The sequence below is a fragment of the Kitasatospora sp. NPDC057936 genome, assembly GCF_042887525.1.
Classification (GTDB): Bacteria; Actinomycetota; Actinomycetes; order Streptomycetales; family Streptomycetaceae; genus Kitasatospora.
Genome location: NZ_JBHVPD010000011.1, coordinates 70,027 through 126,900 on the forward strand (window position 1 = coordinate 70,027; position 56,874 = coordinate 126,900).

The window sequence follows — 56,874 nt, forward strand, 5'->3', positions numbered from 1 at the left end:
CGCCCTCGCGCGGGGGGGGGGGGGGTGTCAGTGTTTTGTACCGGTGCTTGCTAACAATCTGGGGCGGGGTTCTGGGGGGGGTGGGGTTGGGGGGGGGGGCCCCCCCCCCGCCCTCGACAGGTGGTCCCGTGACGGCGCCGGGCCTGGGGCCCCGGAGCGGCGCCCGCCGTCGCGGCGCCGCGAGGCGTGCCCGGCCGCGGGCTACTGCGGCCAGGCGGCGTCGATGTCGCCCGCGACCTTCTGGATCGTCTGGCCCTCGGCGAACCAGGAGGTCAGCGACTTCCACTCCTGTCCGGAGCCGATCGCGGCCGGCATCATGTCGGAGGCGTCGAAGCGGAAGGTCGCGCCCGGGTCGGTCAGCGCGTCCGCCGACAACCGGTCGACCGGGTCGGTGTACAGGCTCTTGTCGACGCCCTGGTTGGCCGAGACCCAGCCGGTGGCCGTCCTCACCCGGCTGCTCGCCCAGTCCGAGCTGGACAGGTAGTTCTGCACCGCCTGCGCCTCGGGCCGGTTCGAGAACGCGGTCAGGAACTCGCCGCCGCCCTCGACCGGGCTGGGGACGCCGGGGTTCACCGCGGGCAGGTGAAAGGCGAACACGTCGCCGTCCGGAGCGATCTTCGTGTCCTTGGGCCACTGCGCCTTGTAGAAGGACGCCTGCTGGAGCATGAAGCACTTGCCGCTCAGGATCGGCGTGCCCGCGTCCTGGAACGTCGTCGTGGCGATCGACTTCACGTCGCCGAAGCCGCCGTTGACCCAGGCCGGGTTCTGCATCCAGCCGGCGACCGTCTTCATGGCAGTGGTGATCTTCTCGTCGGAGAACTTCACCTGGTGGCCCACCCACTGGTCGTACACGTCACCGCCGTACGTGCCCAGCACCACCTCCTCCAGCCAGTCGGTGGCCGGCCAGCCGGTGGCCATGCCGGAGGCGATGCCGCCGCACCACGGCTTGCCGCCGCCCGCCTTGGCGATCCTGTCGCTGAGCGCCATCAGGTCGGCCCAGGTCTTCGGCACCTCGTAGCCGGCCGCCTTGAAGGCCTTCGGCGAGTACCAGACCAGCGACTTCATGTTGGCGCTCATCGGGGCCGCGTAGAACGTGCCGTTGACCGAGCCGTAGGTCCGCCAGACCGGGCTCCACCGGTCCTGGTTGGTGACCGTCTGGGCGGGCGGCTTCACCACCTTGCCGCTCTTCACCATCTGCGCCAGCAGGCCGGGCTGCGGGATGATCGCGAAGTCCGGGGCGTTCCCGCCGGCCACGCGGACCGGCAGCTGGGACTCGAAGTCGTTCGACCCCTCGTAACTGATCCTGATCCCGGTGCACTTGGAGAACTCCGCCCAGGACTTCTCCAGGTTGTCCGACTCCGGGCTGAGGATCGAGGCGAACATCGTCACCGTGGTGCCCGAATGCCCGGCGTACGGCTGGTACTTGGCGCAGTCGCCGGACAGCGACTGGGCCGCTCCCCCGCCGTCGCCCGAACCGCCGGAGCTGTTGGAGCAGGCGGCGGTCAGCGCCAGCGCCGCGAGCAGCGCGGGCGCGGCGACCAGACGGCGGCGGGAACTCGGGGACGGTGCGGTCGGGTTGAGGGTCAATGTGGTTCTCCTCGCCAGGGCGTGCTGCCGGCTGTGGACCGAACGACATTGCGCTGTACCGGAGATAGTCGGCTGATCGGATCGTCGGATTGGACGTGCGGCCGATCCGACGACGTTAACCCAGCCGCCGGTCGCCGCCAAGGTCCGCGATCGACCTTCATCGCGCGGTGTCCCGGTCGTGACCCGACCGCGTCCCGACAAGCCGCCGCCCGTCTCCCCACGGGCTCCCGCCCCGCCAGGACACGCCGGCGGCCCCGCCCCGAAAGAGGACGGGGCCGCCGGACGGCCGTCCGTCAGAAGAGCCGGACCGGCAGCTCCAGCAGGCTGTTGACCACCAGCGACGGGCTCGGCCGCAGCTCCCCGTCCGGCACCCCGAGCGACAGCCCCGGGAACCGCTCGAACAGCGCCGGCAGCGCGACCCCCGCCTCCAGCCTGGCCAGCGGCGACCCCGGGCAGACGTGCGGACCGTGGCCGAAGGACAGGTGCCGGGACGCGTCCCGGGTGACGTCGAACACCTCCGCCGTGATGCCGTGCTGCGCCGGGTCCCGGCCGATCGCGTTGTACGAGATCAGCACCGGCTCGCCCGCCGGGATCACCGTGTCGCCGACCGGGATGTCCTCGGCGGCGAAGCGGAACAGGAAGTTGCTGGTCGGCGGCGTCCAGCGGAGCGACTCCTCCACCACCGCGTCCCACGGCACCCGCCCCGACCGCACCAGCTCCAGCTGCTCCGGGTGGGCCAGCAGCGCCCGGACGGCGTTGCCGATCAGGTTCACCGTGGTCTCGTGACCGGCCGCGATGATCACCCGCAGGGTCGCCGCCGCCTCCGCGTCGGTCAGCGCGCCGCCCTCGGTGTCCGCCGCCAGCAACACGCTCGCCAGGTCGTCACCGGGGGCCGAACGGCGCTGCGCCACCAGGTCGTTGACGAAGGCGTTCAGCCCGGCGATGGTCGCCTGGATGCCCGCCGGGTCCGGCTTGATGCCGAAGAACCGCTCGTACAGGTCGCGCAGCACGCCGTGGTCCGACTCCGGCACGCCCAGCAGCGAGCAGATCACCGTCATCGGCAGCGGGAACGCGAACGCCGACTTCAGGTCCACCTCCGGCCCGCCCGCGGCCAGCGCGTCCAGCAGCCGGTGCGTGATCTCCTCGACGCGCGGGCGCATCAGCTCCACCCGGCGCGGGGTGAACGCCTGCGCCACCAGCGCCCGCAGCCGGCGGTGCTCGGCGCCGTCCGTGGTCACCATGCTCGGACCGGGCACCGCGAGGCCGATCAGCGGCCAGGTCTTCGGGACCTCCCCGCGCTGGAAGGCGGCCCAGTGCGCGGCGTCCTTCACCAGCCGGGAATCGGTCAGCAGGTCGCGCGCCGCGGCGTGCCGGGTCACCGCCCACGCGGCGACCCCGCCGGGCAGCTCGACCGGCACCGCCGGACCGGCGGCGCGCAGCAGGGCGCCCTCGGCGGCGCTGTCGCGGGCCAGCGGGTCGAGGACGAACGGGGCCGGGGCCACGGACATCGGCAACTCTCCTTCGGACTAAGGGGCTTCGGGGCTGACGAGAGGACGGAACTTCGAACGGTTCGAGCGGTTCGAGCGGTTCGAGCGGTTCGAGCGTGGAAAGCCCGAGGACAGACCGGTCAGGCCGCGTGCCCCGGGGTGAACGAGACCGGCAGCGCCACCAGCCCCCGCACCCACGCCGACGGCCGCCACACCAGCGCGTGCTCGGCCACCGCGAGCCGCAGGTCCGGCAGCCGGTCCAGCAGCACCTCGATCGCCGTCGTGGCGATGACCTCGGCCGCCTCCTGCGCGGGGAACGGGCAGCCGTGCTCGCCGTACGAGTAGCTCATGTGCGCCCGGTTGCCCTCGGCGGGCCGGCCGTCCGGCCGGCGCACCGACGGGTCGGAATTCGCCCCGGCGAAGCCCAGCAGGAGCATGTCCCCCTCGGCGATCCGCTGGCCGCCGAGGTGGGTGTCCCGCACGGCCCACCGGCCGGCGAAGATCTGCGTCGGGGTGTCCTCCCAGAGCGCCTCGTTGAGGGCCTGGCTGATGCTGCGCCGGCCGCCCGCGAGCGAGGCCGCGAACCGCTCGTCGGTGAGCATCAGGCGCAGCGCGTTGGAGATCCAGTAGGAGGACGGCTGGTGGCCGGCGATCAGCAGCACCCGCAGGTCGCGCATCACCTCGTCCTCCGTCAGTCCGGCCGGGTGCTCCAGCATGCGCGAGGCGACGTCGGCACCCGGGTGCTCGGACTTCTCCCGCACCAGGGCGAGCATCAGCTCCAGCAGCCGCTGCGCGCCGGCCGGGGCGTCCGGGCCGCCGTCCAGCATGGTCAGCAGCGCCGTGATCAGCTCCGGAGCCTGCTCCTCGTCCAGGCCGAGCACCCGGCACAGCACCAGCAGCGGCATCCGGTGCGCGTACTCGGCGACCAGGTCCGCCTCGCCGCGGCCCGCGAAGTCGTCGATCAGCCGGTCGGCGATCTCCTCGGCGTGCTTGCGCAGCTCGTACGGGTCGACCGCGGCCAGCGCGTCGGTGACCGCCCGGGAGCGGCGCACGTGCTCCTCGCCCTCGGCGTAGAGGATCGACGGCACCGGCGCCATCATCGGCTTCAGCGGCCAGTCGGCGGGCAGGGTGTCCCAGGCGTGCCAGCGGCTGGAGTCGCGGCCGAACAACTGGGGCTGCCCGGTCACCAGTTGGAGCTCGCGGTAGCCGATGACCAGCCAGGCGGGGACGCCGCCGGCCAGTTCGACCGGGGCCACCGGGCCGTGCTGGGCGCGCAGCTCGCGGTAGAGCTGGGCCGGGTCGGTTTGGAAGCGCGGCCCGTACAGCGGCGTGGCGCCGGCGTGCGCGGGGCAGCCCGGGGGCGGGGTGACGGCGGGCTCGGTCACGGGGTGCTCTCCTCGTACTGGTGCGCCTCGTACTGCTGCGCGGGGGATTCGGCGTGGCGGGAGGCGGCCGGCTGCACGGGGAGCCCGGCCTCGGCCTCCACGAGCGCGGCCAGGTGGCCGACCAGCTCGATCAGCACCCGCTTGCCGGACTCCCGGTCCCGGGCGTCGCAGTCCACCAGCGGTACTTCCGGGGGCAGGTCGAGCGCCTCGCGGACCTGCTCCAGGGTGTGGGCCGGCTCGCCGAAGTTGTTGCGGGCCACGATGAACGGGGTGCCGTGGTGCTCCAGCCGGTCGATGGCGTACCAGGACTCCTCCAGGCGCCGGGTGTCCACCAGGACGACCGCGCCGAGCGCGCCGCTGAACAGGCGGTCCCACAGGAACCAGAAACGTTCCTGCCCCGGCGCGCCGAACAGGTAGAGCACCTGGCTCTCGGAGAGCGTGATCCGGCCGAAGTCGAAGGCGACCGTCGTGGAGCGCTTGCCCCACGCGCCGGCCGGGTCGATGCCCTCGCCCGCCCGCGTCATGACCTCCTCGGTGTTCAGCGGACGGATCTCGCTGACCGAGCCGACCAGCGTCGTCTTGCCGACGCCGAAGCCGCCGACCACGACGATCTTCAGCGCGTTGTCGGCGGTCGCGCGCAGCGGGGTGCGGCCGGTGACCGGGGCCGTCGCCGGGGCCTCCGTCGAAGCCGTCGAAACCGCCGGAGCCGCCGTCGTGGAGGGGTCAGAGCCGTTGGAGGCCATGCAGCACCTGCTTCAGCGTGTCGAGATCGGGCAGCCGCGCCTTGTTCGGCGCGAACCGGGGGTGCCGGGCGGTGACGGCCCCGGACTCCAGCAGGTCACCGAGCAGGATCTTCACCACCGAGACCGGCAGCGCCAGCTCCGCCGCGACCTCCACGACGGCGGTCGGGGCCTCGCACATCCGCAGGATGCGCGCGTGCTCCGACTGCATGCCCGGCGCCGGCTCCCGCTCGGCGACGATCAGCGTGACCAGGTCGAAGGCGTTCTCCGGGGAGCGGCTGCGGCCCCGGGTGATCGTGTAGAGGCGGTCCGGGTCGTCGTCCCGACCCGGCAGGACCGGCCCGGCGTTCATGCCCGGGCGCTCTCGTGCGTCCCGGTCTCCTCCACCGACCTGGCCGGCGCGCTCAGGTGGACGCCGATCTGCTCGATCAGGCCGTGCATGTTGTGGCCGACCACGCCCACGTCCGCCTCGTCGTCCGTGACGACGGCCAGGTGCGCGCCCTCGCCGGCCGCCACGATGCACAGGATGCCGCCGTGGAACTCGGTCATCGACTGCCGGACGCCGCCGGTGCCGTCGCCGAACTCGATCGAGGCGCCGTGCGCCAGGCTCTGCAGGCCGGAGGCGATCGCGGCCAGCTGGTCGGCCCGGTCGGCGTCGAGGCCGGAGGTGTGGCAGAGCTTGAGGCCGTCGGCGGAGAGCACCAGGGCGTGCCGGGCGCCGGGGGTGACGCTCAGCAGGTTTTCCAACAGCCAGTCGAGGTCACGGTCGGTCGCGCTGCTCATCAGGAGTCCTTCTCGGTGACGGGGGAAGGGTCGGGCGTGGTGTCGGTGTCCGTGGTCGGGGTGTCCGTGGTCGCGGTGGCCAGGATCGGGGCGTCCATGGTCGCGGTGTCCTCCGCGGCGCGCTGGGCGGCCCGGCGGAAGGCGCCGAACCGGGCGGCGGCCGTCGAGGCGTCCGCGCGGACGGGTTTCGCGGACGGGGCCGCCGCCGCGGGGGCGGTGGCGGCGAGGGTCTGGCCGCGGCGGCGCTGCGGCAGGCCGCTGTCGGTGATCGGGGTGGGCGTGAGCGGCAGCGGGGCCGGTGCGGCCGGAGTGGGGACCACCGGGGCGGTGGGCACGGGCGGCAGCGGAGCGGGCGCCGGGCGCGCTGGGGTGAGCGCGGGGCGCACCGTCTCAGCGACCGGCGGCTGGACCGGGGCGGGCGCCGGAGCGCCGTGCGTGAGCAGCTGCTGCGGGACCAGCACCACCACGCCCGTACCGCCGCGCGCCGACGGCCGGAACGAGATCTGCAGGCCGTGCTTGCGGGCCAGCACGCCGACCACCGCGAGGCCCAGCCGGGTACCGGCGGAGAGCGTGGCGAGGTCCAACGGCTCGGCGGAGACGGCCCGTTCGGCCCGGCGCAGCCAGCTGTCGCTCAGGCCGAGACCGCTGTCCTCGACGGTGATCGCCAGCCCGGCCGACACCTCCTCGACGTAGACGTGCACCTCGGCCGGCGGGGCGGAGAAGTTGGTGGCGTTGTCGAGGAGTTCGGCCAGCGCGTGCATCACGCCCTCGGCCGCGTACCCGGCGACGGCCGCGGTGCTGGCGTTGTGCAGCCGCACCCGCTGGTAGGCGCCGATCCGGCCGAGCGCACCGCGCAGCACCGACTCCACCGCGATCGGCTTGGCCCAGCGGCGGCCCGAGCGCGCACCGGTGAGCACCGCGATGCTGTCGGCCATGCGGCCGGCCTGGGCGGTCGAGTGGTCCAGTCGCAGGAGGTCGCCGAGGACCTCCTCGTCGTGCCGGTGCTGCATCTCGCGCAGCTCCGCGTGCATGCTCGTGGCCAGCGCCTGGACGCGCCCGGCGGCCGTCGCGCACACCGCGAGCGCGGCGGCCCGCAGCCGTTCGCCCCGGCCGACCTCCTCCGCGACGACGCGCAGCAGCGCGTGCTGGGGGTGCGCACGGTGGGCGGTCAGCGCGCTGTCGACGGACGCGCCGTTCCGGAGCTTCTTCACGACCTCGGGCAGGACGCCGTCGGCGAGCCGGTCGAGGTCCGCGCGCTCGGCCTCGGCCGCGGCCCGGGCCTCCTCGGTCCGCGCCCGCGCCTCGTCGAGCTCGGCACCCAGCCGGGCCAGCTCGGCGTGCGCGGCGACGACGTCCGCCGCGATCCGGGCCTGCTCGGCCCGGGCGGCGTCCCGCTCGGCGCGGGCGGAGGCCGCGTCGTCGTGCGCGGCGGTCTCGGCCTGCCGGGCGGAGCCGGCGAGGACGAGGGCGGCGGTCGTCTCCTGGTGCTGGACGGCGAGGTCCTCGGCCAGCCGCCGGGAGCGCTCGGTCCCGCTCGCGGCCACGCCGACGGCGATCAGCCACAGGACGCTGACGGCCCCCACAGCGAGCGCGGTCAGCGGCTGGTGGGCGCTCAGCGCCCGGCCGATCCCGACCGGCGCAGCGACCAGGGCGAGCAGGACGGCCGCGGCGGTCAGCACGACGGTCCGTGGCGCGGGCGGTCGGCGCGGGCCGCCGTCGGAGCTGGTGGCTTCTCTCATCAGTGCGGTCCTCGACAACGGCGGCGGCTCGGGCGGCGGATCGGCGACACTGGTGGCACTAGTGGCACCGACGGTGGTTCGAGCGCATACGAGGCCGCCCGGCGGCGTCGCGAAACGTCTCCGGGCGGCTGATCGATTCACGCTTTCGGCCGATCATATCGATTCAGACATTGCCCTCAAGCAGCCAGTTGACGGTCAATCTCGTTCATTCACGTCGCCTACACCGATTCGCGACGTCCGACGGATGCCCACGGCACGCCCACCGCATGCCCGACCGAGCCGAAAGCAGGCGCCGAGCGGGCGCCCGACCGAACCGCACCCGCCCTCAGGCCAGCTTCGCCTCCACCGCCTGCCGGACGGCCCCCAGGTCCAGCCCGTGATCGACGATCACCCGCGCCCCGAGCCCGTCCCCCTCCCGGATCACCCCGAGCAGCAGGTGCCCCACCGCGATCTGACCGGACTTCAGCCGCAGCGACTCCCGCAGCGACAGCTCCAGTGCCTTCTTCGCCCCGGAGCCGAACCGACTGCGGGCCGGTTTCGCGTCCGCCTGCCTGAACCAGCCGCGCCGCTTCGGCCCCTCCTCGGCCGGCGCGTCCAGCGCCCCCTCGCCGAAAGCCGCCTCCACGGCCGACCGGACGGCGTCCAGGTCCACCCCGATCGAGGCCAGCGCCTCGGCGTCGTCGCGCGGCCCGATCAGCCGGGCCACCGCCTGCCGCGCCGTCTCCCGGTCCAGGCCGGCGGCGATCAGGACCGCGGCCCCGGGGTCCGCCTCCTGCGCCAGGATCCCCAGCAGCAGGTGCTCCGTGCCGACACCGGCCTGCCGCAGCAGCCGGGCCTCGTCCTGGGCCACGAACACCACGCTCCGCGCCCCGTCGGTGAATCGCTCGAACATCGCTCAGTCTCCGTCCTGCTCCGGGCCGGCCCCCCGCCGGGCGTACTTCTTGTGCACGGCCTGCCGGGTCACCCCGAGGCAGACCGCGATGTCCTGCCAGGACCAGCCCTGCGCACGGGCGTTGCCCACCTGGAGCTTCTCCAGGCGGTCCGCCAGGTCGCGCAGGGCCCGGACCGACCGGAGCCCCACGGCGGGGTCCCGGCTGCTCGCGGCTGCCGCGAGCTCTCCGCTCTCGCTCATGGTGTCAACTTTGGTTGACGCGGGCGCATGTGTCAACCCTGGTTGACATCAGCGATGGCCGAAGCGCTCCGCCAGGGTCTCCTCGAAGGTGCCCCGGCCCACCGCGCGCTCCGGGGCGAGGAGGCCGCCCGCCCGCAGCTCGCGGACGGCCGAGCCCGGGAGGCTCAGGGGGAGCAGCAGCTGGCGGCGGCCGGTGGCGCGGAGGTAGGCCTCGGCCAGGTCCCGGTACGTCCGCGCCTGCGGGCCGCCGACCTCGGGCGCGTAGCCGGACGGCCCCTCCCCCACCAGCTCCACGACGTGCGCGGCGGCCTCCCGGACGTCCACCGGCTGGCACCGCACCCCGGTGAGCACCGGGAACACCGGCAGCTTCGCCGAGGCGCCGAAGAACCTCAGCAGCAGGTCGTGGAACTGCGTCGCCCGCAGCACCGTCCAGCCCAGCCGGGACTCCCGCACGACCCGCTCGCACGCGTACTTCGTCCGGTAGTACGGGATCGGCACCCGGTCGACGCCGACGATCGACACGTACACGAGGTGCCGCACCCCGGCTCGTTCGGCCGCCGCGACCAGGTGCCGCACGGCGTCCAGGTCCTTCTTGCCCTGGGAGGTCGCGCAGTCGATCACCGTCTCCACCCCGGCCACCGCCGCAGCGACCCCGTCCCCCGTCACCAGGTCGCCGGCCACCCACTCGACCCCGTCCGCCCCGCCGCCCCGGACCCGCCGGCTCAACCCGCGCACCGCCACCCCACGCGCGACCAGCAGCCGCACCACCTCCCGCCCCAACGTCCCCGTCGCCCCGGTCACCAGCACCGTCATGACTCACCCGCTCCTCTCCGAAAGCCTTCACCCCCTACCGACAGTCCACCGGCCCCATCCGTGACATCGGCGTCCCGAGGCGGAGGGACACACCGATACGGGCGGACATTCATGCGGACGGGCATGAAAAAGCGGGGCGAGGACCGTGAAGTCCTCGCCCCGCTTCAGTGGCTCACCTCAGGCGAGGTGACACCGGGGTCGGGCGTGATCAGCTGCAGCCGCTGGTGGAGCCGCAGCCCTCGCAGAGGTAGCAGCTGCCGGCGCGGCGCATCTTGGTGCCGCAGGAGAAGCACAGCGGGGCGTCGGCGTTGAGGCCGAGCTGGATCTCCATCAGCTCCGTGGAGTTGTGGGCCTGCTTCGCCGGGGCCTTGGGCGCCGGCGCGACCGGGGCCGGGGCGGGCTTGGCGGCCACCGGGGCCACCGGGGCGGACTGGGCGAGGGACTCGGTGTCGAGCTCCTCGGCCTCCAGCGGCTCGTACGAACCCGTCTCCAGGTGGCGCTGGCGCTCCTCGACGGAGTGGATGCCGAGCGCCGAGCGGGTCTCGAAGGGCAGGAAGTCCAGCGCCAGGCGGCGGAAGATGTAGTCGACGATCGACTGCGCCATCCGCACGTCCGGGTCGTCGGTCAGGCCGGCCGGCTCGAAGCGCATGTTGGTGAACTTCGAGACGTAGGTCTCCAGCGGCACGCCGTACTGGAGGCCGACCGAGACGGCGATGGAGAAGGCGTCCATCATGCCCGCGAGGGTCGAGCCCTGCTTGGACATCTTCAGGAAGACCTCGCCGAGGCCGTCGTCCGGGTAGGAGTTGGCCGTCATGTAGCCCTCGGCGCCACCGACCGTGAAGGAGGTGGTGATGCCCGGGCGGCCCTTGGGCAGGCGCTTGCGGACCGGGCGGTACTCGACGACCTTCTCGACCGCGGCGGGGGCCTGGGCCTCCTCGGCCTTGGTCTCGGAGTCCTTCTTCTTGGCCGAGAGCGGCTGGCCGACCTTGCAGTTGTCGCGGTAGATGGCGAGCGCCTTGACGCCCATCTTCCACGCCTCGAAGTAGATCTCCTCGATCTCCTCGACGGTGGCGCTCTCGGGCATGTTCACGGTCTTGGAGATGGCGCCGGAGATCCACGGCTGGATCGCGGCCATCATCCGCACGTGGCCCATGGCCGAGATGACGCGCTCGCCCATCGCGCAGTCGAACACCTCGTAGTGCTCGGCCTTGAGGCCCGGCGCGTCGACGACGTTGCCGTGCTCGCCGATGTGGGCGACGACCGCCTCGATCTGCTCGTCCTGGTAGCCGAGGCGCTTGAGGGCGCGCGGGACGGTGCCGTTGACGATCTGCATCGAGCCGCCGCCGACGAGCTTCTTGAACTTGACCAGGGCGAGGTCGGGCTCGACGCCGGTGGTGTCGCAGTCCATCATCAGGCCGATGGTGCCGGTCGGGGCGAGGACCGAGGCCTGGGCGTTGCGGAAGCCGTTCTGCGCGCCGAGGCGCAGCACGTCCTGCCAGGTCTTGTTGGCCGCGAGCCAGACCGGGGCGTCCAGGTCGTCGAGGGAGACGGCGTCCAGCGAGGCGTCCGCGTGCTGCTTCATGACCCGCTGGTGCGGGGCGGCGTTGCGGGCGTAGCCGTCGTACGGGCCGACGACGCCGGCGAGCTCGGCGCCGCGACGGTAGGCGGTGCCGGTCATCAGCGAGGTGATGGCGCCGGCCAGGGCGCGGCCGCCCTCGCTGTCGTAGGCGTGGCCGGTGGCCATCAGCAGGGCGCCGAGGTTGGCGTAGCCGATGCCGAGCTGGCGGTAGGCGCGGGTGGTCTCGCCGATCTTCTCGGTCGGGAAGTCGGCGAAGCAGATGGAGATGTCCATCGCGGTGATGACCAGCTCGACGACCTTGGCGAAGGTGACGGCGTCGAACCCCTGCCCACCGTTGGACGCAGTGTCGTCGCGCAGGAACTTCATCAGGTTGAGCGAGGCGAGGTTGCAGCTGGAGTTGTCCAGGTGCATGTACTCGGAGCAGGGGTTGGACGCGTTGATGCGGCCGGACTCCGGGCAGGTGTGCCAGTGGTTGATGACGGAGTCGTACTGGATGCCGGGGTCGGCGCAGGCCCAGGCGGCCTCGGCCATCTTGCGGAACAGCTTCTTCGCGTCGACGGTCTCGATGACCTCGCCGGTGAGGCGCGCGCGCAGGCCGAATTCGGTGCCGTTCTCGACGGCGGTCATGAATTCGTCGGAGACGCGGACCGAGTTGTTGGCGTTCTGGTACTGGACGGAGGCGATGTCGTCGCCGCCGAGGTCCATGTCGAAGCCCGCGTCGCGCAGGGCGCGGATCTTCTCCTCCTCCTTCACCTTGGTCTCGATGAAGGCCTCGACGTCCGGGTGGTCGACGTCGAGCACGACCATCTTGGCGGCCCGGCGGGTGGCGCCGCCGGACTTGATGGTGCCGGCGGAGGCGTCGGCACCGCGCATGAAGGAGACCGGGCCGGAGGCGTTGCCGCCGGAGGTGAGGAGCTCCTTGGAGGAGCGGATGCGGGAGAGGTTGAGGCCGGCGCCGGAGCCGCCCTTGAAGATCATGCCCTCTTCCTTGTACCAGTCGAGGATCGACTCCATGGAGTCGTCGACGGCCAGGATGAAGCAGGCGCTGACCTGCTGGGGCTGCTTGGTGCCGACGTTGAACCAGACCGGCGAGTTGAAGCTGAACACCTGGTGGAGGAGGGCGTGGGTCAGCTCGTGCTCGAAGATCTCGGCGTCGTCCTTGGCGGCGAAGTAGCCGTGCTTCTCGCCGGCGGCGCGGTAGGTGAGCACCACGCGGTCGATGATCTGCTTGAGGCTCCACTCGCGCTGCGGGGTGCCGACGGCGCCGCGGAAGTACTTGGACGTGACGATGTTGACCGCGTTGACCGACCAGAAGTCGGGGAACTCGACGCCGCGCTGCTCGAAGTTGACCGACCCGTCGCGCCAGTTGGTCATGACGACGTCGCGCCGCTCCCAGCGGACCTCGTCGTACGGGTGGACGCCAGGGGTGGTGTAGATGCGCTCCATCCGGAGACCGCCCTTGGGCGCCTTGCCGGCACCCTTCGCCGCGGCCTTGTCGGACTTCGACCCGCGTGCGGAACCGCTCGTGGTGTCTGTCACTTCTCGCTCCTCCTCCTGGGCAAACGCCCGACTCCTGGGCAAACGCCCGTGGTGCCCCGAAAAGTCCGGGCACCGCTGGTTCGTTCTTCCGGTGTGCGGGCAGGCGAGAGCCTCGCCCGCTTGCGCACGGTTTGTGATGTTCTGTGCCCGGATTCCGGGCACGCGTGGGCCCCGGAGGGCCGTCGTGGCACGGCCCGGCCCCGTGGGGCCGGGTGGGGGCGCCTCCTAGGGCGCGGCGGCGGCAACGGGCACGCAGGCGCCCTCCGCCTCGGCGGGCCGTCCGGCGCGGATCTCCGCGATGGCGGCCTCGAAGTCTTCCAGTCCGTCGTACGCCTGGTACACGCTGGCGAAGCGCAGGTAGGCGACCACGTCGAGTTCCTTGAGCGGGCCGAGTATGGCCAGCCCGACGTCGTGGGTGGTCAGCTCGGCGTTGCCGGTGGCGCGCACGCACTCCTCGACCCGCTGGCCGAGCAGGGCGAGGGCGTCCTCGGTGACCGGGCGGCCCTGGCAGGCCTTGCGGACACCGGAGATGACCTTCTCCCGGGAGAACGGCTCGGTGACCCCACTGCGCTTGATGACCATCAGCGCGGCCGTCTCCACGGTGGTGAAGCGGCGGCCGCAGTCCGGGCACTGCCGGCGACGGCGGATCGAGCTGCCGTCCTCGGTGGTCCGGCTGTCGACGACGCGGCTGTCGGAGTGCCGGCAGAAGGGGCAGTGCACCTGAAGGATCCCTCCCTGGCAGGACGTGCGGACTGGGTCGAGTCTATGCGATGTGCCCCGGGCCTCGGCAAGCTGATCATGCGCCGTGACCACTACCACTGGGCACGGAGAGGACTGTAGCCACTAGATGTAGGCCTCGGGGGGAAGTGACACCCCTGGCGTGTCGACGCCGATTAGACTGCGGAAGTCGAGTTCTTGTCGAACATTCGATCGATGTACAACAAAGCCTTGATCGAGTCAGCCAACTCTCGAATAATTCACTCGAACGTGTGTTTGGCGCAACCTTTCGATACGGGGTGCGTTGGGCTGGAAAAGGGAGAGGACAGCCGTCGAGAGGGGCCGCCGTGAACACCATCGAAAGCAACACCATCCCGGTGCAGGAACACTCCCAGTTCAAGGTGGGGCAGCGCACCACGAATCAGCAGAGTGTGGACGTCAGCATGGACCGTAGCGAAGACCACCGCCTCTCCGGCCCGGCCGTTTCCAGCGCGAGCCGCGTCCCCGATCAGCCGATCGAACACTCCCCCGTCCTGGACGAGGCCCACCCCGCGCCCGCGCGGGCGATGCCCGGCCGCCCCCCCGGGATCCGCACCGACGAGGCCGGGCTCACCGAGCGCCAGCGCCGCGTCATCGAGGTCATCCGGGATTCCGTCCAGCGCCGGGGCTACCCGCCGTCCATGCGCGAGATCGGCCAGGCCGTCGGCCTGTCCAGCACCTCCTCGGTCGCCCACCAGCTGATGGCCCTGGAGCGCAAGGGCTTCCTGCGCCGGGACCCGCACCGCCCGCGCGCCTACGAGGTCCGCGGCGTCGAGGTGGCCCGCCCGAACACCGCCGAGACGGCCGGCCGGCCGTCCACCTCGTACGTCCCGCTGGTCGGCCGGATCGCCGCCGGCGGTCCGATCCTGGCCGAGCAGACGGTCGAGGACGTCTTCCCGCTGCCGCGCCAACTGGTCGGCGAGGGCGAGCTGTTCGCGCTCACCGTGCGCGGCGACTCGATGATCGAGGCGGCCATCTGCGACGGCGACTGGGTCACCGTGCGCCGCCAGCCGGTCGCCGAGAACGGCGACATCGTGGCCGCGATGATCGACGGCGAGGCCACCGTCAAGCGGCTCAAGCGCGAGGACGGCCGGATCTGGCTGATGCCGCACAACCCCGCCTACGAGCCGATCAACGGCGACAACGCGACCATCCTGGGCAAGGTGGTGGCGGTCCTGCGCCGCCTCTGAGCGGGTCCGCCCGCACGCACCGGGAAGGGGCTCCACCGCGTTCGCGCGGGGAGCCCCTCCGGCGTTCCCCGAATCCTGCAAGGGGCCCGCGAGCGGTCTACGAGCCGCGCTTCACCACCGGCCTGACCGGCGCCGCCGAGGCGTCGATCGCCGCCAGCGAGCGGCGCACCTGGTTGCGGTCCGTCGTGTACCAGAACTCCGGCATCGAGGAGCGGAAGAAGCCCCCGTAGCGCTTGGTCGCCACCCGCGGGTCGAGCACCGCCACGATGCCGCGGTCGTCGGCCGCGCGGACCAGCCGGCCCGCGCCCTGCGCCATCAGCAGCGCCGCGTGCGTCGCCGCGACCGCCATGAAGCCGTTCCCGCCGCGCTGTTCGACGTCCTTCTGGCGGGCGCTCATCAACGGGTCGTCCGGCCGGGGGAACGGGATGCGGTCCATCACCACCAGCTGGCAGGCCGAGCCGGGCACGTCGACGCCCTGCCAGAGCGAGAGCGTGCCGAACAGGCAGGTGGTCGCGTCCGAGGCGAACTCGCGGATCAACTCGCCCAGGGTGTCCTCGCCCTGGAGCAGGATCCGGTTGTCCAGCCGCTCGCGCATCGCCTCGGCGGCGGCCTGCGCGCCGCGCATCGAGGAGAAGAGGCCCAGCGTCCGGCCGCCGGCCGCGCCGATCAGCTCCGCCAACTCGTCGAGCATGTCCGGCCGTTCGGGGTCGCGGCCGGGCTCGGAGAGGTGCTTGGCGACGTACAGGATGCCCTGCTTGGGGTACTTGAACGGCGAACCGACGTCGATGCCGCGCCAGTGCGGCACCGCGTCCTCGCCGAAGCCGGCGCCGGCGTCCGGGTTGTCCCCGGGCGTGCGCTCGTCCGGCAGCCGGGCCTCCGAGGGCAGGCCGACCGAGCCGGCCACGCCGTTGAAGTCCCCGCCGAGCTTGAGCGTGGCCGAGGTCAGGACGACCGAGCGCTCCTTGTAGAGGCCCTCGCGCAGCAGCCCGGAGACGCTCAGCGGCGCGACCCGCAGCGAGGCCGTGCCCATCCCGAAGCGGTCGTTGCGCTCGATCCAGACCACGTCGTACTCGGAGTCCTCCAGCAGCCGCTCGGCGGTCTCGTGGACCGTCTCCACCGAGGCCATGGCCTGCTTGCGGACCGCGTCCTCGTCGGTGAGCCCCTTGTCCCTGGTCTCGCCGAGCGAGGTGATCACCTGCCGGGCGGAGTCCCGGATGGCCGTGACGGCGTACGCCAGGTACTCGGGCAGTTCCTCGACCCGGCCGGGCTGGGCGGTCTCCATCAGGCCGTGGTAGTTCTCGGCCGCGGCCTGGAGCGCGTCGACGGCCTTCTCGTTGGCGAGCCGCGCGGCCCGCTTGACCGCCCGGTTGACGGCGCCGACGGTCAGCTCGGCGGTGGCCGCGCCGGTGACCCGGTTGACCAGTTCGTGCGCCTCGTCGACGATCAGCAGCCCGTGCTCGGGCAGCACCGGCGCGCCCTCGATCGCGTCGATCGCGAGCATCGCGTGGTTGGTGACGACGACGTCCGCGAGCTTGGCCCGCTCCCTGGCCTTCTCCGCGAAGCACTCCTGCCCGTACGCGCAACGCGTCGCGCCCAGGCACTCCTTGGACGTGACCGACAGCTGGGACCAGGCCCGGTCGGACACGCCGGGGCTCATGTCGTCGCGGTCGCCGGTCTCGGTCTCGTCCGCCCACTCGCGCAGCCGCAGCACCTCCTGCCCGAGCTTGCTGGCCGGCCCGCCGAGCGCCTCGGCGGCGTCGAACAGGCCCTCGCCCTCGTCGCTCGGGGTGCCCTCGTTGGCCCGGTGCAGGCACAGGTAGTTGGAGCGGCCCTTGAGCATCGCGAACAGCGGCCGGCGGCGCAGCACCGGGTGCAGCGCGTCGACCGTGCGCGGCAAGTCGCGTTCGACCAGCTGGCGTTGGAGCGCCAGGGTGGCGGTGGCGACCACGACGCGGTCCCCGTGCGCGAGGGCCGGCACCAGGTACGCGAGGGACTTGCCGGTGCCGGTGCCGGCCTGGACGAGCAGGTGCTCGGCGTTGTCGACCGCGTCGGCGACGGCCTCGGCCATCTTCACCTGACCGGGGCGTTCCACGCCGCCGACGGACTCGACGGCGGCGTGGAGCAGCTCGGGGATGCGCGAGCGGGGGACCGCGACGGCTTCCCCGGTCTCGGCCGGGGCGGGTGCGTCCTCGCCGGGGAGCTGGGTTTGGGAGTCGTTCGTCATGACCCTCCCACCCTACGGCGCGGGGGTGACAATCCGGTCGCGTCGCCCCGGAAGATCCGCGCCGGGGGTGACGAGGGCGTTGGGCACCGTGCCGTGCCGGGCGGCGTGCGGGCGGTGCGGGCGGTCCTGGTAGCCGTCGAGGAGGAGCCGGTTGCGGTTGAGGCAGAGCCGGTCGATCCGCGGGGTGAGGAGGTCGAACAGCTCGAAGCGCTCGCGCAGCTCGGGGAAGCGGTCCTGGTGGCGGGCGATCTCGTCGCGCAGGAGGGCCCAGAAGTCGGCCTCGGGCAGGCCGGTCTGCGCCTCCAGGAGTGGGGCGAGGTAGCGGAAGACGCCGATGAAGAGCCCGGAGTGGAGGAACTGGCACAGGCCCTGCGGGGGCTCGCGGAGCAGGACGTCGTCGACCTCGGCGGGCAGGTCGCGCAGTTCGGGCAGGTCCTCGTCGCTCAGGTTGACGTCGTCGACGAAGTCCTTGACCGCGAGCCGGGCCGGGGCGTCGTGCGCGTCGAAGACGACGATGGCGTTCTCGCCGTGCGGGGAGAAGACCAGCCCGTAGCGGTAGAGGAAGTGCAGCAGCGGCGGCAGCATGGCGGCGAACAGCCGGCGGGTCCACTCGGCGGGGGCGAGCCCGGAGCGGGCGATCAGCTCGGCGGCGAGGGCGCGGCCGTCGGAGCCGGTCTGCAGGAGGGACGCGAGGGTGCGGGCGCGTTCGCCGCCGTCCAGGAAGGGGCCGAGCGGTTCGCGCCAGATCGCGCCGAGGAGTTCCTTGTACTGGTAGGGCGCCTCGGGCAGGTCGCGGTAGAGCGGGTGGTCGACGGTGACGGAGGCGATCTCGCCGAGCAGGATCACCCGGCACTCGTCGCGCAGGAACGGGTCCGCGTCGCGCAGGCCGTGGATCCAGGCGGTGACAGCGGGCGCGGCGAGGGTGCGCTCCACCGGCAGCCCGCGCCAGACCAGGGTGTTGAGGATGGAGAGCGGCAGTTTGACGGTGCAGCGTTCGGGGTGGGCGGTGTTGAAGAAGGAGCGGATGGACTGCTGGGGCAGCCGTGGGTCGCCGTCGGAGGGCAGCGGGACGATCTCGCCGGAGGCGATCCAGGGCGCGAACAGCGGGACGACCGTCTCGTCCCACTGCCAGGGGTGGACGGGCAGCAGCAGGTAGTCGTCGGCGTCGGGGCCGAGCGCGGCGCGCAGCGCGCCGGGGTCGTCGAGCTCGCGGGCGTAGAGCTGCTCGGGCCGTTCGAGCCCGGGCACGCCGCGGTAGCGGGCGAGCCGGCGGTGGACGGCGATCCAGGGCAGCGGGCGCGGGGTGCGCGCCTCGGGGGCCCAGTGGGCGGCGTCGGCGGCGGAGAAGCCGATCCGGCCCTTGTTGGGGACGATCCAGGGGTGGCCCTCCTGGCGGCCCTCCAGCGCGGCGTGGTCGAGGTCGGCGAGTTCGGCGGCGGTGAGCGCGGTGGCCAGCTGGTGCGCGTCGGCGGTGAGGGTGGCGGTGAGCTCACGGATCAGGTGGCCGGTGGTCTCGCCGCGCAGGCCGAGGGTGTGCCGGGCGTACGGGAGGAAGCGCAGCGGGTCGAGGCCGTCCTCGCGGTCGCAGCGGACGGAGTCCGGGTCGACCCGCCAGCTGCCGTAGGCGCCGCGGCGGGCGGTGAAGCGGTACTCGGCCTCGGGCAGCCCGAGCAGGTACTCGTCGTCCGCGTCCGGGACGGGGACCGGGGTGAGCAGTTCCTCGTAGGCGAACTCGCCGAGCATCTTGGCCAGCAGCGCGCGCCCGGCCCGCTGCCAGGGCCCGGGGGTGAGCTGCGGCGGCAGGTAGAGCGGCGGTTCAGCGGCCGGCGGTTGCGGCACGGGTCAGCTCCTGGGGGTGGGGGAAGGCGGGGACGGGCGGCGCGAAGCCGGTCCACGCGGTGCGGGTGGGCAGCCGGTGGACGGTGCGGCCGGTGACGGCGTTGAGGATGACGGCGGCGCGGTGGGCGCCGAGTCCGAGGTCGGGGGTGCCGACGCCGTGGGTGTGCAGTTCGGCGTTCTGGACGTAGAGGCCGCCGGTGAGTTCGGGCCGGGTGGCGACGCGGTGGTCCGGGTCGACCCGGTAGCGCCCGGCCGCGTCCCAGTCGATGAGGTGGGCGAGCGGTTCGAGCGCGGCCGGGCGGGCGGCCCGGTAGCCGGTGGCGAGCACCACGGCGTCGGTGCGCACGAGGTGCTCGGCGCCGGAGTCGGTGTGCCGGCAGCGCAGTTCGAGGCCGCCGCAGGGCCCGGTCCCGGCCTCGGTGACGGCGGTGCCGGGGGTGATCTCGACCGGGGCGGTGTCGATCGGGCGGCCGATGGTCCGCTCGTAGAGGTGGTCGTGGATCTCGGCGAGGGTCTCGGCGCTGGCGGCCTTGTGGAGCTGCCACTGGGCGGCGACCAGGGTGTCCCGGACGGGCTCGGGCAGGCCGTGGAAGTACCGGGTGTAGTCGGGGGTGAAGTGCTCCAGCCCGAGCTTGGAGTACTCCATGGGTGCGAGGGCCCGGGTGCGGGTGAGCCAGCGCAGCCGGACGCCGTCGCCGTCGTGGCGGCGCAGCAGGTCGAGGAAGACCTCGGCGCCGGACTGGCCGCTGCCGACGACGGTGATGTCCCGGGCGCCGCCGAGGGCGGCCCGCCGGTCGAGGTAGTCGGCGGAGTGGAACGCCCCGGGGTGGCCGTCGAGGGCGGCGAAGGCCTCGGGCAGGACGGGCCGGGTGCCGACGCCGAGCGCGAGGTTGCGGGCGCGCACGCGGCTGCGCCGGCCGGTCGCGGTGTCGGTCAGCTCGGCCCGGAACAGGCCGTCCTCCCAGTGCAGTTCGCTGACCTCGGTGCCGAACCGGCAGGTGCCGAGCCGTTCGGCGGCCCAGCGGCAGTAGTGGTCGTACTCGCGGCGCGGCAGCTGGAAGCGCTCGGCGAAGTAGAACGGGAACAGCCGTTCCTGGTCGCGCAGGTAGTTGAGGAAGGACCACCGGTTGGTCGGGTCGACCAGGGAGACCAGGTCGGCGAGGAACGGCACCTGCATCCGGGCCCCGTCGACCAGCATCCCCGGGTGCCAGCGGAACTCCGGGCGCTGGTCGCAGAAGAGCGTCCGCAGGCCGGGGACGGGCTCGGCGAGCGCGGCGAGCGAGAGGTTGAACGGGCCGATGCCCACGCCGAGCAGGTCGTACGGCGGCTGGGGGGTCGAGGAGTGCACGGGGGTGTCCTAGGCGGGGAGTGGGGCGCGGTCGCGGATCATCAGGGCGGCGCGCTTGGCGGGCAGGTCGAGCTCGCCGGCCGGGCGGAACCCGGCGCGTTCGAAGGCCCGGACCGAGCGCCGGTTGCGGACGTCGGGTTCGGCCACCACCCGTTCGCAGCGCGGCCGTTGCCGCAGGATCCGGTCGGCGAGGGCGGCCAGCAGGACGGCGCCCAGGCCCCGGCCGCGGCTCGCGGCGGGGCCGAGCAGCAGGTGGACGCCGGTGTCGTGGGGCCGGGCCGGGTAGTGCGCGGCGAGCGGGTCGAGGTCGGCGCGGTAGACCTCCCAGTAGCTCATCGGGGTGCCGTCGAGCAGGCCCAGGCAGGGCACGCTGCGCCCGTCGCCGTCGAGCTGGGCCCGGACGTGCTCCGCGGTGACGGCGGGCGGGCCGGCGAGCTCCCAGAAGGCGGCGACCTCGGGGTCGTTCATCCAGCAGGCGAGCAGGTCGAGGTCGGCGGGCAGCCGGACCGGGCGGAGCCGGAACCCGCCGGCCGGGGTGGGGGTCTCGCCCCACCCGGGCACGTCGTCGAGCATCATGCCTCCGCCTCTCCCCCAGCCTTGGCGGCTGGGAGGTACCCCCATCGCTCGGCGGGGGCATTCGCCCACGCGCACCTCTTCCTGGTTCACTCTCCCCCAGCCTCCGGCCGGGGGGACCCCCACCGCTCGCTCACGCACGCGTCCGCCAGGGGGTTGGGGATGTCCACGTAGACGGACTGCGTGGCGACCGGGCCGACCAGCTCGTCCAGGCCGTTGATCCGGGTGAGCAGGTTGGCCTTGCAGGGCAGCGTCGGCGCGTCGAGCAGCAGGGCGGGCAGCGTCGAGCCGGTGGCGGTCGCCTCCGGTCCGGCGAGGAAGCGGCGCAGCGCGGCGAGCAGCACCGTTTCGTCGGCGAGCCCCTGGGAGCCGAGCGCGCCGACCAGGCCGAGCACGTGGTTGATGCCGAGGTAGTAGGCGAAGTGGTGGTCGATCACGTCGTCCGGGAGGAAGGTGTCGCTGTGCTCGCCGAGGCCGGGCAGCCGGGCGGTGAGCCGCTCGCGGGCGCTCTCCCGGTAGTAGTAGCCCTGGTTGTCGCGGTAGCGCCCGCCGCGGGGCCAGCCTTCGGCGTCGAGCAGGACGAGGCTGTTCTGCTGGTGCGCCTCCAGGGCGATGCCGCCGCGGCCGTCCAGCCACAGGACGGGGAGCACGACGGCGTCCAGGTAGCGCAGGAACCATTCAGCGGCCACGGTGCGCAGCGGGCGGCCGCAGCGCACGGCGAGCGCACGGAGGGTGTCGCCGAGCCGGGACGGCACGGTGGTGCCGGTGCCGAGCGGCTGTTCGGCGACGAGCCCGGCGACGCACAGCGCGCGGTCGGCGGGGGCGAAGGGCTGGGCGCGCAGGACGGTGTCCAGGCCGCCGGGGTCGCCGAGGGCGGGGTGGTCGACGCCGATCCAGGCGGGGTCGCGGACGACGTCGAAGCCCGGGTGGGCGGCCCGCCACTCGGCGGCGAGTCCGCTCTCCAGCAGCCGGTGCACCTCCAGGCCGCGGTGGAGCTCCTTGCGCAGGTTCTCCCGGCGGGAGTTGGTGATCCGCAGGCCGAGCGAGAGCTTGAGCATCCACGGGGTGCCGGGCCGGTAGACGGTGCGCACCGACGAGGTGGGGTACCAGGGGTCGCCGGCCGGGCCGAGGTCGTGCAGGAGTCCTTCGGCGAGCAGGGCGGCGACGGCCGGGCGGTGGGCCAGCTCGCGGGCCTGCCAGGGGTGCAGGGGCAGGGCGGCGGTGCCGGGCGGCAGCGGGGCGCGGTCGCCGAGCAGGCGGGCGGTGATCCGCTCGGCGGTCTCGGGGAGGGCGGATCCGGCGGCGAGCAGGGCCCGGTCGACGGCGTACCAGTGGAGTTGGAAGGAGCCGTGCAGTTCGGGCGAGTAGGCGGCGCTCTGGGCCGGGCCGAGGCCGTCGCGGCTCTTGGGGGTGGGGTGCAGGGGGTGGCCGAGCAGCAGGGACTGTTCGGCGGCGAGGAAGTGGGAGCCTTCCGGTCCGCCGGGCGCGGCGCCGGTGCGGCGGTGGGCGAGGATCTCGGCGGTGCGCACGACGGAGTCGGCGACCCTGGCGGCGAGGTCGGCGACCTGTCCGGGGTCGGGCCGGTCGGCGGCCGCGGCGGCGAGCAGCGCGGCGGCGGTGACGGCGTCCACCGGGGCGTCGGGGGCGCCGTCGCCGGCGCCGAGGCGGGCCGGGCCGAAGCGGTGCCAGCCGCCGGGTGACCAGTGGCGGACGGGCGCGGAGAGCCGTGCGGCGCCGCCGAGCACGGCGATCCGCAGTCGGCCGTCCGGTCCCGGGCGGGCGCCGGTCTCGCGCGTCCAGCAGCGCAACAGGGCCTCCAGCGCGGCCTGTTCGGCGGCGACGGCGGGGTCGGGGTGCAGCAGCGGGTCTGGCCCGGCCGGCCGGTCCGCGGGCGGCAGCGTTTCGGGCGGGGCTCCGGTCAGGGCGGCGGTGCTCAAGGGTGCTCCTCGGGACGCGTGGGGTGCGGACGCGCGCGGATGGCGGAGGGGGGTTCGGCGGGCGCTCGCACCGTCGCGTCAGGTAAGGGTTACCTATCCCTGACGGGTGATCACAAGGACGGCTCACTCGTCCGGGTGAAGATCGGTGATTGTTCACCGCCGGGGAGGACGCCCGGTTGTACCGGTGGCTCCTGTGGAGGCTTCGTCACGGATCGGTGACCACCGCTCAGGAGCCGCAACCCGGGGGCGCCCGGCGCCGTCCTCCCGACCAGTGGAAGACTCCTACCCCGGACCGTCCCGTCCACGAACCACCGTCCCGTCCACGCACCGATCCACAGGGGGAAGCGCACAGATGCCATCGATCCACCGGTCCGCCGTCGCAGCCGTCCTCGCCGCCGGCACCCTGTTCGCGGTGAGCGCCTGCGGCCCGGACGGCCCGTCCTCGGCCACCGGCACGGACACCGCCGCACCGCCGCCCGCCTCGGCGAGCGGCCCCGGCAGCCCCGCCCCCGGCGGCGGCGTCATCGGCGGGATCACGCTGCCCTCGGGCATCCCCACCAGCCTGCTGGAGGGCCTGCCCAAGAGCTGGGACGACCTGAAGAAGTGGAAGTTCGAGGACTGGGACAACTGGGCGTCCAAGCACGTCTTCAACAACCCGGTCGTGAAGGACTTCTGGAACCCGGACAAGATGGGCGACTCCAAGCCGGCCGACCCGGCCCCGCCCACCGCCAAGCCGGCCGCCGACGACGGCGTGACCGACCCCGAGCCGCCGGTGGTCAAGGCCGTGCCGGTGCCGCGCCCGTACACCAAGCAGCCCTCCGGCAAGGTGTTCTTCAGCGCCCAGGGCGGCCGGGGCAACTGCTCGGCGACGGTCATCACCGACCCGCAGCACCCGGGCAAGAGCAACCTGGTCTGGACGGCCGGCCACTGCGTGCACGAGGGCAAGGGCGGCAACTACTACAAGGACCTCGTGTTCGTGCCCGCCTACAACAACTCGGGCGCCTCCAGCGGCGGCAAGAAGGCCCCGCTGTCCGAGCTGGCCCCGCTCGGCACCTGGTGGGCCGACCAGGTCACCACCTCGCCGCAGTGGGTGGTCGAGGGCGGCGGCACCGGGGACTCCGCCAGCCAGTACGACTTCGCGATCATGCACGTGAGCAACCAGAGCGGCACCGGCAAGTCGCTGGAGGAGACGGTCGGTTCGGCCGTCCCGGTCTGGTTCGACGCCCCGCGCGACCGGCTCTCCGTCTCGGCCGTCGGCTACCCGCTCTACAAGCCGTTCGACGGCCAGGAGCTGTACAAGTGCGACGGCGGGAAGCCGACCCGCCTGTCCTTCGACCCGAAGCGGCCGTCGATGCTCACCATCGGCTGCAACATGACCCAGGGCGCCAGCGGCGGCGGCTGGTTCGCCACCATGCCCGACGGGCGGACGGCGCTGGTCAGCAACACCTCGATCGGCACCCAGGAGCACACCTCGCTGAGCGGCCCGTACCTGGAGACGGTCGCCAAGAACGCCCTGGACTGGATCTCCAGGAAGCAGTGACCGCGTTCACCCACCGCCGGGGACGATGCACCGTGCCGTACACCACCCGCGGACGCGTGCCGCGGCACCGGGCCGCACTGGCCGGCGCCGCGGCGCTCGCCGCGCTCGCCCTCACCGCGACCGCGTGCGGGCCGGACCGGACCGCCGGGAGCGCCGCGAGCGCGCCAGCCACCCTCGCCCGGCCGGCGCCGCCGACCAGCCCCGGCGACCTGGCCGGCTGGAAGGTCGACGACTGGGCCCGCTTCGTCGCCGACAGCGCCTTCGCCAACGAGGTGCCCCCGGGCTTCTGGTCCCGCGCCAGGATGGAGGCCGCCAAGGGCCGGCCCGTCCCGGAGGCCCCGCGCACCGCCGCCCAGGGCGACGCGCCGCAGGACGCTCCCCCGGCCCAGGCCCCGGCCCAGGCGCAGCCGCACCCGTACGGCCCGGCCGCCGCCGTGGTCGGCAGGCTCTTCGTGACCGCGCCCGGGGGCGACGCCGCGTGCTCCGGCACGGTGGTCTCCGACCCGGCCGCCCCGGGCCGCAGCGACCTCGTCTACACCGCCGCCCACTGCCTGCACGACGGCAAGGGCGGCGCCTGGCTGCGGAACATCACCTTCGTGCCCGGCTACAACCGCGACGGCCAGGCCGGCCGCGGGAAGCCGGCCACCGACCAGCAGGTGTCCCCGTACGGCCACTGGACGGCGGTGCGCGCGCTGGTCTCGCCGACCTGGCTCAAGGAGAGCGGCACCGGCGCCCACGACCAGTACGACTACGGGATCGTCCGGGTGCGCGACGAGAGCGGCTCCGGCCGGTCGTTGGAGGAGACGGTCGGCGGCTCGGTCCCGGTCTGGTTCAACGCCCCGCGCGAGCAGATCACCTCGGCGTCCGCCTACGGCTACCCCGCCGAGAAGCCGTTCGACGGTACGGAGCTCGACCACTGCGACGCGCCGGCCGCGCCGGCCCGGCTGTCCTTCGACCGGGCCCGCCCGCCGATGTACGCGATCGGCTGCACCATGACCGGCGGCGCCGACGGCGGCGGCTGGTTCATCGTCAAGGACGGCAAGCCCAACCTGATCAGCGTCACCTCGGTCGGCGACCGCAACCCGACCGGGTACCTGGCCGGCCCCTCGCTCCAGGACCAGGCGAAGCAGGCCTTCGAGTACTTCGCCAAGAACGTCCGATGACGTGCGAAGGCCCCCGGACGGAACCCCGTCCGGGGGCCTTCGCACGTCACGAGGGGCCGGTCAGCCCCGCAGGGCCACCGCGAAGCGCTCCAGCTCCGCGGCCAGCTCGACCGGCACCTTGGCGTGCAGCAGCGTGCCCTCGCCGGTGTGCTCGGTGGAGAGCAGCTCGCCCTCCGCGTGCACCCGGGAGACCAGACCGCCCTGGGTGTAGGGCACCAGGGCCCGCACCTCGACGGCCGGGCGCGGCAGCTCGTCGTCGATGAGCTTCAGCAGTTCCTCGATGCCCGCGCCGCTGCGGGCCGACACCACGATGGCGTGCGGCTCGCGGCGCAGCAGGCGCTGCAGCACGTGCGGGTCGGCGGCGTCCGCCTTGTTGATCACCACGATCTCGGGGACGTTCTGCGCGTCCACCGAGACGATGACCTCGCGCACGGCGGCCAGCTGCGTCTCCGGCTCGGGGTGCGAACCGTCCACCACGTGCAGGATGAGGTCCGCGTCGGCGACCTCCTCCATGGTGGAGCGGAACGCCTCGACCAGGTGGTGCGGCAGGTGCCGGACGAAGCCGACGGTGTCGGCCAGCGTGTAGACCCGCCCGCTGGGCGTCTGCGCCCGGCGCACGGTCGGGTCCAGGGTGGCGAACAGCGAGTTCTCCACCAGGACGCCCGCCCCGGTGAGCCGGTTGAGCAGGGAGGACTTGCCGGCGTTGGTGTACCCGGCGATGGCCACCGACGGCACCTGGTTGCGCCTGCGCTCCTGGCGCTTGGTGTCGCGGCCCTTCTTCATGTCGGCGATCTCCTTGCGGAGCTTCGCCATCTTCTCGCGGATCCGGCGCCGGTCGGTCTCGATCTTGGTCTCACCGGGGCCACGGGTGGCCATGCCGCCGCCGGACGAGCCGGAGCCACCACCACCCATCTGCCGGGAGAGCGACTGGCCCCAGCCGCGCAGGCGCGGCAGCATGTACTGCATCTGCGCGAGCGAGACCTGCGCCTTGCCCTCGCGGGACTTGGCGTGCTGGGCGAAGATGTCGAGGATCAGGGCCGTCCGGTCGACGACCTTGACCTTGACCACGTCCTCCAGCTGGATCAGCTGGCCGGGGGTGAGCTCACCGTCGCAGACGACGGTGTCGGCGCCGGTGGAGGCGACGATGTCGCGCAGCTCCTTCGCCTTGCCGGAGCCGATGTAGGTCGCGGCGTCGGGCTTGTCACGGCGCTGGATCACACCGTCCAGGACCTCGGAGCCGGCGGTCTCGGCGAGGGCGGCGAGCTCGGCCATCGAGTTCTCCGCCTCCTCCAGCGTCCCGTCCGTCCAGACACCGACGAGCACCACGCGCTCCAGGCGGAGCTGGCGGTACTCGACCTCGGTGACGTCCTGGAGCTCGGTGGAGAGACCGGCGACGCGGCGCAGCGCGGCGCGCTCGCTGCGGTCGTACTGGTCTCCGTCGTAGTGCCGGCCGAGGTCCTCGTCGATGGCCGCGAGGTCCTCGTCCATGAGGGCTTCCGCTCGCAGACCGTCGAGGCGGCGCGGGGCGTCGGCGTGGTCGCGGGTGTCGAACGTGGAGGTCATTCTGTCCTTTGGTCGCTGGGTGGCTTCGGCGACGGCCCGTGGACGGTACCGGAGCTCCTCTGCCCGGTGAACGCCGTGGACCTGCCGCGCATTCCCCTCGATGGTCCCACGCCCGGCGCGGGCCGGTCACCCCCATTTCTTCCGGCCGTGCCGTCCTCGGGGGCGTGCGGGCGGCTGACGTCGTACACGCCGGAGACCCGGAGCATGGCCCGCATCAGGCCGGGCAGGGCGGCCGGGGCGGGCAGCTCGACGGTGTAGGTGTGCCGCACCCGCAGCTCCTGGGGCGGCTCGACCTCGGCCGAGACGATGCCGACGTCCTCGGCGGAGATCGCCGCGGTCAGGTCGGCGAGCAGCCGGGGCCGGTTCAGGGCCTCGGCCCGCAGGGTGGCCCGGTAGCCGTCGGCCGGGGTGCCGTCGGCCCGCCAGCGGACCTCCAGCGTGCCGCGTCCGGCGGTCCGCATCCGCTCCCCCGCCGGACAGCCGGTGCGGTGCACGGCGACGGTGCCGCCGCGGATCGGGTAGCCGGTCACCTCGTCCGGCGGCACCGGCGTGCAGCAGCGGGCCAGCCGTACCGGCGCCCCCGGCCGCCCGGCCACCGCGACCGGCGCGGCCCGGCGCTCGACGGTGCGGTGCGCGGGCGGGGCGGGCTGCCCGGCGGAGGGGCCGGTGCGGACCGCCGGCAGCCGGGCCGGGTGGTCGGCCAGCCAGCGCTCGATGGCGAGCCGGGCGGCCGGGGTGCGGGCGTGGGCGAGCCACTCGGGCGCGGGCCCGGAGGGCTCGGCGGCGCGCGGCCCGGCCCCGGCTGGCACGGTCTCGGTGAGCACGGCGAGCAGGTCGCCGTCCTGGAGGACGGTGGACAGCGCGGTGAGCCGGCCGTTGACCCGCACGCCGATGCACCGGTGGCCGGTGTCCTCGCCGAGCAGGTAGGCGGCGTCCACGCAGGTGGCGCCGGCCCGCAGCTGAAGCGTTTCGCCGCACTCCGTCACGACCGTGATCTCCCGGTCGCCGGCCAGGTCGGCGGTGAGCGCCGACCAGAACGCGTCCGGGTCGGGCGTCTCCTGCTGCCACTCCAGCAGCCGGCTGAGCCAGCCGGGCCTGGCCGGGTCGGTGCGGTCGAGCTCGTCGGCGTCCTGGACGGCGGCGGCGGGCTCCGGGTCGCCGAGGGCGACCACCCCGGTCTCGGCCACCTCGTGCATCCGCCGCGTGCGCACCAGCACCTCGACCACCGCGCCGCCCTCCAGCGCGACCGCGGTGTGCAGCGACTGGTACAGGTTGAACTTGGGGGCGGCGACGAAGTCCTTGAACTCGCCGGGCAGCGGCGTCCAGCAGGTGTGCAGCTCGCCGAGCACGGCGTAGCAGTCGGCGTTCTCCTCGACGACCACCAGCAGCCGGCCGAAGTCGGCCGGCTGCGGCCCCTGCGGCCGCCCGTCCGCCCCGGGCGCGGCGGCCCGCTTGAGCAGCACCCGGTGCAGCGAGACGCAGTGCCGCGGCCGGACGGTGACCTCGGCGGCGACCCCGGTCTCGGCCAGCTGCCGGGCCAGCAGCCGCGCGAAGGGCTCCAGCAGGGTGTCCGGCTCACCCTCGTGACCGGCCATCAGGGTGCGGGTGCGGGTGTGCTCCTCGGGGTGCAGGGTGGCGAAGACGATGTCCTCCAGCTCCGCCTTGAGCACCTGGATGCCGAGCCGCTCGGCCAGCGGGATCAGCACGTCCCGGGTGACCTTGGCGATCCGCACCTGGCTGGCCGGCTTCATGTGCCGGATGGTGCGCATGTTGTGCAGCCGGTCGGCGAGCTTGATCACCATCACCCGGACGTCGTCCCCGGTGGCGACCAGCATCTTGCGGAAGGTCTCGGCCTCGGCCGCGGCGCCGAAGTCGACCTTCTCCAGTTTCGTCACCCCGTCGACCAGGTAGGCGACTTCGGGCCCGAACCCGGCGCTGACCTGATCCAGCGTCAACTCGGTGTCCTCCACCGTGTCGTGGAGCAGCGAGGCGACCAACGTCGTGGTCCCGGCGCCGAGTTGGGCCAGGATCATGGTGACGGCCAGCGGGTGGGTGATGTACGGCTCGCCGCTCTTGCGCTTCTGCCCGCGGTGGCTGGCCTCGGCCAGCCGGTAGGCGCGCGCGAGCAGTCCGAGGTCGGCCTGCGGATGGTGCCCGCGGTGGGCCCGGACGAGCGGTTCGAGCGCGTCCGGCACCGGCTGGCGGCCGGTGGCCAGCAGGGCGGCCCGCCCGGCGCGGCCGAGCGCGGCCCGGCCGAGGCCGCCCAGGGGCCGCAGGACCCCGGCCTGCCGCGTGCTGGTCGGCGGCCCGAGCGGTTGTCCGGCTTCGATGGTCATGGCACCTCCGGCGACGGTCACCGGCGGCCGCCCCGACGAGGGGCGCCGACCCGGTGATCCATGCTACCGAGCACAGCACGTTGCGCGATGCCTCGCTTCCCCTCTGCGACCGGTATCACTCGATCGGGGGGATTCGTCACCGTACGAAATGGGCAAACCGGGCCCTCAGCCGGTCAGTGCCGCCCACCACCGGGGGTCGATCTCGCCGGCCGCCACGATCACCGCGGCGCCGGTCATCTGCACCAGGCCGTCGGGGTGCTCGGTGATCGTCAGCCGCCCGCCGGGCAGGTCCACCGCGTAGGTCGCCGCCTCGCCGGTGACCGCCGGGTCGAGGCCGTCGCGCCGGATCGAGGCCACCGCGACGGCGCACGCGCCGGTGCCGCAGGACAGCGTCTCGCCGGAGCCGCGCTCGTGCACCCGCATGGCGACGTGCCGCGGCCCGCGGTCCACCACGAACTCGACGTTGACGCCCTCGGGGTAGGCGCCCTCGGGGCTGGTGAGCGGCGGGCGCAGCAGGTCGCCCGCGTGGTCGAGGCTCTCGACGAAGGCGACGGCGTGCGGGTTGCCCATGTTGACGTTCAGCGCGGGCCAGCGCCGCTCGCCGACGGCGACCTCGATGCCGTCCGGCCCGGGCAGCCTCGCGCGGCCCATGTCGATGGTGACCTCGCCGGCCGTGCCGTCCTCGGCGTCCTCGGCGACCCGCGCGGTCAGTACCCCGGCCCGGGTGGCCACGGAGATCTCGCCGGGCTCGGCGTGGCCGGCCTCGACCAGGTAGCGGGCGAAGACCCGCAGGCCGTTGCCGCACATCTCGGCGATGCTGCCGTCGGAGTTGCGGTAGTCCATGAACCACTCGGCCCGGTCGGCGAGGTCCGCGGCGGCCGGTTCGGCGGCGGAGCGCACCACGCGCAGCAGGCCGTCGCCGCCGATGCCCGCCCGCCGGTCGCACAGCGCCGCGACGGCCTGCGGGCCGATCGCCAGCCGGCCGTCGGGGTCGGGGACGATGACGAAGTCGTTCTGGGTGCCGTGCCCCTTGAGGAAGGGGATGCCGGCCGGCTGCGAAGAGGATGCGCTCACCCTCCCGATGGTACTGAGGAGGGCGGGAAGCCGGTCGGGGCGGGCGGCCCGTCGGGCTGGTGCTCGGCCCTAGCGGAGGTGGGCGACCCGCCAGACGGCGAGGGCGCAGGCGGCGAGCGCGATCAGGGTGTAGACGACGATCGCCTTCCACCCGGCCCGCTTCCCGGAGCCCCGGCGCGGCAGGCCCGGCCACTTGTACCCGGCGTGCCGGGCGGCCATCGCGCCCCAGCCGACCGAGGCGGCGGTGAGCAGCAGGCCGAGCATCCCGACCATGGTCGCCCGCGCCCCGGCGGAGCCGAAGGCGAGCGGGAAGCTGAACATCAGCGAGCCGAGGGTGCCGAGCAGCGCGATCGGCAGCGTCTGCCACCACCGCAGCCGGCGCCGCGGGCGGATCTCCCGCTCGTGCACCGCGCCGGCCGGGCCGCTGGTGTCCAGCGTGGGCAGCGCGACGGCGTAGGAGGTGGGCGCGTCCAGGCCGGTCAGCACGGGGAGGTCACCCATCGTCGACTCGTCGAACTCGTCGGCCGGTGCGGTGACGCTCCCGCTCTGGCCGGACTCGGGGCCGGTACCCGTCGACACACGGCCTCCCCTGACAGTTCGACACGAGCGGACTCGCGGCCGGTACGGCCGGCCCGCCCGGGCCGACCCTTATGACACCGATGATGGCATGTCCAGAGGTGCGTTCCGGGCCTCTCCGGGGTCGGCGGGTGATCCGTGGCCATCACGTGATCGGGCCGTAACCCCCGGTTGGTCCTGCACGGCCACGTGCTCGCGCAGCTGCACCGCCGAAGTGGCCGGATCCCGCCTACGCGGCCGACGCGCGCTGACGCCCGATCAGCTCAAGGGAACGTTCCAGCAGCTCGACCGGGTCGGTGCCGGCCGGGCGGGAGAGCCAGTGGATCCGGTCGTCCCGGCGGAACCAGGACTCCTGGCGGCGGGCGAAGCGCTTGGTGGCCCGCACGGTTTCGGCCTTCGCCTCGTCCTCGGTGCACTCGCCGGCGAAGTGGTCGAGCACCTGCTGGTACCCGAGCGCCCGGGAGGCGGTCCTGCCCTCCCGCAGCCCGACCCGTTCGAGCGCGCGCACCTCGTCGAGCAGCCCGGCCTCCCACATCCGGTCGACGCGCAGGGCGATCCGCTCGTCCAGCTCGGGGCGCGGCACCGCGACGCCGATCTGCACGGCGTCGTAGACGGCGGTGTTGCTCGGCAGGTTGGCGGTGAACGGCTGCCCGGTGATCTCGATGACCTCCAGCGCGCGGACGATCCGCCGCCCGTTGCCCATCAGGATCGCCTCGGCCGCCGCCGGGTCGAGCCCGGCCAGCCGCCGGTGCAGCGCGTACGGGCCGGCCTCGGCGAGCTCCGCCTCCAGCCGGGCGCGGACGGCCGGGTCGGTGCCGGGGAACTCCATCTCGTCGATCGCCGCCCGGACGTACAGCCCGGAGCCGCCGACCAGCACCGCGGCCCGCCCGGCGGCGAGCAGCCGGTCGATCTCGGCGCGGGCCAGCCGCTGGTACTCGGCGACGCTGGCGGCCTCGGTGACGTCCCAGACGTCCATCAGGTGGTGCGGGATCCCGCCCCGCTCGTCCGTCGTGAGCTTGGCGGTGCCGATGTCCATGCCCCGGTAGAGCTGCATCGAGTCGGTGTTGATGATCTCGCCGCCGAGGCTGCGGGCGACGGCCACGGCGAGGTCGGACTTGCCGGCGGCGGTCGCCCCGACGATCGACACGACGGGGGGCTGGACGGTGCGGGAGCTGCTCACCGCTCCAGTCTCGCAAAACCGCCGCGGGACCGGGCACCGGGCTGCCTCCCGCCCCCGATTGCGCGACGATATGACTGTTTCCGGCTGTTTCCGGACCCTGGTCCGGTTTGCGAACGCTTTACCCCTCCCGGACGTTGGGCAGGAAACAGGGAGAGAAGGAGATCGCCATGGGCCTGATGGACAACCTCAAGGGCAAGGCCGAGGAGCTCAAGGAGCGCGCCAGCGAGCTCGCCGGCAAGCACCACGACCAGATCGACAGCATGGTGGACAAGGCCGGCGGCGCCATCGACAAGGCGACCAAGGGCAAGTACAGCGACAAGATCGAGCACGGTGCCAGCAAGGCCAAGGGCGCGGTCGACGACTTCGCCCACAAGCCGGAGCCCGGCGAGGAGGGCACCGGCGGCAACGGCCGGGCGCCGCACGCCTGAGCGCGGGTGCGGCGGTGATCAGCTCCAGGACGCCACGAAGTACCCGACGCCGTACGGCGCGTCCTGGTAGCCGAGCCGCGCGGTGAGGCCGGCGCCCTCGGCGGCGCCGGCCAGCACCTGCCAGGGCGCCCGGCCGTCGGCCTTCAGTTCGGCGGCCAGGGCGGCGTCCAGCGCGGCCAGGGCGGGGAGGTCGGCCGAGCCCAGGGCGGCTGCCAGCGCCGCGTCGTAGCCCTCGGCGCGTTCGTCCAGGTAGCCGGGCGCCTTCACCGTGCGGCAGGCGCTGCCGCCGCCGAGCACCAGCAGGGCGACGCGGTCGGCCAGCCCGGCCAGGCCCTGGCCCAGCCCGAGCATGCGGTCGGCGGGGGCGTCCTCGGGCACGGCGCAGGCGTGCGTCGGCAGGGTCACCCCGGCGCGCTCCAGCAGCCACGCCCCGACGGTCAGCGAGGGCGCGAGCTCCGGCCCCTCGACCCGGCCGCCCGGCAGTTTGGCCACCAGCGGCACCCCGTAGCGCTGGAAGGAGCCCGCCCCGCCCTCGGTCCACACCTCGGCCCCGGGCCCGGCGCCGACCACCACGACCAGCTCGGGCCCGGCCGCGACCAGCGCCGCCAGTGCCTCGTCGCAGGCGGCCCGCAGCGCGTCCAGTTCGCTCGCCGCCCCGGCGGCGACCTCGGGGACGAGCAGCGGCGGACAGGGGCACACGGCGGCGGCTACCAGCATGTGGATCACTCTAGTGCCGTGGCCGGACAGGTCCGCCGTGTTGCGACGCCCGGCCACGGCACCAGCCGAGAAGCACGGCGGCCCGGCGGGACCCGAAGGTCCTGCCGGGCCGCCGGAGCGTCCTGCGCGGGGGCGGGCGGGGCGGGCGTCAGTCCCCGCAGCAGCCGCCCGCCGGGGCCGCGAGCGGCAGCGCCGCCGGGGCGCCGATGCTCGGCAGGCCGAGCATCACGCCGGCCGGCTTGGCGGCGGGCTTGGCCTGGCGCTTCTCCCACGCGTCGCCCGCGCGGGTGCGGCGCACGGCGAGGGCCGGGCCCTCGGCCAGCAGGTGGTGCGGGGCGGCGTAGGTGATCTCGACGGTCACCACGTCACCCGGGCGCACCGGCTCGGCGGGCCGCGTGCTGTGCTCGTCGTTCAACCCTCGAAGCCTCGGGTTGAAGTGCACGAGGCGGTTGTCGGGGGCGCGTCCGGAGAGGCGGTCGGTCTTGCCGTCCTTCTTGCCCTCGCCCTCGGCGACCAGGATCTCCAGCGTGCGGCCGACCTGCTTCTTGTTCTCGTCCCAGGAGATCTCCTCCTGGAGCGCGATGAGCCGGTCGTAGCGGGCCTGCACGACGGCCTTCGGCACCTGGTCCGTCATCTCCGCGGCCGGGGTGCCGGGGCGCTTGGAGTACTGGAAGGTGAACGCGTTGGTGAAGCGCGCCTCGCGGACGACGTGCATCGTCTCCTCGAAGTCCTCCTCGGTCTCGCCGGGGAAGCCCACGATGATGTCGGTGGAGATGGCCGCGTCCGGCATGGCCTCGCGGACCTTGCGGATGATCCCGAGGAAACGGTCCTGCCGGTAGGAGCGGCGCATCGCCTTGAGGACGCGGTCCGAGCCGGACTGCAGCGGCATGTGCAGCTGGTGCATCACGTTCGGCGTCTCGGCCATCGCGGCGATGACGTCGTCGGTGAAGTCGCGCGGGTGCGGGGAGGTGAAGCGGATCCGCTCCAGGCCCTCGACCTGGCCGGCGGCGCGCAGCAGCTTGGAGAAGGCCTCGCGGTCGCCCAGGTCGGAGCCGTAGGCGTTGACGTTCTGGCCGAGCAGGGTCACCTCGATGACGCCCTCGTCCACCAGCGCCTCGATCTCGGCGAGGACGTCGCCGGGGCGGCGGTCCTCCTCCTTGCCGCGCAGCGCGGGCACGATGCAGAAGGTGCAGGTGTTGTTGCAGCCGACCGAGATCGAGACCCAGGCGGCGTAGGCGGACTCGCGGCGGGTGGGCAGCGTGGAGGGGAAGGTCTCCAGCGACTCCAGGATCTCGACCTGGGCCTTCTTCTCGACCGCGGCCCGCTCCAGGAGCGCCGGCAGGTGGCCGATGTTGTGGGTGCCGAACACCACGTCGACCCAGGGGGCGCGCTGGACGATGGTGTCGCGGTCCTTCTGCGCCAGGCAGCCGCCGACGGCGATCTGCATGCCCTGGTTGCGGCCCTTGGCCGGCGCGAGCTGCCCGAGGTTGCCGTACAGCTTGTTGTCGGCGTTCTCGCGCACCGCGCAGGTGTTGAACACCACCAGGTCCGGGTCGCCCTCGGGCCCGGCCTTGACGTAGCCCGCCTCCTCCAGCAGCCCGGACAGGCGCTCGGAGTCGTGGACGTTCATCTGACAGCCGTGCGTGACGACCTTGTAGCTCTTCAATCCGCTCTCACCGCTCACCAGACCAGGGTACGGGCACGCGTGAAGGGCTTTTTCACGGACGGCGGCCCCGCGGCCCCTCCCGTTCTGCCGGGGCGCCTGGCACTATCCCTGCATGACCCCCACCGTTCCCTCACGTCCGGGCGCCGTGCTCCGCGCGGCCGCCCGAAGCCCGCTGTGGCGGACGGTCCTGGTACTGGCCCTGCTGCTGGCGGGACTCGGCGGGTGGTGGCTCTCGGCGGGCCGCTCGCCCGGCTACCCGCGCGGGGAGACGCACTTCGCGACGGGCGTGCAGCGCGGGGTCTACGACCGGTACGGGCAGCTGCTGCAGGCGCACGTCGCCAAGTCGATGCCCGGGGTGCGGCTGGCGCTGGACAACACCGACGGCTCGGTCGAGAACCTGAAGCGGGTGGCCGACGGCCGGGACCAGTTCGCCATAGCGACGGCCGACGCCGTCGCCGACTACCAGGGGCCCGGCAAGGACCGGCTGCGGGCGATCGCCCGGCTCTACGACGACTACCTCCAGCTGATCGTCCCGGCCTCCTCGCCGGTCCAGCGCACCGCCGACCTCAAGGGCCTGCGGGTGGGCGTGGGCCTGCCGCAGTCCGGGGTGAACCTGGTGACCAGGCGGCTGCTGACCGCCGCCGGCCTGGACCCGGACCGGGACATCAAGGGCGTGCCGGACGGGGTCGGCGACGCCGCCGACGACCTGCGCGAGGGCAGGGTGGACGCCTTCTTCTGGTCCGGCGGCCTGCCCACCAGCGCGCTGACCGACCTCTCCGACCACGTCCGGATCAGGATCGTCCCGCTGGCCGACCTGTCCGAGCAGCTCCACAAGGCCGAGGGCGGCGGCACCGACGCCTACCGGGCGGCCACCATGCCCAAGGGCACCTACCCGAACGCCGAGCCGCAGGACGCCGTCGCCACCGTGGCGGTGCCCAACCTGCTGATCACCCGGGACGACGTCGACCCCGGCCTGGTCCAGGGCATGACCGAGGCGGTGATCGACAGCCGCGACCAGATCGGCGCCCAGGTCCACGCCGCCCAGCTGGTCGACCTGCGCACCGCCGTGTACACCGACCCGCTCCCCCTCCACGAGGGCGCGATGCGCTACTACCGCTCGGTCAAGCCCTGACCTGGCGCGTCCGCGACCACTGCTTCCCCGACTACTGCTTCCCCGGGCGGGGCACGGCCAGGGTCACCGCGAGCCCGGTCGGCTTGACCGGGGCGAAGCCGAGCGAACCGCCGCCCGCCAGCAGCAGGGTGCGGGCGATCGACAGGCCGAGCCCGGAGCCGTCCACGTTCTGGTGCCGCGGGCTGCGCCAGAACCGGTCGCCCGCCCGGGAGACCTCCTCCTCGGTGAGGCCCGGCCCGGCGTCGCTGACCGTCACCGCGACCTCGTCGCGCCGCACCGCGACCCGCAGCCGCACCCGGCTGCCCTCCGGGGAGAACTTGAGCGCGTTGTCCAGGACCGCGTCCAGCGCCGAGCCGAAGCCGATCGGGTCGGCCATGCCGAGCGCGAGCGCCGGGCCGTCCCAGCGCAGCTCGATGCCGCGCTGCACGGCCACCGTCCGCCAGGCGTCGACCCGGGCGAGGGTGAGCGCGGCGAGGTCGGTCGGCTCGGGTTCGGGGCGGGCGTGCTCGGCGGTGGCGAGGCCGAGCAGGTCGTCCAGCACCCGGGCCAGCCGGGCGCCCTCCTCGCGGACGACGCCCAGCTCCTCCTCGTGCCCCTCGGGCAGTTCCAGGCCGAGCACCTCGACCCGCAGCAGCAGCGCGGCCAGCGGGTTGCGCAGCTGGTGGGAGGCGTCCGCGACGAAGGCCTTCTGCTGGTCCAGGGCGAGCACGACGTGGTCGGCCATCTCGTTGAACGAGTGCGCCAGCCGCTGCAGTTCGGGCGGGCCGCCGCCGGGGGCGACCCGGGCGTTCATCCGGCCGGTGGCGATGTCGTGGGTGGCCCGGTCCAGGGTGCGCACCGGGCGCAGCACCCACTCGGTGAGCCGGACGGCGAGCAGCACGGCGACGATCATCGCGGCGGCCTCGCCGGCCCCGATCACCAGCCAGCTGTGCAGGATCCGGGTGCGCAGCGCCCCGGTCGGCGACTCGCTGAGCACCACGGCGACGACGTCGCCGTCGCGCACCACCGGGGCCGCGACGATGACCGTGCGGTCACCGGTCCACGGCCAGACCTGGGGCGGGTTGTGGCTGCGCCGCCCGTCCAGCGCCTCCTGGAAGGCCTGGGCGCCGGAGCCGCCGGAGGGCACCGTCCAGTTCTTCGGCGCGGCGGCGATCGGGACGCCGTCGCGCTGGAAGATGCCGAGGCGCACGCCGTACAGGTCGTAGTAGCGGGCGACCTCGGCGTCGATCGCGTTGCGCCGGCTGAGGTCGCCGGGGGCGGGCCCCGGGTCGCCCTTGCGCGCCGCGTCCGAGGTGCCGGAGGTGGGCAGGTCCTGGGCGAAGCGGGCGGCGTCGTCGAGCCGGTCGACGACCACCTTGGTCTGCTGGGCCGCCGCGACCGCCGCCGCGAGCGGCAGCCCGAGGGCGGCCAGGACGCAGACCATCAGGGCGAGCAGGATGCCGAGCAGGCGATTGCGCACGTACGGTCAGTGCTCCGCGCCGGCCGGGGGCGCGTCCGGGGCGGCCGCCGGGCACTCGGGGATCAGCCGGTAGCCGACGCCGCGCACGGCCTCGACCAGGCCGGGCAGCGCGAGCTTGTTGCGCAGCGAGCCGATGTGGACCTCCAGCGTGCGGCCGTTGCCCTCCCAGCCGCTGCGCCACACCTCGCTGAAGATCTGCTCGCGGCGGTAGACCACGCCGGGGCTCTGGGCGAGCAGCGCGAGCAGGTCGAACTCCTTGCGGGTGAGCGGCACGTCGCGGCCGTCCACGCTGACCCGGCGGCGCTCCCGGTCGATCCGTATGCCGCGGGACTCCAGCGGACCGCGCTGCTGCGGGACGGCGTCGGGCGCGGCCGGCGAGGCGGCGGAGGGCGCGGCGCCGCGGCGGGCGACGGCGTGGATGCGGGCGAGCAGTTCGCCCATGTCGTACGGCTTGGTGACGTAGTCGTCGGCGCCGAGGTTGAGGCCGTGGATCCGGGAGCGGATGTCGGCCCGGGCGGTGACCATGATGACCGGGACGCCGCTGCCGGCCCGGATCCGGCTGCACACCTCGAAGCCGTCGCGGTCGGGCAGCCCGAGGTCGAGCAGCACCACCCGGTACGGCTCGTTGCCGTCCGGCACCAGCGCGTCCAGGGCCTCGTGCCCGCTGCGGGCGTGCCGGACCTGGAACCCGTGCCGTCCCAGCACCGCGACCAGCGCGGCGGCCACGCGTTCGTCGTCCTCGACGAGCAGTAGTCGCATGTCTCCTCCTTCCCCGTTCCCCGACGTCTCCAGGGGCCCCGGGGACTCCCCCGGGCGGTGATCACCGGGGCCGCTCGGTCGGTCCCGGTCCTGCGCAGTATGGGCCAGCGGGCCGCCGGACGCCAGGTTCGGCCGCGCGGTGGGGCCCCGCGGGACGCACCGCGCGGGCGCCGTCCACGTCAACCGTGCCCCGATCGCGGCCGGACGAACAGCTTGCGAGCGCCGTGTGGCCGTTTCGTGATGCTCAAGTTCCGCTCAGATCGGCTGACGAGGCATCGTCACGGCTCCTATGGTCGGCCCACCGGGGGCTGCGGCTCCGCCGGCTGCGGCCCCCGGATTTCGTACCACCATTGCAGCCCAAGGGAGTTCAGACTTCGCGCGGGCCGAACGAGAGAGCAGGCGCGATGACCGGGAATCCGATCATGGACTCGAAGTCCGCAGCCGCTCCGCTGGTCGTGCTGGACGGCGTGAACAAGCACTACGGCGCCCTCCACGTGCTCCAGGGCATCGACCTGCGGATCACCCAGGGCGAGGTCGTGGTGCTGATCGGGCCCTCCGGATCGGGCAAGTCCACGCTCTGCCGGACGATCAACCGGCTGGAGACCATCGACTCCGGCACCATCACCATCGACGGCCGCCCGCTGCCCGCCGAGGGCAAGGAGCTGGCCCGGCTGCGCGCCGAGGTCGGCATGGTGTTCCAGAGCTTCAACCTGTTCGCCCACAAGACCGTGCTGGAGAACGTGGTCATGGGCCAGGTCAAGGTGCGCAAGGTGGCGCGCCCGCAGGCCGAGAAGACGGCCCGGGAGCTGCTGGAGCGCGTCGGCGTCGGCGCGCAGGCGGACAAGTACCCGGCCCAGCTGTCCGGCGGCCAGCAGCAGCGCGTGGCGATCGCCCGCGCGCTGGCCATGAAGCCGAAGGTGATGCTCTTCGACGAGCCCACCTCGGCCCTCGACCCGGAGATGGTCAACGAGGTGCTGGAGGTCATGCGCCAGCTGGCCGCCGACGGCATGACGATGGTCGTGGTCACCCACGAGATGGGCTTCGCCCGCTCCGCCGCGAACCGGGTGCTGTTCATGGCCGACGGAAAGATCGTCGAGCAGAACACGCCGGACGCCTTCTTCACCGCACCGCGCTCCGAGCGCGCCAAGGACTTCCTCTCCAAGATCCTGCACCACTGACGCTCCGCCTCCCCCGGAAGGCCGGCCCGCCAACGGCGCCGGCCGGCCCGCCCCTGCGCACAACTTCCAGACGCCAGAGCCCGGTTGACCCCGTGGCCCAGCCCCCAGGAGAACAACCCTCATGAGGACTCGTCGCACCCTCGCCGTCGCGCTCTGTGCCGTCGCGCTCACCGCCACCGCCGCGTGCGGCAAGGACGGCTCGCCCGACGCCGCCGCCACCCCCAGCGGCGCCCCCGCGCTGCCGACCTACACGGTCAAGACCGACGTCAAGATCGACTCGGCGGTGCTCGCCGAGGCCCACAAGCGCGGCCAGCTGATCATCGGCGCCAAGGCCGACCAGCCGTTCCTCGGCTGGGAGGACGTCGCCAGCGGCGACCGCAGCGGCTTCGACATCGAGATCGCCAAGATGGTCGCCGCCGACCTCGGCTTCACCCCGCAGCAGATCAAGTGGCAGACGCTGGTCTCCTCGCAGCGCGAGCCCGCCATCGCCAAGGGCCAGATCGACTTCTACGTCGGCACCTACAGCATCAACGACGAGCGCAAGAAGTCGGTCTCCTTCGCCGGCCCGTACTACATCGCCGGCCAGGACCTGCTGGTGAAGGCCGACAACAAGGACATCACCGGCAAGGACGCGGTCACGGGCAAGAACGTCTGCACCGCCACCGGCTCGACGTCCATCAAGAACATCCAGCAGTACAACCCGAAGATCACGCAGTTCGACACCTACTCGGCCTGCGTCGAGAAGCTGCTGTCCGGCGAGGTCGACGCCGTCACCACCGACGACGCGATCCTCAAGGGCTACGCCTCCAAGTACAGCCCCAAGCTCAAGGTGGTCGGCCAGCCGTTCACCCAGGAGAAGTACGGCGTCGGCCTCAACAAGGACGACGCGGCCCTGCGCAACGCCATCAACGACTCCATCAAGGCGCACCAGGACAACGGCGACTGGAAGAAGGCGTACGACGCGACCCTCGGCCTCTCCGGCTCCGCGGCGCCCACCCCGCCGGCCCTCGAGCGCTACTGATCCACCCGCCCGATTCCTTACCGCTCCTGAGAGGAGGGCCGCCGGATGGGTTTCCTGTTCGAGGACGGCAACTTCACGCTGTTCCGCGACGGCTTCCTGCAGACGATCGAGCTGAGCGCCCTCAGCGCGCTGCTCGCCCTGCTGCTGGGCACCCTGCTGGCGGCCTTCCGGGTCTCCCCGGTCCCGGTGCTGCGCGCCTTCGGCACCGGCTGGGTGACGATCTTCCGCAACACCCCGCTGACCCTGCTGTTCTTCGCCGTCGAGTTCGGACTGCCCGCGCTCGACGTGCACTTCGAGCACCTCACCTTCGCGACGCTGGCGCTCGGCGGGTACACCGCCTCGTTCGTCTGCGAGGTGCTGCGCTCGGGCATCAACACCGTGCCGCTCGGCCAGGCCGAGGCCGCCCGCAGCCTCGGCATGACCTTCGGCCAGACGCTCACCCTGGTCGTCCTGCCGCAGGCCGCCCGGACCGTGCTGGCCCCGATGAGCAGCGTGTTCATCGCCCTGCCGAGGAACTCGGCGATCGCCGGCGCGTTCAGCGTCGGCGAGCTGTACAGCGCGCAGCAGACCTTCTCCGAGCGCGGCTACTCGATCTTCTCGATCTTCTTCTGGGTGGCCTGCGCCTACCTGGTGATCAGCGCCGTGATCGCCACCCTGTTCCGCATCCTGGAGTCCCGACTGGCGGTGGCCCGATGAACAGCCCCTTCACCCGCGGCTCGACCGCCAGCGTCCTGTACGACGCCCCCGGTCCGAAGGCCCGCACGCGGTACCGGCTGTTCGGCGTGCTGGCGTTCGTCGCGATCGCCGGCCTGCTCTGGTACGCCGTCACGGCGCTGTCCGACAGCGGCCAGTTCGACGCCGGGCTCTGGGACGTCTTCCAGTACAACACCATCCAGCAGCGGATCCTGGACGGCCTGCTCTCCACCCTGGAGGCCTTCGGCCTGGCGGCGCTGTTCTCGCTCACCCTCGGCTCGCTGCTCGCCGCCGGGCGGCTGTCCGACCACAAGCCGGTGCGCTGGGTGTGCACCGCGATCGTCCAGTTCTTCCGGGCGATGCCGCTGCTGATCCTCATCGTCGCGCTCTACTACGCGTTCTTCGCCAAGGACCCGATGTGGGCGCTGGTGCTCGGCCTCACCCTCTACAACGGCGCGGTCCAGGCCGAGATCATCCGCAGCGGCGTCAACGCCGTCCCCCGGGGCCAGTCCGAGGCGGCGTACGCCCTCGGGATGCGCAAGACCCAGGTGATGGCCGGCATCCTGGTGCCGCAGGCGGTCCGCTCGATGCTGCCGACGATGATCGGCCAGCTGGTCGTCACCCTGAAGGACACCTCGCTCGGCTTCGTCATCACCTACCACGAGCTGCTGTTCGTCGGTAAGGCGATCGCGAGCCAGCCGATGAACGCCGCGGGCTTCCCCTACATCCCGGTGGTCCTGGTGATCGGTCCGATCTACGTCGCGATGTGCCTGTTGCTCACCGCGCTCGCCCGGTGGATCGAAGCACGCGGCCGTCGCGGCGCGAACCGGCGCACTTCGGCTGCTGCTTGACGGACACGCAGGTGAACTGTTGCATTGCTCTTCGTGACACCTCCCGGGAGCTTCCACGCGGCATATGACGCCAGCCTGACGGCCTGCCCATGCCCGGCCTTCCGGGCCCGAACGGTCCACCCCCGCCCGGAGGGCCCGGCATGGACCCGGTGATCGTGGTCGGGGCCGGACCGGTCGGTCTGGCCCTGGCCCTCGCGCTCGCCCGGCACGAGGTGCCGACCGTCGTCCTGGACGAGGGCTCCGGGCTCTGCCCCGAGGGCCCGCGCAGCGTCGTCCTCGGGGCCGACTCCACCGCCTTCCTCACCCGGATCGGCTACCCCCGGGCCGTCTCCGACTCCGCCCTCTGGGACTCCTTCGCCATCTGGCGGCGCCGCCAGGAGGTGCTGCGGATCGACCTCACCGACTCGCCCGCCTTCCACCTGCCGCAGCACCGCCTCCAGCGCGGCCTGCGCGACGCCCTCACCGGCACCCCGCTGGTCAGACTCGTCCCGCTCAGCCGCGTCACCGAGCTCGTCCAGGACCGCGACGGCGTCAGCGTCCGCACCCACGGCACCCAGGACGGCTCCAGCACCTGGTGGCGCGGCAGCCACCTGGTCGGCTGCGACGGCGCGCGCTCCACGATCCGCAAGCTCCTGAAGATCCGCTTCCCCGGCCGCCCGGCCGTCGACCGCAACGCCATCGCCACCGTCCGGGTCGACCTGCCCTTCGACGGCGCCCGGCTGCACCGCGAGCCGCCGTGGCGCGGCGACCGCGAGGCCTCCGCCCGCCCCCTGCCGGACGGCGTCTGGCGGCTCGACTGGCGCCTGCCGCCCGGCCGCCCGGCCCCCACCGAGCAGGTCGACCCGCACGCCACCTGGCCCGGCGTCGTCACCGGCGACACCCTGCTCAACCGCGTCACCGCGAGCCTCACCGGCTGGTGCGGCGAACTCCCCCGCTTCGAGCTGCTCGCCGCCGCCGACCACACCGCCCAGCAGCGCCTCGCCGCCCGCTTCCGCAGCGGCCGCTGCTTCCTCGCCGGCGACGCCGCCCACCTGCACGGCGCCCTCGGCATGCAGAACCTCGCCGACGGGCTGCGCGACGCCGACAACCTCGCCTGGCGGCTCGCCCTCGCCTGGCACCTCCACTCCGGCGGCCCCCAGCCCGGCGGCTCCCTCCTGGACGGCTACGAGGCCGAGCGCCGCGGCGCCGTCGGCGCCCGGCTGCGCGCCGTCGACCAGTCCATGCCGCTGCTGCGCCCGCTGCGCGGCTGGCAGCAGACCCGGCGCTCGCTGCTCGTCGGCGGCTTCCGCAAGCACGCGCCGCTGCTCGCCGACGGCCAGCTCGGCACCGGCCGCTTCGGCGGCGCGCCCGCCTACCCGGCGGCGCCCTCGGGCGTCCCCGGCCGGGTGCCGGTCCAGCGCGGCGCGCGCACCACCACCTCGCTCAGCGAGCTGCTGCCCGCCACCGCCCCCGGCGTGCTCGTGCCCGACCTCCCGGTGCTCTCCGCCGACGGCAGCCCCGACCACCTCCACGCCCGGCTCGGCTCGACCTTCCTGCTGCTGCTCGTGGCCCCCGGCACCGCCGTCTGGTCCGCCGAGCACTGGCTGGGCGCCGGGCTGATGCCCCGGCTCGCCGAGGTCGCGAACGCCCTGCCCGTCCCGGCCGAGGTGCTCGTCGCCGAGGAGTACCCGGACGCCGGCCCGCACACCGTGCTGCTGATCCGGCCGGACGGGCACCTCGTCGGCGTCACCCAGGGCGCCGCCGCCGAGGACCTGCTGGCGCTCGCCGACCGGGCCCGGGGCGGCCCGGCACCGCTCACCGGCGCGGCCGAGCCCGAACCCGAGCCGGCCCCGGAGGCCGTCCCCGAGCGGCTCGACCCCTCTGCCGTGCCACCTCGGTGACCCCGCTCTCCCGGACCACCGTCACCCGGATCCGCCCCGGGTGGGTCAGCTCCTCGGACACCCGCCGGGCGACCTCCCGGGCGATCAGCCCGGCCCCGAGGTCGTCCACCGCCTCCGGCCGCACCATGACGCGCACCTCGCGCCCGGCCTGCACGTTCCGCCGCTACGAGACCCGGTAGCGCAACGCCCCCGGGGTGCGCACGAGTTCGGGGTGCTCCCGCCGCCCCGGACGGCCGACAGCACGTCCTCGCCGGCCCGCACGCAGCCCTGCTCGATCTCCTCGCGGCTGCACCGGCACCCGCTCCCCTCGGTCACCACGCCCGGTGCGCGTCCTCCGGTTCGATGCGGTGCGCCGGGCCCCCGAGGCAGCTCAGTCGTCGGCTTCCGCGTCCTCTTCCTCGATGGCCGCGCGCACCACTCGGAAGGCCAGCCCCTCGGAGTAGCCGCGCCGGGCCAGCACGCCGACCAGCCGCCGCATCCGGGCCTGCGGCTCCAGCCCGCGGGTGCTGCGGAGCTTGCGGTCGACGAGGGCCCGGGCGGCCTCCGTCTCGTCGTCATAGTCGAGCTGGGCCACGGCCTGCTCGACCAGGTCGGCGGCCACGCCCTTGGTCCGCAGCTCCTGGGCGAGCGCCCGCCGCGACAGGCCCCGGACGGCGTGCCGGGACTCCACCCACGCCGCGGCGAAGGCCGCGTCGTCGATCAGCCCGACCTCTTCGAGCCGGGTGAGCACCTGGTCGGCGACGTCCTCCGGGATCTCCCGCTTGCGCAGGGCGTCGGCGAGCTGCTTGCGGCTCTTGGCGGTGCCGGTGAGCAGCCGCAGGCAGATGTCGCGGGCGCGGCTCTCGGGATCGGCGTGCTCCTCGGCCCGGGCCCGCTTCGGCTCGCGCGGCCGGGCCTGCTCGCCGTCCGGCTCGGCGTCCGGTTCCGTGCGTCGGCGCCCAGCCGACCGGCCACCCGCCCGGCCACCCGACCGTGCGCTCGTCCGCCCGCGCGGGGCGGAGGCGGCCGCACCCCCGTGACCGGCCGCCTCCCGGTAGTCCGCCGGTTCCGCGCGGTCCGCGTGCTCCCCGTACCCGTCGGCGTCCTCGGCCAGCGCCGAGCGACGGCGCCGACGGCCGGTGGGCAGCTCGGAGGCGGAGACCAGCCCGAGCCCGTCGGACAGCCCCTCCGCCGGACCCGGTCCGGGCGCCGCGCCGCGCACCGCCCGGACCGGCGCCCGGTCGAACTCCGGCTCCGCGCCGGATGCCCCTCGCGCCGCCGAACGCGGCTCCCGACGGCGCTGCGGCCGGACCGGGCCGGTCGCCGACGGCTCCGGACCCGGCTCCTCCGCCACGGCGGCGAACCAGTCCGGCGGCCCGTGGTCGTCGTCCGGCGACGCCGGGCCGGCGACGCCCACCTCGTCGTGCTGCATCAACGGCTCAGGCCTTGGCGGCCGCCGCCGTCTTCTTCGCCGCGGCCGTCTTGGCGGCGGTCGCGGTGATCGGCTTGGCGGCGCCGTCCGCGGCGGCGGTGTCGGCCGCGCCCTCGGCGGGCTCCTCGACCTTCGGGCCGATGCCGAGCTTGCCCTTGATCTTCCGCTCGATCTCGTCGGCGAGCTGCGGGTTGTCCCGCAGGAAGTTGCGGGCGTTCTCCTTGCCCTGGCCGAGCTGGTCGCCCTCGTAGGTGTACCAGGCGCCCGACTTGCGGATGAAGCCGTGCTCGACGCCCATGTCGATCAGGCCGCCCTCGCGGCTGATGCCGACGCCGTAGAGGATGTCGAACTCGGCCTGCTTGAACGGCGCGGCGACCTTGTTCTTGACCACCTTGACGCGGGTGCGGTTGCCCACCGCCTCGGTGCCGTCCTTCAGGGTCTCGATCCGGCGGATGTCGAGGCGGACGGAGGCGTAGAACTTCAGCGCGCGGCCACCGGTCGTGGTCTCCGGCGAGCCGAACATGACGCCGATCTTCTCGCGGAGCTGGTTGATGAACACGGCGGTGGTGTTCGACTGGTTCAGCGCACCGGCGATCTTGCGCAGCGCCTGGCTCATCAGACGGGCCTGCAGACCGACGTGCGAGTCGCCCATCTCGCCCTCGATCTCGGCGCGCGGGACGAGCGCGGCGACCGAGTCGATGATCACCAGGTCGATCGCGCCGGAGCGGATCAGCATGTCGGTGATCTCCAGAGCCTGCTCACCGGTGTCCGGCTGGCTGACCAGCAGGGCGTCGGTGTCCACGCCGAGCTTCTTGGCGTAATCCGGGTCGAGCGCGTGCTCCGCGTCGACGAACGCGACCGTGCCGCCGGCCCGCTGGGCGTTGGCCGCCAGGTGCAGCGTCAGGGTGGTCTTTCCGGAGGACTCGGGGCCGTAGATCTCGACCACCCGGCCCCGGGGGATGCCACCGACCCCGAGGGCGACGTCCAGGGCGGTGGACCCGGTGGAGATCACGTCGATCGGCTCGTTGGCCTTCTCGCCGAGGCGCATCACCGAGCCCTTGCCGAACTGTCGCTCGATCTGGGCGAGTGCGGTCTCTAGGGCCTTCTCGCGGTCCGTACCTGCCATGGCCTTTTCCTTCGGGTTCTGTGCTGTGCGCTTCATCGTCCTCGACGCTAGCGCGTCCCACTGACAAACGAGCCCGACCGGGCTCCGCCTGTGGAAAACTCCTCGCCGGAGAGTACAAAGAACATCTGTTCGATTCAAGCGTCGCACGCCACCGGGGGCGCGCACCGAACCCCGCCCGCCCCTCCCGGTGCAACCGGAACGGATTCAGCCCTGTTCGATTCCGTTCGATTCCACGGGGCTCCGGGCGGGCCGGTCCGGCTCAGCCCGCCTCGTCCGACCCGCCGCCGACCATCCGCCGCAGCCGGCGCGCCGCCTCCCGGCGCAGCTCGCGCCGGGCCCGCCGCTGCTCGCCGCGGTCGATCCGCGGGTCGGTCGCCACCTCGTAGCGCCGCACGTACGTCCCGACGAAGCCCTGCAGCGTGGCCGCCGCCGGGATGGCGATCAGCGCGCCGACCGCCCCCAGCAACGCCGCGCCCGCGATCACCGCCCCGAACGCCACCGCCGGGTGCACGTCCACCGTCCTCGCGGTGATCCTCGGGTGCAGCAGGTAGTTCTCGACCTGCTGGTACACCACCGTGAACACCAGCACCCACAGCGCGTCCACCGGTTCCACGGTGAGCGCCACCAGCACCGGCAGCGCGCCCGCGAGGTACGTCCCGATGGTCGGCACGAACTGCGACATGACGCCGACCCAGATCGCCAGCGCGGCCGCGTACGGCAGGTCCAGCAGCGCGAACATCACCCAGTGCCCAGCGGCCGACACCACCGCGAGCAGCGCGCGCGAGTACAGGTACCCACCGGTCTTGGCGAGCGCGATCTCCCAGGCCCGCAGCACCTCGCCCTGCTTGGCGGGCGGCAGCAGCGAGCAGACCGTCCGCCGGACCCTCGGGCCCTCGGCGGTGAAGTAGAAGGTGAACAGTCCGACCGTGAAGGCCTGGAAGAGGCCGCCGATCACGGTGGAGGACAGGCCCCAGACGTTGTCGGCGGCCTGCTGGGCGTAACCCTCGATCGTGCCGGAGTCCTTGAGCAGCTTCTTCTGCAACTCGCCCAGCGAGACGTCCTGGTGGAACGTCCCGTTGAACCACGCGATCAGGTTGTCGACCAGGTGCGGCAGGTCCCCCGCGATCTTCGCGACCTGGTCCACCAGCAGCGTGCCGAGCGCCGCCAGGAACCCGAGGACGGCGACCGCGACCGCGACGAACACCAGGAACGTCCCGACGCCCCGACGCACCCCGCGGGCGGCCATCCGGTCGACGGCCGGCTCCAGCGCGAGCGACAGGAAGAAGGCCACCAGGAGCATCACGAAGAGGTCGATGAGCTGGCGGAACGCCCAGTCCGCGAGCTGGAACAGGCCGAGCAGGACGAACGCGAGCACCATCGCCCTGGGCAGCCAGCGCGGCATCCCGCCGCCCCAGAGCCCGCCGCCCCCGTCCGCCGCCTTGGCCGACGTCTCGGCCGGCACCTCGGCCGACCTGTCCGAATTCTGGTGTTCTGTGTCACTTGTCACCGGGACAGTCTGTCCCATCGGCCCGGCGGCGGAGGCCGGTTCGGCGACATCCGGCCGTCGTCCGGGGGACGGCGGAGCCGCTCAGCGGAGCAGCGCGGAGACCCCCTGGGTCTCGCAGACCGCCCGCCAGACGTCCTTGGCCTCCCAGCCCGCGTCCAGCGCCTGCCGGACCGTCCGGCCGCCGAGCTCGCTCATCACGTGGTCGGAGGCGAAGGACTCCGCGTACGTCTCCCCGAAGTGCTCGTACATCCGTCGCCAGAACTCCGTCAGCCTCATGCCGTCCAGTATCCCGGACCGGCCGCCGGAGCCCCCGGGCGCGTCAGCCCCGCCACCGCGCCCGCTCCAGGGCGTACTCGACCTCGCCGTGCTCGCTGCCGGGGATGGCCTCCGGGTGGTCCTCGTGGAAGGTCCGGACGTACGAGAGGCCGCTCTTCTCCATCACCCGCCGGGAGCCCGCGTTGACCGTCATCGTGTACGCCACCACCCGCTCCACGCCGAGTCCGGTGAAACCGCGGCGGACCAGCGCCCGCGCGCCCTCGGTCGCGTACCCGCGCCCCCAGGCGGCCCGGCGCAGCCGGTACCCGAGCTCGACCTCGCCGCGCTCGCCCGCCACCGTCGGCCGGAACTCGAACCAGCCCAGGAAGGCCCCGCCCGCCCGCTCCTCCGCGGCCCACCAGCCCAGGTCCCCGTAGCGCTCGTAGTGCGCGAGGTAGAGCGGCAGCAGCTCGCCCTCCACGACCTCCCGCGGCGTCGGCCGGCCGCCGGTGAGGTGGCGCATCACCTCGGGATCGCCGTCCAGCTCGACCAGGTGGTCCGTGTCCGCGGCGGTGAAGCGGCGCAGCACGAGCCGTTCGGTGGCGAGGAATGCGGTCATGCCCCGATCCTCGCCCGCCGGCGCTCGTCCGTCACCCGCTTTTCCGGGCCGCGACGGGCACCGCCCGGGCCGCGACGGGCGCCGCCCGGTCCGCGGGAGGAGCGCTACCGCGGCAGCGCCAGCAACCCCGCGCCGAAGTACTGCCGGTCCCCGCACGCGTACGGCCCCGGCGGGCAGGCGGCCGCGGCCGTGGTGGCCAGCAGGGCGGCGAGTCCGGCCGAGCCGTAGTCCGGGTGGAGCGCGGCGGCCACCGCGACCGCGCCCGTCACGTGCGCGGCCGCCATCGAGGTGCCGGCCAGCGCCGCGTACTGCCCGCCGGGCCAGTCGGAGACGATCGCGCCCTGCGGCCCGCCGTCCGGGTCCCCGCCGGGCGCGGCCAGCGAGACCCTGCCGCGCCCGTAGTTGGAGTACGCGGAGGGGCGGCCGTCCCGGTTGACGGCGGTGACGGTGACGACGCCGGGCAGCTCGCCGGGCAGCCTGACGCACTCGGTACCAAGGTGGCGGGACTGCGCCGGGCCGGAGACCCGGTCGTTCGGACTGCGCTCGTCCGTCCTGGCCGCGCCGAGGTCCTGCCCGTCGTTGCCCGCCGAGGCGACGACGACGGCACCCTTGCGCTGGGCGTAGGCCGCGGCCCGGCCGACGACGGCGATCAGCGCGGCCTGGTCGCGGTCCTCCGGGCAGTTGTACTTCCACGGGTCGGCGAAGTAGCTGTTGTTGATCGCCCTGGCGCCGTGGTCGGCGGCCCACAGCATGCCGCAGACGATGTTCTCCGCGTAGTACTGGCCCAGCGGCCCGAGCAGCCGGACGGCGGCGATCCGCACGCCCGGCGCGACCCCGGTGACGCCCCGGCCGTCCCGGACGGCGCCGACGATCCCGGCGACGTGGGTGCCGTGCCCGCTCTCGCCGACCCCGGGGTCGGGCCGCCAGGAGCCGGTGCGCGGGTCGGGGCGCCCGTCGGCGCACGAGGCGGAGGCCTTGGGGTCGACGGCGGTCCTGAGGTCGGGGTGGGTGTCGTCGACGCCGGAGTCGAGCACCGCGACGAGCACCTTGTGCAGCGCCTCCGGCGCCGGCCCGGCGGGCCCGGCCGGCGCGGCGGTCGCGTCGCCGCCCCCGGCGCCGGGGGCGCCGAGCATGGTGAGGTTCCAGCCGTCGTGCTCGGCGGGGTCGGGCACCGTGAGGGTGGTGTCCTCCTGCCGCTCGGACAGTTCTGCGGTGTCGGTCCCGCCGGAGCGCTCCGCCCCGCCCGACCGGTCCGCGCTGCTGCGCCCGGCGCGTTCGGTGCCGGCCGCGAAGTCCCCGGCGCCGTCCAGCGGGCGCGGCGGGCCGACCACCGGCGCGGTGCGGGTGGCCCCGACGGCGGCGATCCCGGGCCTGGCCCGCACCTCGTCCGCGAAGCCGCCGGGGGCGTACGCCAGTACGGCCCCGATCTGCGGGTACTCCTGGACCACCTGCCCGCCCGCCGCGCGGGCCTCGGCTCCGGCCAGGGCCGCGCCGGCGGCGTCGTCCCGTCCGGCCAGCACCAGGTAGCTGAGGTAGACCCGGCCGCTGCCGGACACGTACGGCACGGCGCCGCCGACCACGAGCGCGGTGAGCAGCATCGCCAGCAGGACCCGGACGGGCCCGCGGGCCCCGCGGCGGGGGGCGCGGACGGGACCTGTTCCGGACGGGTTCACCTGCGCCATCGCACGGTCTCCGCTCGTCGGTCCCGCGGGCGCGCGGGTGATCATGGGCTGGAATCATCACCATATGAGCGGATTGTCTTTTTTGCTCCTTTAACTACACCTCCTTTCGCTGCACCGCCCCACCGCACCGCCCCACCCACCCGGCGCTCCCCCGCCACCTGCCCGGTTGTCGGTCCCACCCGGCACCATGGGGGCATGGCGCCCCAGCAGCTGACCCCGCCGGCCGACCGGCCGGACGAACCGCAGGACGACCCGCTCGCCGGGTTCGCCCCCGCCACCCGGGCCTGGTTCACCGGCGCCTTCCCCGCGCCCACCACCGCCCAGGCCGAGGCCTGGCGCGCCATCGGACGGGGGACGGACGTCCTGGTGGTCGCCCCCACCGGCTCCGGCAAGACGCTCGCCGCGTTCCTCTCCGCCCTGGACCGGCTCAGCAGCACCCCGCCCCCGGCCGACACCAAGCGCCGCTGCCGGGTCCTGTACGTCTCGCCGCTCAAGGCCCTCGCCGTGGACGTCGAGCGCAACCTCCGCGCCCCGCTGACCGGGCTCCGCCAGGCCGCCGTCCGGCTCGGCGTGCCCGAACCGGACGTCCAGGTCGCCATCCGCTCCGGCGACACCCCCGCCGCCGACCGCCGCCGCTTCGCGACCCACCCGCCCGACATCCTGATCACCACCCCCGAGTCGCTCTTCCTGCTGCTCACCTCGGCCTCCCGGGAGGCGCTGCGCGGCATCGACACCGTGATCCTCGACGAGGTCCACGCGGTCGCCGGCACCAAGCGCGGCGCCCACCTCGCGCTCAGCCTGGAGCGCCTGGACGAGCTGCTGGACCGCCCGGCCCGCCGGATCGGCCTGTCCGCCACCGTGCGCCCGGTGGAGGAGGTGGCCCGCTTCCTCAGCCCGCAGCGCGGCGCCGCCGTCGTCCAGCCCGCCGCCGCCAAGGAGTTCGACCTCTCGGTCGTCGTGCCCGTCCCCGATCTGGACGACCTGCCCGCCGCCCCCGCCACCGGCGGCTCCTCCGACAGCGATCCACAGCGCCAGAGTTCGATCTGGCCGCACGTCGAGGAGCGGATCGTCGACCTCGTCCAGGCGCACCGCTCGACGATCGTCTTCGCCAACTCCCGCCGCCTCGCCGAGCGCCTGTGCAACCGGCTGAACGAGATCGCCCACGAGCGCGCCACCGGCGCCGCCGCCCCCGAGGCGCACGCCCCCGCCCAGCTGATGGGCGGCTCCGGCGCGGCCAGGGGCGTCCCGCCGGTCCTCGCCCGGGCCCACCACGGCTCGGTCTCCAAGGAGCAGCGGTCCCTGGTCGAGGAGGAGCTGAAGGCCGGCCGGCTGCCCGCCGTGGTCGCCACCTCCAGCCTGGAGCTGGGCATCGACATGGGCGCCGTCGAACTGGTCGTCCAGGTCGAGTCCCCGCCCTCGGTGGCCTCCGGCCTCCAGCGGGTCGGCCGGGCCGGCCACCAGGTCGGCGCCGTCTCCACCGGCGTCTTCTTCCCCAAGTACCGCGGGGACCTCGTCCAGTCCGCCGTGGTCACCGAACGCATGCGGGCCGGCCGGATCGAGGCCCTGCGCGTCCCGCGCAACCCGCTGGACGTCCTCGCCCAGCAGCTCGTCGCCATGACGGCGCTGGACACCTGGCCGGTGGACGACCTGCTCGCCGTGGTCCGCCGCGCCGCGCCGTTCGCCACCCTCCCGCAGTCCGCCTTCGACGCGGTGCTCGACATGCTCGCCGGCCGCTACCCCTCGGACGCCTTCGCCGAGCTGCGCCCCCGCCTGGTCTGGGACCGCGTCGCCGGCACCGTCACCGGCCGCCCCGGCGCCCAGCGCCTCGCCGTCACCTCCGGCGGCACCATCCCCGACCGCGGCCTGTTCGGCGTCTTCATCGCCGGGACGGACCCGAAGAAGGGCGGCGGCCGCGTCGGAGAGCTGGACGAGGAGATGGTCTACGAGTCCCGCGTGGGCGACGTCTTCACCCTCGGCACCACGTCCTGGCGGATCGAGGACATCACCCACGACAAGGTCCTCGTCACGCCCGCCCCCGGAATCCCCGGCCGGCTCCCGTTCTGGAAGGGCGACACCCTCGGCCGCCCGCTCGAACTCGGCCGCGCCCTCGGCGCGTTCACCCGCGAGCTGGGCGCACTCGCCCCCGCCGACGCCACCGAGCGCCTCAAGCGGGCCGGCCTCGACGACTGGGCCGCCGGAAACCTGCTCGACTACCTCGCCCAACAGCGCACCGCCTGCGGCCACCTCCCGGACGACCGCACGATCGTCGTCGAGCGCTTCCGCGACGAACTCGGCGACTGGCGGATCGTCATCCACTCCCCCTTCGGCGCCCAGGTGCACGCCCCCTGGGCCCTCGCCCTCGGCGCCCGGCTGCGCGAGAAGCACGGCCTCGACCCGCAGGTCATGCACGCCGACGACGGCATCGTGCTCCGCCTGCCCGACGCCGACCTGCTCGCTCCCGACTTCGACTTCGCCGGCCCGTCGCAGCGGTCCGCCCCGCACAGCGCCCCGGACGAGGCCCCGGTCGGCGCCGACGCCGCCCTCTTCGACCCCGGCGAGATCGAGCGGCTCGTCACCGACCAGGTCGGCGGCTCCGCCCTGTTCGCCTCCCGCTTCCGCGAGTGCGCCGGCCGCGCCCTGCTGCTCCCCCGGCGCAACCCCGGCCGCCGCACACCGCTCTGGCAGCAGCGCCAGCGCGCCGCCCAGCTCCTCGAAGTCGCCTCCGAGTACGGCTCGTTCCCGATCGTCCTGGAGGCCGTCCGCGAGTGCCTCCAGGACGTCTTCGACGTGCCCGGCCTGGTCGAGCTGATGGGCGACCTCGAATCCCGCGCCGTCCGCCTGGTCGAGGTCACCACCCCCGAGCCCTCCCCCTTCGCCCGCTCCCTGCTCTTCGGCTACGTCGCCCAGTTCCTCTACGAGGGCGACTCCCCGCTCGCCGAGCGCCGCGCCGCCGCCCTGTCGCTCGACTCCCGGCTGCTGTCCGAACTCCTCGGCCAGGCCGAACTGCGCGAACTGCTCGACCCGCAGGTGCTCGCCGAACTGGAGGCCGAGCTCCAGCGCCTCACCCCCGAGCGCCGGATCAAGGACGCCGAGGGCGTCGCCGACGCACTGCGCCTGCTCGGCCCGCTCGCCGAGGCGGAGCTCGCCGCCCGCGGCGCCGAGCCGCTCTGGGCCCTGGAGCTGGAGGCCGCCCGCCGGGTCATCCAGGTCCGGATCGCCGGCGAGCAGCGCTGGGCCGCCGTCGAGGACGCCGGACGGCTGCGCGACGCCCTCGGCACCCCCCTGCCCGTCGGCGTCCCCGAAGCCTTCACCGAACCGGTCAAGGACCCCCTGGGCGACCTCCTCGCCCGGCACGCCCGCACCCACGGCCCGTTCACCGCCGCCGAGGCCGCCGCCCGCCTCGGCCTCGGCACCGCCGTCGTCACCGGCGTCCTGCACCGCCTCACCGCCACCGGCCGCCTCGTCCAGGGCGAATTCAGGCCCGTCGAGGGCCACACCGCCACCGTCGAGTGGTGCGACGCCGAGGTCCTGCGCCGCCTGCGCCGCCGTTCCCTGGCCGCCCTGCGCCAGGAGGTCGAGCCCGTCCCGCCGCGCGCCCTGGCCGCCTTCCTCCCCCAGTGGCAGCACCTCGCCGGCCACCGGTTGCGCGGGCCGGACGGCCTGCTCCGGGTGGTCGAACAGCTCCAGGGCACCGCCCTGCCCGCCTCCGCCCTGGAGAAGCTGATCCTCCCGGCCCGCCTCGCCGACTACTCCCCCGGCCTGCTGGACGAACTGATGGCGGCCGGCGAGCTCGGCTGGTGCGGCGCCGGCGCCCTGCCCGGCAAGGACGGCTGGATCAGCCTCCACCTGGCCGAGAACGCCCACCTGCTGCGCCCCGAGCCCGTGCCGCCCGCCGTCACCCCGCTGCACGGCGCCCTGATGACCGCCCTCACCGGCGGCTACGGCCTGTTCTTCCGCCAGCTGGTCGAGCGGCTCCGCGCCGACGGCGACGAGACCCCCGAACCGGAGGTCGTCGAGGCCCTGTGGGACCTCGTCTGGGCCGGCTACGTCAGCAACGACACCCTCGCCCCGCTGCGCGCCCTGCTCGGCTCCGGCCGGACGGCGGGCACCACCGCCCACCGCGCCCCCAGGGCCACCCCGCGCGGCCGCTACGGCGGGGCCGGCCGCGCCTTCGGCCGGGCCGGCGGCGCGCTGCGCAGCGGCCCGCCGACGGTGGCCGGCCGCTGGTCGCTGCTGCCCGCCCCGGCCGCCGACCCCACGGTCCGGGCCACCGCCCAGGCCCAGGCCCTGCTGGACCGCCACGGCCTGCTGACCCGGGGCACGGTGGCGGCCGAGCGGGTCCCGGGCGGCTTCGCCGGGGTGTACCGGGTGCTCGCCGCAATGGAGGAGCGCGGGCGCACCCGCCGCGGCTACTTCGTCGAGGGCCTCGGCGGCGCCCAGTTCGCGATGGAGGGCGCGGCCGACCGGCTGCGGTCGGTCAACGGCCGGCTGGAACGCACCCGGGCCACCGAATGGCCGGCCGGCCCCGCCGCCGAGCCGCCGCAGGTGCTGGTGCTCGCCGCCGCCGACCCGGCGAACGCCTACGGCGCCGCGCTGCCCTGGCCCGAGCCCCCGGCCGCCCCCGGCGCCAAGGAGGCCGGGGCGCACCGGCCCGGCCGCAAGGCGGGCGCCCTGGTGGTGCTGGTGGACGGCGAGCTCGCCCTCTACGTCGAGCGCGGCGGCAAGTCCCTGCTGGCCTGGCCGGAGGACGGGGCCACCCGGGCGTCGGCGGCCGCCGCCCTGGCCGGTGCTGTCCGGGAGGGCGCGCTCGGCAGCGTCACGGTCGAACGGGCCAACGGCGAGCCCGCCCTCGGCTCGGAGCTCGGCGCGGCCCTGGAGGAGGCGGGCTTCCACGCCACTCCGCGCGGGCTGCGCCTGCGTCCGTGAACCCCGCGGGACCGGGGCCCGGGTACGCCGAAGGCCGCGGAGTCAACGACCCCGCGGCCTTCCCGCACGCTTCTCACCCGATCGGGGGCGTCGGCGCCTCCGTTCGGCCCACGGCCCCGCGGGCCCCGCGGCGGACCGGTCCGGTCGCGCTCCGGTCGGCGTGGACCGGGATCAGACCGAGCCCCCAGCCGCCGGCCGCGAGCAGGCCGAGCACCGCGCCGTCGGCCAGCTGCCCCCGGACCACCAGGAGCCACCAGACCAGCCCGGCCGACAGGACCACCAGGACCCAGCGGGCCGGCCACGGCACCAGGCGCCGCAGCAACGGCCGTATTCGGGCCACCGCGTGCGCCGTCGCGTCTCTCCGCACGACCGCCCTCCTTCGCTCGCCCCGGGCCCTGCCCTGCGTCGAGCAGGCGTGCCGGGAGTCGAGGCCGGATCAGGCGGCGACCACGTCCATCGCGGCGGCCTTGGGCGACATGGTCGCCCGGTCGGCGCCGGGGGCGGGCAGCGGTACCGGTTCGAGCACCGGCCTCAGCAGATCACCTTCGGAGAGGGTGGCCATCGCCGCAAGTTCGGCGAGCGACAGTTCGTCGCTGACCTCGCGCATGACCTCGGACATCCGGACGTCGAGCGCGTCGCAGATGGCGGAGAGCAGCTCGGACGAGGCCTCCTTCTGTCCCCGCTCGACCTCGGAGAGGTAACCGAGCGAAACCCTGGCGGCCGCCGACACCTCGCGGAGTGTGCGGCCCTGGCGCTGGCGCTGCCGACGCAGTACATCGCCCAGTAGGCGACGGAGCAGGATCATCGGTGCCTCCCTCCTCGGACTGCGGATCGAGATGTCACGCCCCCACCGTACCGCCTTGCCCGCTTCGCGTGCGGGGACCCTGGTCGTGTTCACTCTGGGCTGCAAGGCTGTCCCCCTCCTCGTTCCGGTGTCGTACCCGGGTCCGCGGGCCCCTCGTGGTACCCCTCGCGGGCCGCCCGGCCACCGTCACGCAACTCGTTCTCCACCTGGTTTCTGCCCAACCAGGCTGTCGGATGTAACACGATCCTGCGGCTCCACCGTCCCCGCACGCGACTTCGGGCGGATCCCGGTCGGCAGGGATCGGGACGGACGGGGTCCTGGGCCGTGCCTTCGGCTCAGGCCGGCAGCCGACCGGCGAGCAGTTCCAGCGCGGCGGTCACGGCCCCGTGACGGATTGTGGCACGCCCCCCGGACAGCCGGGGCGAACTGACCAGAGTTCCCCCCGGACCGGCGAGCGCCAGGTGTACGGTGCCCACCGGCTGCCCGTCCTGCGGCTCCGGCCCGGCCACCCCGGTCGTCGCGAGTCCGTACGTCGCCCCCAGCAGCCGCCGGACGCCCTCGGCCATCTGCCGGGCCACCACCGGGTGCACCGGCCCGTGGACGTCGAGCAGGCCCTCGTCCACCCCGAGCACCGAGGCCTTCAGCTCGGTCGCGTACGCCGTCACCGATCCCCGGA

At 74.0% G+C, this 56,874-nt stretch carries 47 protein-coding genes (1 of these 47 only partly in view); 12 read left to right on the forward strand and 35 right to left on the reverse strand.

The features are described 5' to 3' along the window. Positions 1-201: 201 nt before the first annotated feature. The 12 genes from ACFVU9_RS08825 to nrdR form a co-directional block, all read right to left on the reverse strand. A complete protein-coding gene (locus tag ACFVU9_RS08825; protein ID WP_387591368.1) occupies positions 202-1,587 on the reverse strand; it encodes an ABC transporter substrate-binding protein in 1,386 nt (461 codons plus the stop codon). Between the two features lie 293 nt (positions 1,588-1,880). Next, positions 1,881-3,095 (reverse strand): cytochrome P450, encoded by a 1,215-nt coding sequence (locus ACFVU9_RS08830; RefSeq protein ID WP_387591370.1) that lies wholly within the window; start codon positions 3,093-3,095, stop codon positions 1,881-1,883. A gap of 119 nt (positions 3,096-3,214) precedes the next feature. Beyond that, positions 3,215-4,459, reverse strand: coding sequence for a cytochrome P450 (locus ACFVU9_RS08835; protein ID WP_387591373.1), 1,245 nt, complete (start codon positions 4,457-4,459; stop codon positions 3,215-3,217). Further along, a complete protein-coding gene (locus tag ACFVU9_RS08840) occupies positions 4,456-5,202 on the reverse strand; it encodes an ATP/GTP-binding protein (protein WP_387591376.1) in 747 nt (248 codons plus the stop codon). The genes ACFVU9_RS08835 and ACFVU9_RS08840 overlap by 4 nt, the downstream gene beginning before the upstream one ends. Beyond that, the gene (locus ACFVU9_RS08845) at positions 5,183-5,551 is read right to left on the reverse strand and encodes a DUF742 domain-containing protein (protein ID WP_329924666.1); all 369 of its coding nucleotides are present in this window, start codon (positions 5,549-5,551) and stop codon (positions 5,183-5,185) included. The genes ACFVU9_RS08840 and ACFVU9_RS08845 overlap by 20 nt, the downstream gene beginning before the upstream one ends. Then, the gene (locus ACFVU9_RS08850; RefSeq protein ID WP_329924667.1) at positions 5,548-5,982 is read right to left on the reverse strand and encodes a roadblock/LC7 domain-containing protein; all 435 of its coding nucleotides are present in this window, start codon (positions 5,980-5,982) and stop codon (positions 5,548-5,550) included. Before ACFVU9_RS08850 ends, ACFVU9_RS08845 begins: the two co-directional genes overlap by 4 nt. Further along, positions 5,982-7,721, reverse strand: coding sequence for a sensor histidine kinase (locus ACFVU9_RS08855; protein WP_387591378.1), 1,740 nt, complete (start codon positions 7,719-7,721; stop codon positions 5,982-5,984). The genes ACFVU9_RS08850 and ACFVU9_RS08855 overlap by 1 nt, the downstream gene beginning before the upstream one ends. Positions 7,722-8,046: 325 nt before the next feature. Next, the gene (locus ACFVU9_RS08860) at positions 8,047-8,613 is read right to left on the reverse strand and encodes a Clp protease N-terminal domain-containing protein (protein ID WP_387591381.1); all 567 of its coding nucleotides are present in this window, start codon (positions 8,611-8,613) and stop codon (positions 8,047-8,049) included. A 3-nt stretch (positions 8,614-8,616) separates the two neighbouring features. After that, positions 8,617-8,853: a helix-turn-helix domain-containing protein gene (locus ACFVU9_RS08865; RefSeq protein ID WP_359964858.1), complete on the reverse strand. Its 237-nt coding sequence runs from the start codon at positions 8,851-8,853 to the stop codon at positions 8,617-8,619. 48 nt (positions 8,854-8,901) lie between these two features. Continuing rightward, a complete protein-coding gene (locus ACFVU9_RS08870; protein ID WP_387591384.1) occupies positions 8,902-9,666 on the reverse strand; it encodes an SDR family oxidoreductase in 765 nt (254 codons plus the stop codon). A gap of 208 nt (positions 9,667-9,874) precedes the next feature. Beyond that, complete coding sequence (locus tag ACFVU9_RS08875) at positions 9,875-12,784, reverse strand: vitamin B12-dependent ribonucleotide reductase (RefSeq protein WP_387591386.1); 2,910 nt, start codon at positions 12,782-12,784, stop codon at positions 9,875-9,877. A 225-nt stretch (positions 12,785-13,009) separates the two neighbouring features. Then, positions 13,010-13,504 carry a transcriptional regulator NrdR gene (gene nrdR, locus ACFVU9_RS08880; protein ID WP_363651086.1) on the reverse strand — a complete coding sequence of 165 codons (495 nt, stop codon included), beginning with the start codon at positions 13,502-13,504 and terminating at the stop codon, positions 13,010-13,012. 563 nt (positions 13,505-14,067) lie between these two features. On the opposite strand from nrdR, the gene lexA reads away from it, so the two are divergent. Further along, positions 14,068-14,730: a transcriptional repressor LexA gene (gene lexA / locus ACFVU9_RS08885; RefSeq protein WP_224281048.1), complete on the forward strand. Its 663-nt coding sequence runs from the start codon at positions 14,068-14,070 to the stop codon at positions 14,728-14,730. A gap of 97 nt (positions 14,731-14,827) precedes the next feature. Here lexA and ACFVU9_RS08890 read toward each other — a convergent pair whose 3' ends face one another. From ACFVU9_RS08890 to ACFVU9_RS08910, 5 genes are read right to left on the reverse strand one after another with little or no spacing between them, the layout of a single operon-like run. Continuing rightward, a complete protein-coding gene (locus ACFVU9_RS08890) occupies positions 14,828-16,954 on the reverse strand; it encodes an ATP-dependent DNA helicase (protein WP_380439468.1) in 2,127 nt (708 codons plus the stop codon). Between the two features lie 12 nt (positions 16,955-16,966). Further along, complete coding sequence (locus ACFVU9_RS08895) at positions 16,967-18,793, reverse strand: IucA/IucC family protein (protein ID WP_387591388.1); 1,827 nt, start codon at positions 18,791-18,793, stop codon at positions 16,967-16,969. Then, the gene (locus ACFVU9_RS08900; RefSeq protein ID WP_387591390.1) at positions 18,771-20,141 is read right to left on the reverse strand and encodes a lysine N(6)-hydroxylase/L-ornithine N(5)-oxygenase family protein; all 1,371 of its coding nucleotides are present in this window, start codon (positions 20,139-20,141) and stop codon (positions 18,771-18,773) included. Before ACFVU9_RS08900 ends, ACFVU9_RS08895 begins: the two co-directional genes overlap by 23 nt. A gap of 9 nt (positions 20,142-20,150) precedes the next feature. Then, positions 20,151-20,762, reverse strand: coding sequence for a GNAT family N-acetyltransferase (locus ACFVU9_RS08905; RefSeq protein ID WP_387591391.1), 612 nt, complete (start codon positions 20,760-20,762; stop codon positions 20,151-20,153). Positions 20,763-20,803: 41 nt separating this feature from the next. Beyond that, complete coding sequence (locus ACFVU9_RS08910) at positions 20,804-22,651, reverse strand: IucA/IucC family protein (protein WP_387591392.1); 1,848 nt, start codon at positions 22,649-22,651, stop codon at positions 20,804-20,806. A 352-nt stretch (positions 22,652-23,003) separates the two neighbouring features. On the opposite strand from ACFVU9_RS08910, the gene ACFVU9_RS08915 reads away from it, so the two are divergent. Next, complete coding sequence (locus ACFVU9_RS08915) at positions 23,004-24,191, forward strand: trypsin-like serine peptidase (protein WP_380439458.1); 1,188 nt, start codon at positions 23,004-23,006, stop codon at positions 24,189-24,191. Between the two features lie 32 nt (positions 24,192-24,223). Then, positions 24,224-25,354: a trypsin-like serine peptidase gene (locus ACFVU9_RS08920; protein WP_387591394.1), complete on the forward strand. Its 1,131-nt coding sequence runs from the start codon at positions 24,224-24,226 to the stop codon at positions 25,352-25,354. A 60-nt stretch (positions 25,355-25,414) separates the two neighbouring features. On the opposite strand, the gene hflX is transcribed toward ACFVU9_RS08920, so the two are convergent. The 5 genes from hflX to miaA all read right to left on the reverse strand — a co-directional run bounded on the left by hflX (position 25,415) and on the right by miaA (position 32,083). Beyond that, complete coding sequence (hflX, locus tag ACFVU9_RS08925) at positions 25,415-26,917, reverse strand: GTPase HflX (protein WP_380498302.1); 1,503 nt, start codon at positions 26,915-26,917, stop codon at positions 25,415-25,417. Then, positions 26,914-29,253, reverse strand: a complete 2,340-nt coding sequence (locus tag ACFVU9_RS08930; RefSeq protein WP_387591397.1) for a RelA/SpoT family protein — start codon at positions 29,251-29,253, stop codon at positions 26,914-26,916. Before ACFVU9_RS08930 ends, hflX begins: the two co-directional genes overlap by 4 nt. A gap of 165 nt (positions 29,254-29,418) precedes the next feature. Then, positions 29,419-30,327, reverse strand: coding sequence for a diaminopimelate epimerase (gene dapF / locus ACFVU9_RS08935; protein ID WP_387591399.1), 909 nt, complete (start codon positions 30,325-30,327; stop codon positions 29,419-29,421). Positions 30,328-30,396: 69 nt separating this feature from the next. Further along, complete coding sequence (locus tag ACFVU9_RS08940; RefSeq protein WP_359964880.1) at positions 30,397-30,906, reverse strand: hypothetical protein; 510 nt, start codon at positions 30,904-30,906, stop codon at positions 30,397-30,399. A 226-nt stretch (positions 30,907-31,132) separates the two neighbouring features. After that, positions 31,133-32,083: a tRNA (adenosine(37)-N6)-dimethylallyltransferase MiaA gene (gene miaA, locus ACFVU9_RS08945; protein WP_387591402.1), complete on the reverse strand. Its 951-nt coding sequence runs from the start codon at positions 32,081-32,083 to the stop codon at positions 31,133-31,135. Between the two features lie 167 nt (positions 32,084-32,250). Here miaA and ACFVU9_RS08950 point away from each other — a divergent pair, with 167 nt between their 5' ends. Continuing rightward, positions 32,251-32,511 (forward strand): antitoxin, encoded by a 261-nt coding sequence (locus tag ACFVU9_RS08950; RefSeq protein ID WP_380448751.1) that lies wholly within the window; start codon positions 32,251-32,253, stop codon positions 32,509-32,511. 18 nt (positions 32,512-32,529) lie between these two features. Here the strand turns inward: ACFVU9_RS08950 and ACFVU9_RS08955 are convergent, their stop codons facing one another. Next, entirely contained in the window at positions 32,530-33,228 is a 699-nt protein-coding gene (locus ACFVU9_RS08955; protein ID WP_329924765.1) for a hypothetical protein, read from the reverse strand. Positions 33,229-33,376: 148 nt separating this feature from the next. Continuing rightward, entirely contained in the window at positions 33,377-34,912 is a 1,536-nt protein-coding gene (miaB, locus tag ACFVU9_RS08960; RefSeq protein WP_387591407.1) for a tRNA (N6-isopentenyl adenosine(37)-C2)-methylthiotransferase MiaB, read from the reverse strand. A 94-nt stretch (positions 34,913-35,006) separates the two neighbouring features. Between miaB and ACFVU9_RS08965 the strand changes: the two genes are divergently transcribed. Next, positions 35,007-36,026 (forward strand): TAXI family TRAP transporter solute-binding subunit, encoded by a 1,020-nt coding sequence (locus ACFVU9_RS08965; RefSeq protein ID WP_380445402.1) that lies wholly within the window; start codon positions 35,007-35,009, stop codon positions 36,024-36,026. Positions 36,027-36,057: 31 nt separating this feature from the next. On the opposite strand, the gene ACFVU9_RS08970 is transcribed toward ACFVU9_RS08965, so the two are convergent. Then, on the reverse strand, positions 36,058-37,485 hold the full coding sequence (locus ACFVU9_RS08970; RefSeq protein ID WP_380445401.1) for a sensor histidine kinase: 1,428 nt from the start codon (positions 37,483-37,485) through the stop codon (positions 36,058-36,060). A 6-nt stretch (positions 37,486-37,491) separates the two neighbouring features. Next, on the reverse strand, positions 37,492-38,244 hold the full coding sequence (locus ACFVU9_RS08975) for a response regulator transcription factor (protein ID WP_380445400.1): 753 nt from the start codon (positions 38,242-38,244) through the stop codon (positions 37,492-37,494). 404 nt (positions 38,245-38,648) lie between these two features. On the opposite strand from ACFVU9_RS08975, the gene ACFVU9_RS08980 reads away from it, so the two are divergent. The 6 genes from ACFVU9_RS08980 (at position 38,649) to ACFVU9_RS09005 (ending at position 44,046) form a co-directional block, all read left to right on the forward strand. Continuing rightward, the gene (locus ACFVU9_RS08980) at positions 38,649-39,422 is read left to right on the forward strand and encodes an amino acid ABC transporter ATP-binding protein (protein WP_387591411.1); all 774 of its coding nucleotides are present in this window, start codon (positions 38,649-38,651) and stop codon (positions 39,420-39,422) included. Positions 39,423-39,543: 121 nt separating this feature from the next. Beyond that, positions 39,544-40,443, forward strand: a complete 900-nt coding sequence (locus tag ACFVU9_RS08985) for a glutamate ABC transporter substrate-binding protein (RefSeq protein WP_380498307.1) — start codon at positions 39,544-39,546, stop codon at positions 40,441-40,443. A 45-nt stretch (positions 40,444-40,488) separates the two neighbouring features. Next, the gene (locus tag ACFVU9_RS08990; RefSeq protein ID WP_380445397.1) at positions 40,489-41,139 is read left to right on the forward strand and encodes an amino acid ABC transporter permease; all 651 of its coding nucleotides are present in this window, start codon (positions 40,489-40,491) and stop codon (positions 41,137-41,139) included. After that, positions 41,136-41,987 carry an amino acid ABC transporter permease gene (locus tag ACFVU9_RS08995; RefSeq protein WP_380445396.1) on the forward strand — a complete coding sequence of 284 codons (852 nt, stop codon included), beginning with the start codon at positions 41,136-41,138 and terminating at the stop codon, positions 41,985-41,987. Before ACFVU9_RS08990 ends, ACFVU9_RS08995 begins: the two co-directional genes overlap by 4 nt. A 140-nt stretch (positions 41,988-42,127) precedes the next feature. After that, positions 42,128-43,867, forward strand: a complete 1,740-nt coding sequence (locus tag ACFVU9_RS09000; protein ID WP_387591415.1) for an FAD-dependent monooxygenase — start codon at positions 42,128-42,130, stop codon at positions 43,865-43,867. Further along, a complete protein-coding gene (locus ACFVU9_RS09005) occupies positions 43,864-44,046 on the forward strand; it encodes a hypothetical protein (protein ID WP_387591418.1) in 183 nt (60 codons plus the stop codon). Before ACFVU9_RS09000 ends, ACFVU9_RS09005 begins: the two co-directional genes overlap by 4 nt. A 191-nt stretch (positions 44,047-44,237) precedes the next feature. Here ACFVU9_RS09005 and ACFVU9_RS09010 read toward each other — a convergent pair whose 3' ends face one another. The 6 genes from ACFVU9_RS09010 to ACFVU9_RS09035 all read right to left on the reverse strand — a co-directional run bounded on the left by ACFVU9_RS09010 (position 44,238) and on the right by ACFVU9_RS09035 (position 50,467). Beyond that, the gene (locus tag ACFVU9_RS09010) at positions 44,238-45,278 is read right to left on the reverse strand and encodes a RecX family transcriptional regulator (protein ID WP_387591420.1); all 1,041 of its coding nucleotides are present in this window, start codon (positions 45,276-45,278) and stop codon (positions 44,238-44,240) included. Positions 45,279-45,285: 7 nt separating this feature from the next. Next, a complete protein-coding gene (recA, locus tag ACFVU9_RS09015) occupies positions 45,286-46,404 on the reverse strand; it encodes a recombinase RecA (RefSeq protein ID WP_380498310.1) in 1,119 nt (372 codons plus the stop codon). A 259-nt stretch (positions 46,405-46,663) separates the two neighbouring features. After that, positions 46,664-47,806, reverse strand: a complete 1,143-nt coding sequence (locus ACFVU9_RS09020; RefSeq protein WP_387591450.1) for an AI-2E family transporter — start codon at positions 47,804-47,806, stop codon at positions 46,664-46,666. A 186-nt stretch (positions 47,807-47,992) separates the two neighbouring features. After that, a complete protein-coding gene (locus tag ACFVU9_RS09025; protein WP_359964912.1) occupies positions 47,993-48,187 on the reverse strand; it encodes a DUF3046 domain-containing protein in 195 nt (64 codons plus the stop codon). 43 nt (positions 48,188-48,230) lie between these two features. Next, on the reverse strand, positions 48,231-48,785 hold the full coding sequence (locus tag ACFVU9_RS09030) for a GNAT family N-acetyltransferase (RefSeq protein ID WP_380445391.1): 555 nt from the start codon (positions 48,783-48,785) through the stop codon (positions 48,231-48,233). Positions 48,786-48,889: 104 nt separating this feature from the next. Beyond that, a complete protein-coding gene (locus ACFVU9_RS09035; protein WP_387591424.1) occupies positions 48,890-50,467 on the reverse strand; it encodes a S8 family serine peptidase in 1,578 nt (525 codons plus the stop codon). A 195-nt stretch (positions 50,468-50,662) separates the two neighbouring features. On the opposite strand from ACFVU9_RS09035, the gene ACFVU9_RS09040 reads away from it, so the two are divergent. After that, the gene (locus tag ACFVU9_RS09040; RefSeq protein WP_387591427.1) at positions 50,663-55,393 is read left to right on the forward strand and encodes an ATP-dependent helicase; all 4,731 of its coding nucleotides are present in this window, start codon (positions 50,663-50,665) and stop codon (positions 55,391-55,393) included. Between the two features lie 73 nt (positions 55,394-55,466). Here ACFVU9_RS09040 and ACFVU9_RS09045 read toward each other — a convergent pair whose 3' ends face one another. The 3 genes from ACFVU9_RS09045 to ACFVU9_RS09055 form a co-directional block, all read right to left on the reverse strand. After that, a complete protein-coding gene (locus ACFVU9_RS09045) occupies positions 55,467-55,760 on the reverse strand; it encodes a hypothetical protein (protein WP_380445388.1) in 294 nt (97 codons plus the stop codon). A gap of 69 nt (positions 55,761-55,829) precedes the next feature. Further along, entirely contained in the window at positions 55,830-56,198 is a 369-nt protein-coding gene (locus ACFVU9_RS09050) for a helix-turn-helix transcriptional regulator (protein ID WP_359964922.1), read from the reverse strand. A gap of 335 nt (positions 56,199-56,533) precedes the next feature. Then, on the reverse strand, positions 56,534-56,874 hold the 3' portion of the coding sequence (locus ACFVU9_RS09055; RefSeq protein ID WP_380498315.1) for a CinA family protein. 166 nt of this gene lie beyond the right edge of the window; only the last 341 of its 507 coding nucleotides appear in the window; the start codon falls outside the window, past its right edge; its stop codon occupies positions 56,534-56,536.

What these genes read in the sequence shown, in the direction of transcription:
- ACFVU9_RS08830 (WP_387591370.1), bottom strand. Translation starts at nt 3,095, where the DNA reads ATGTCCGTGGCCCCGGCCCCGTTCGTCCTCGACCCGCTGGCCCGCGAC.
- ACFVU9_RS08840 (WP_387591376.1), bottom strand. Translation starts at nt 5,202, where the DNA reads ATGGCCTCCAACGGCTCTGACCCCTCCACGACGGCGGCTCCGGCGGTT.
- ACFVU9_RS08845 (WP_329924666.1), bottom strand. Translation starts at nt 5,551, where the DNA reads ATGAACGCCGGGCCGGTCCTGCCGGGTCGGGACGACGACCCGGACCGC.
- ACFVU9_RS08850 (WP_329924667.1), bottom strand. Translation starts at nt 5,982, where the DNA reads ATGAGCAGCGCGACCGACCGTGACCTCGACTGGCTGTTGGAAAACCTG.
- ACFVU9_RS08855 (WP_387591378.1), bottom strand. Translation starts at nt 7,721, where the DNA reads ATGAGAGAAGCCACCAGCTCCGACGGCGGCCCGCGCCGACCGCCCGCG.
- ACFVU9_RS08860 (WP_387591381.1), bottom strand. Translation starts at nt 8,613, where the DNA reads ATGTTCGAGCGATTCACCGACGGGGCGCGGAGCGTGGTGTTCGTGGCC.
- ACFVU9_RS08865 (WP_359964858.1), bottom strand. Translation starts at nt 8,853, where the DNA reads ATGAGCGAGAGCGGAGAGCTCGCGGCAGCCGCGAGCAGCCGGGACCCC.
- ACFVU9_RS08870 (WP_387591384.1), bottom strand. Translation starts at nt 9,666, where the DNA reads ATGACGGTGCTGGTGACCGGGGCGACGGGGACGTTGGGGCGGGAGGTG.
- lexA (WP_224281048.1), top strand. Translation starts at nt 14,068, where the DNA reads ATGCCCGGCCGCCCCCCCGGGATCCGCACCGACGAGGCCGGGCTCACC.
- ACFVU9_RS08890 (WP_380439468.1), bottom strand. Translation starts at nt 16,954, where the DNA reads ATGACGAACGACTCCCAAACCCAGCTCCCCGGCGAGGACGCACCCGCC.
- ACFVU9_RS08905 (WP_387591391.1), bottom strand. Translation starts at nt 20,762, where the DNA reads ATGGGGGTACCTCCCAGCCGCCAAGGCTGGGGGAGAGGCGGAGGCATG.
- ACFVU9_RS08915 (WP_380439458.1), top strand. Translation starts at nt 23,004, where the DNA reads ATGCCATCGATCCACCGGTCCGCCGTCGCAGCCGTCCTCGCCGCCGGC.
- hflX (WP_380498302.1), bottom strand. Translation starts at nt 26,917, where the DNA reads ATGACCTCCACGTTCGACACCCGCGACCACGCCGACGCCCCGCGCCGC.
- ACFVU9_RS08930 (WP_387591397.1), bottom strand. Translation starts at nt 29,253, where the DNA reads ATGACCATCGAAGCCGGACAACCGCTCGGGCCGCCGACCAGCACGCGG.
- ACFVU9_RS08950 (WP_380448751.1), top strand. Translation starts at nt 32,251, where the DNA reads ATGGGCCTGATGGACAACCTCAAGGGCAAGGCCGAGGAGCTCAAGGAG.
- ACFVU9_RS08955 (WP_329924765.1), bottom strand. Translation starts at nt 33,228, where the DNA reads ATGCTGGTAGCCGCCGCCGTGTGCCCCTGTCCGCCGCTGCTCGTCCCC.
- ACFVU9_RS08965 (WP_380445402.1), top strand. Translation starts at nt 35,007, where the DNA reads ATGACCCCCACCGTTCCCTCACGTCCGGGCGCCGTGCTCCGCGCGGCC.
- ACFVU9_RS08975 (WP_380445400.1), bottom strand. Translation starts at nt 38,244, where the DNA reads ATGCGACTACTGCTCGTCGAGGACGACGAACGCGTGGCCGCCGCGCTG.
- ACFVU9_RS08980 (WP_387591411.1), top strand. Translation starts at nt 38,649, where the DNA reads ATGACCGGGAATCCGATCATGGACTCGAAGTCCGCAGCCGCTCCGCTG.
- ACFVU9_RS08985 (WP_380498307.1), top strand. Translation starts at nt 39,544, where the DNA reads ATGAGGACTCGTCGCACCCTCGCCGTCGCGCTCTGTGCCGTCGCGCTC.
- ACFVU9_RS08990 (WP_380445397.1), top strand. Translation starts at nt 40,489, where the DNA reads ATGGGTTTCCTGTTCGAGGACGGCAACTTCACGCTGTTCCGCGACGGC.
- ACFVU9_RS08995 (WP_380445396.1), top strand. Translation starts at nt 41,136, where the DNA reads ATGAACAGCCCCTTCACCCGCGGCTCGACCGCCAGCGTCCTGTACGAC.
- ACFVU9_RS09000 (WP_387591415.1), top strand. Translation starts at nt 42,128, where the DNA reads ATGGACCCGGTGATCGTGGTCGGGGCCGGACCGGTCGGTCTGGCCCTG.
- ACFVU9_RS09010 (WP_387591420.1), bottom strand. Translation starts at nt 45,278, where the DNA reads ATGCAGCACGACGAGGTGGGCGTCGCCGGCCCGGCGTCGCCGGACGAC.
- recA (WP_380498310.1), bottom strand. Translation starts at nt 46,404, where the DNA reads ATGGCAGGTACGGACCGCGAGAAGGCCCTAGAGACCGCACTCGCCCAG.
- ACFVU9_RS09020 (WP_387591450.1), bottom strand. Translation starts at nt 47,806, where the DNA reads ATGCCGCGCTGGCTGCCCAGGGCGATGGTGCTCGCGTTCGTCCTGCTC.
- ACFVU9_RS09025 (WP_359964912.1), bottom strand. Translation starts at nt 48,187, where the DNA reads ATGAGGCTGACGGAGTTCTGGCGACGGATGTACGAGCACTTCGGGGAG.
- ACFVU9_RS09030 (WP_380445391.1), bottom strand. Translation starts at nt 48,785, where the DNA reads ATGACCGCATTCCTCGCCACCGAACGGCTCGTGCTGCGCCGCTTCACC.
- ACFVU9_RS09035 (WP_387591424.1), bottom strand. Translation starts at nt 50,467, where the DNA reads ATGGCGCAGGTGAACCCGTCCGGAACAGGTCCCGTCCGCGCCCCCCGC.
- ACFVU9_RS09040 (WP_387591427.1), top strand. Translation starts at nt 50,663, where the DNA reads ATGGCGCCCCAGCAGCTGACCCCGCCGGCCGACCGGCCGGACGAACCG.
- ACFVU9_RS09050 (WP_359964922.1), bottom strand. Translation starts at nt 56,198, where the DNA reads ATGATCCTGCTCCGTCGCCTACTGGGCGATGTACTGCGTCGGCAGCGC.